This is a genomic window from Pseudomonas sp. 05N432 (assembly GCF_056396945.1).
Window position 1 is genome coordinate 1 of record NZ_JBFTMM010000027.1, and the last position, 53,782, is coordinate 53,782.

Annotated in this window: 48 protein-coding genes and 1 tRNA gene; 30 read left to right on the plus strand and 19 right to left on the minus strand. The window is 59.4% G+C overall.

Translation table 11 applies throughout. The features are described from left to right. Positions 1 to 52 precede the first annotated feature (52 nt). A complete protein-coding gene (locus AC1DHT_RS27065; protein ID WP_010448516.1) occupies positions 53 to 250 on the plus strand; it encodes a YbdD/YjiX family protein in 198 nt (65 codons plus the stop codon). Between the two features lie 180 nt (positions 251 to 430). Beyond that, on the plus strand, positions 431 to 1,402 hold the full coding sequence (gene yjiA / locus AC1DHT_RS27070) for a GTPase (protein ID WP_427547117.1): 972 nt from the start codon (positions 431 to 433) through the stop codon (positions 1,400 to 1,402). A 130-nt stretch (positions 1,403 to 1,532) separates the two neighbouring features. Here yjiA and AC1DHT_RS27075 read toward each other — a convergent pair whose 3' ends face one another. From AC1DHT_RS27075 to AC1DHT_RS27095, 5 genes are all read right to left on the minus strand, one after another. Then, on the minus strand, positions 1,533 to 2,255 hold the full coding sequence (locus AC1DHT_RS27075; protein ID WP_427547120.1) for a GntR family transcriptional regulator: 723 nt from the start codon (positions 2,253 to 2,255) through the stop codon (positions 1,533 to 1,535). Positions 2,256 to 2,299: 44 nt separating this feature from the next. Beyond that, positions 2,300 to 3,004: a FadR/GntR family transcriptional regulator gene (locus AC1DHT_RS27080; protein ID WP_427547123.1), complete on the minus strand. Its 705-nt coding sequence runs from the start codon at positions 3,002 to 3,004 to the stop codon at positions 2,300 to 2,302. A 66-nt stretch (positions 3,005 to 3,070) separates the two neighbouring features. Continuing rightward, positions 3,071 to 4,384, minus strand: coding sequence for a C4-dicarboxylate transporter DctA (locus tag AC1DHT_RS27085; RefSeq protein ID WP_427547125.1), 1,314 nt, complete (start codon positions 4,382 to 4,384; stop codon positions 3,071 to 3,073). 259 nt (positions 4,385 to 4,643) lie between these two features. After that, positions 4,644 to 5,897: a serine hydroxymethyltransferase gene (gene glyA, locus AC1DHT_RS27090; protein WP_427547128.1), complete on the minus strand. Its 1,254-nt coding sequence runs from the start codon at positions 5,895 to 5,897 to the stop codon at positions 4,644 to 4,646. A 238-nt stretch (positions 5,898 to 6,135) separates the two neighbouring features. Further along, positions 6,136 to 9,984, minus strand: coding sequence for a sensor domain-containing protein (locus AC1DHT_RS27095; protein ID WP_427547131.1), 3,849 nt, complete (start codon positions 9,982 to 9,984; stop codon positions 6,136 to 6,138). A gap of 286 nt (positions 9,985 to 10,270) precedes the next feature. On the opposite strand from AC1DHT_RS27095, the gene ettA reads away from it, so the two are divergent. After that, positions 10,271 to 11,935, plus strand: a complete 1,665-nt coding sequence (gene ettA, locus AC1DHT_RS27100) for an energy-dependent translational throttle protein EttA (RefSeq protein ID WP_019691603.1) — start codon at positions 10,271 to 10,273, stop codon at positions 11,933 to 11,935. 243 nt (positions 11,936 to 12,178) lie between these two features. Here ettA and AC1DHT_RS27105 read toward each other — a convergent pair whose 3' ends face one another. The 4 genes from AC1DHT_RS27105 to AC1DHT_RS27120 all read right to left on the minus strand — a co-directional run bounded on the left by AC1DHT_RS27105 (position 12,179) and on the right by AC1DHT_RS27120 (position 15,594). Further along, positions 12,179 to 12,670, minus strand: coding sequence for a GreA/GreB family elongation factor (locus tag AC1DHT_RS27105; protein ID WP_427547041.1), 492 nt, complete (start codon positions 12,668 to 12,670; stop codon positions 12,179 to 12,181). A gap of 117 nt (positions 12,671 to 12,787) precedes the next feature. Continuing rightward, the gene (locus AC1DHT_RS27110; RefSeq protein ID WP_427534038.1) at positions 12,788 to 13,093 is read right to left on the minus strand and encodes a chorismate mutase; all 306 of its coding nucleotides are present in this window, start codon (positions 13,091 to 13,093) and stop codon (positions 12,788 to 12,790) included. Between the two features lie 70 nt (positions 13,094 to 13,163). Beyond that, positions 13,164 to 15,017 (minus strand): Lnb N-terminal periplasmic domain-containing protein, encoded by a 1,854-nt coding sequence (locus tag AC1DHT_RS27115; RefSeq protein ID WP_427547038.1) that lies wholly within the window; start codon positions 15,015 to 15,017, stop codon positions 13,164 to 13,166. 88 nt (positions 15,018 to 15,105) lie between these two features. Further along, positions 15,106 to 15,594 (minus strand): DUF3015 domain-containing protein, encoded by a 489-nt coding sequence (locus AC1DHT_RS27120; RefSeq protein WP_427547035.1) that lies wholly within the window; start codon positions 15,592 to 15,594, stop codon positions 15,106 to 15,108. A gap of 278 nt (positions 15,595 to 15,872) precedes the next feature. On the opposite strand from AC1DHT_RS27120, the gene AC1DHT_RS27125 reads away from it, so the two are divergent. After that, a complete protein-coding gene (locus AC1DHT_RS27125) occupies positions 15,873 to 18,317 on the plus strand; it encodes a Lon protease family protein (protein ID WP_427547033.1) in 2,445 nt (814 codons plus the stop codon). 271 nt (positions 18,318 to 18,588) lie between these two features. Continuing rightward, positions 18,589 to 18,930: a PA4575 family protein gene (locus tag AC1DHT_RS27130; RefSeq protein WP_427547030.1), complete on the plus strand. Its 342-nt coding sequence runs from the start codon at positions 18,589 to 18,591 to the stop codon at positions 18,928 to 18,930. Between the two features lie 3 nt (positions 18,931 to 18,933). On the opposite strand, the gene AC1DHT_RS27135 is transcribed toward AC1DHT_RS27130, so the two are convergent. Beyond that, entirely contained in the window at positions 18,934 to 20,763 is a 1,830-nt protein-coding gene (locus AC1DHT_RS27135) for a hypothetical protein (protein WP_427547027.1), read from the minus strand. A 161-nt stretch (positions 20,764 to 20,924) separates the two neighbouring features. On the opposite strand from AC1DHT_RS27135, the gene AC1DHT_RS27140 reads away from it, so the two are divergent. The 3 genes from AC1DHT_RS27140 (at position 20,925) to AC1DHT_RS27150 (ending at position 22,600) form a co-directional block, all read left to right on the plus strand. After that, positions 20,925 to 21,413, plus strand: coding sequence for a TIGR00645 family protein (locus tag AC1DHT_RS27140; protein WP_123423585.1), 489 nt, complete (start codon positions 20,925 to 20,927; stop codon positions 21,411 to 21,413). 148 nt (positions 21,414 to 21,561) lie between these two features. After that, on the plus strand, positions 21,562 to 21,855 hold the full coding sequence (locus tag AC1DHT_RS27145) for a DUF6482 family protein (RefSeq protein WP_427534030.1): 294 nt from the start codon (positions 21,562 to 21,564) through the stop codon (positions 21,853 to 21,855). 127 nt (positions 21,856 to 21,982) lie between these two features. Continuing rightward, positions 21,983 to 22,600: an FKBP-type peptidyl-prolyl cis-trans isomerase gene (locus AC1DHT_RS27150; protein WP_054595509.1), complete on the plus strand. Its 618-nt coding sequence runs from the start codon at positions 21,983 to 21,985 to the stop codon at positions 22,598 to 22,600. A 143-nt stretch (positions 22,601 to 22,743) separates the two neighbouring features. Here AC1DHT_RS27150 and AC1DHT_RS27155 read toward each other — a convergent pair whose 3' ends face one another. The 3 genes from AC1DHT_RS27155 to AC1DHT_RS27165 all read right to left on the minus strand — a co-directional run bounded on the left by AC1DHT_RS27155 (position 22,744) and on the right by AC1DHT_RS27165 (position 24,635). Continuing rightward, positions 22,744 to 23,001: a PA4570 family protein gene (locus AC1DHT_RS27155; RefSeq protein ID WP_427534028.1), complete on the minus strand. Its 258-nt coding sequence runs from the start codon at positions 22,999 to 23,001 to the stop codon at positions 22,744 to 22,746. A gap of 205 nt (positions 23,002 to 23,206) precedes the next feature. Beyond that, the gene (locus AC1DHT_RS27160; protein ID WP_054595511.1) at positions 23,207 to 23,548 is read right to left on the minus strand and encodes a zinc ribbon domain-containing protein YjdM; all 342 of its coding nucleotides are present in this window, start codon (positions 23,546 to 23,548) and stop codon (positions 23,207 to 23,209) included. Positions 23,549 to 23,666: 118 nt separating this feature from the next. Beyond that, positions 23,667 to 24,635, minus strand: a complete 969-nt coding sequence (locus AC1DHT_RS27165) for a polyprenyl synthetase family protein (protein ID WP_054595512.1) — start codon at positions 24,633 to 24,635, stop codon at positions 23,667 to 23,669. 240 nt (positions 24,636 to 24,875) lie between these two features. Between AC1DHT_RS27165 and rplU the strand changes: the two genes are divergently transcribed. The 5 genes from rplU to AC1DHT_RS27190 all read left to right on the plus strand — a co-directional run bounded on the left by rplU (position 24,876) and on the right by AC1DHT_RS27190 (position 28,620). Further along, positions 24,876 to 25,190 carry a 50S ribosomal protein L21 gene (gene rplU, locus AC1DHT_RS27170; protein WP_003176051.1) on the plus strand — a complete coding sequence of 105 codons (315 nt, stop codon included), beginning with the start codon at positions 24,876 to 24,878 and terminating at the stop codon, positions 25,188 to 25,190. 35 nt (positions 25,191 to 25,225) lie between these two features. Then, on the plus strand, positions 25,226 to 25,483 hold the full coding sequence (gene rpmA / locus AC1DHT_RS27175; RefSeq protein WP_003176049.1) for a 50S ribosomal protein L27: 258 nt from the start codon (positions 25,226 to 25,228) through the stop codon (positions 25,481 to 25,483). 195 nt (positions 25,484 to 25,678) lie between these two features. Further along, positions 25,679 to 26,902: an Obg family GTPase CgtA gene (cgtA, locus tag AC1DHT_RS27180; RefSeq protein WP_427546480.1), complete on the plus strand. Its 1,224-nt coding sequence runs from the start codon at positions 25,679 to 25,681 to the stop codon at positions 26,900 to 26,902. A 123-nt stretch (positions 26,903 to 27,025) separates the two neighbouring features. Next, a complete protein-coding gene (gene proB / locus AC1DHT_RS27185; protein ID WP_427546486.1) occupies positions 27,026 to 28,144 on the plus strand; it encodes a glutamate 5-kinase in 1,119 nt (372 codons plus the stop codon). An 11-nt stretch (positions 28,145 to 28,155) separates the two neighbouring features. Continuing rightward, positions 28,156 to 28,620, plus strand: a complete 465-nt coding sequence (locus AC1DHT_RS27190) for a CreA family protein (protein ID WP_019691618.1) — start codon at positions 28,156 to 28,158, stop codon at positions 28,618 to 28,620. A 184-nt stretch (positions 28,621 to 28,804) separates the two neighbouring features. Here AC1DHT_RS27190 and rpsT read toward each other — a convergent pair whose 3' ends face one another. Continuing rightward, positions 28,805 to 29,080 (minus strand): 30S ribosomal protein S20, encoded by a 276-nt coding sequence (gene rpsT, locus AC1DHT_RS27195; protein WP_123583164.1) that lies wholly within the window; start codon positions 29,078 to 29,080, stop codon positions 28,805 to 28,807. 251 nt (positions 29,081 to 29,331) lie between these two features. Between rpsT and murJ the strand changes: the two genes are divergently transcribed. The 6 genes from murJ to ispH all read left to right on the plus strand — a co-directional run bounded on the left by murJ (position 29,332) and on the right by ispH (position 36,853). Continuing rightward, entirely contained in the window at positions 29,332 to 30,870 is a 1,539-nt protein-coding gene (gene murJ, locus AC1DHT_RS27200; protein ID WP_427546476.1) for a murein biosynthesis integral membrane protein MurJ, read from the plus strand. A 129-nt stretch (positions 30,871 to 30,999) separates the two neighbouring features. Beyond that, a complete protein-coding gene (gene ribF, locus AC1DHT_RS27205; RefSeq protein WP_429538987.1) occupies positions 31,000 to 31,938 on the plus strand; it encodes a bifunctional riboflavin kinase/FAD synthetase in 939 nt (312 codons plus the stop codon). Between the two features lie 13 nt (positions 31,939 to 31,951). Then, positions 31,952 to 34,783 (plus strand): isoleucine--tRNA ligase, encoded by a 2,832-nt coding sequence (ileS, locus tag AC1DHT_RS27210; RefSeq protein WP_427546470.1) that lies wholly within the window; start codon positions 31,952 to 31,954, stop codon positions 34,781 to 34,783. Beyond that, a complete protein-coding gene (lspA, locus tag AC1DHT_RS27215) occupies positions 34,776 to 35,288 on the plus strand; it encodes a signal peptidase II (RefSeq protein ID WP_019691622.1) in 513 nt (170 codons plus the stop codon). Before ileS ends, lspA begins: the two co-directional genes overlap by 8 nt. A 7-nt stretch (positions 35,289 to 35,295) precedes the next feature. Then, positions 35,296 to 35,733, plus strand: coding sequence for an FKBP-type peptidyl-prolyl cis-trans isomerase (fkpB, locus tag AC1DHT_RS27220; RefSeq protein WP_427546483.1), 438 nt, complete (start codon positions 35,296 to 35,298; stop codon positions 35,731 to 35,733). A gap of 172 nt (positions 35,734 to 35,905) precedes the next feature. Then, complete coding sequence (gene ispH / locus AC1DHT_RS27225) at positions 35,906 to 36,853, plus strand: 4-hydroxy-3-methylbut-2-enyl diphosphate reductase (protein WP_427532331.1); 948 nt, start codon at positions 35,906 to 35,908, stop codon at positions 36,851 to 36,853. Here the strand turns inward: ispH and AC1DHT_RS27230 are convergent. Next, positions 36,830 to 37,378, minus strand: coding sequence for a GspH/FimT family pseudopilin (locus AC1DHT_RS27230; RefSeq protein ID WP_427546467.1), 549 nt, complete (start codon positions 37,376 to 37,378; stop codon positions 36,830 to 36,832). The two genes, ispH and AC1DHT_RS27230, sit on opposite strands and share 24 nt — an antisense overlap. Before the next feature lie 123 nt (positions 37,379 to 37,501). Between AC1DHT_RS27230 and AC1DHT_RS27235 the strand changes: the two genes are divergently transcribed. The 7 genes from AC1DHT_RS27235 to thiO are packed head-to-tail and all read left to right on the plus strand — an operon-like array spanning position 37,502 to position 44,338. After that, positions 37,502 to 37,975, plus strand: a complete 474-nt coding sequence (locus AC1DHT_RS27235; protein WP_427546464.1) for a GspH/FimT family pseudopilin — start codon at positions 37,502 to 37,504, stop codon at positions 37,973 to 37,975. Continuing rightward, positions 37,972 to 38,418, plus strand: coding sequence for a type IV pilus modification protein PilV (gene pilV / locus AC1DHT_RS27240; RefSeq protein WP_427546462.1), 447 nt, complete (start codon positions 37,972 to 37,974; stop codon positions 38,416 to 38,418). Before AC1DHT_RS27235 ends, pilV begins: the two co-directional genes overlap by 4 nt. Beyond that, positions 38,415 to 39,125 (plus strand): PilW family protein, encoded by a 711-nt coding sequence (locus tag AC1DHT_RS27245; RefSeq protein WP_427546460.1) that lies wholly within the window; start codon positions 38,415 to 38,417, stop codon positions 39,123 to 39,125. Before pilV ends, AC1DHT_RS27245 begins: the two co-directional genes overlap by 4 nt. Positions 39,126 to 39,130: 5 nt before the next feature. After that, positions 39,131 to 39,616: a pilus assembly PilX family protein gene (locus tag AC1DHT_RS27250; protein WP_427546457.1), complete on the plus strand. Its 486-nt coding sequence runs from the start codon at positions 39,131 to 39,133 to the stop codon at positions 39,614 to 39,616. Beyond that, positions 39,603 to 42,764, plus strand: coding sequence for a pilus assembly protein (locus tag AC1DHT_RS27255; RefSeq protein WP_427546454.1), 3,162 nt, complete (start codon positions 39,603 to 39,605; stop codon positions 42,762 to 42,764). Before AC1DHT_RS27250 ends, AC1DHT_RS27255 begins: the two co-directional genes overlap by 14 nt. A gap of 15 nt (positions 42,765 to 42,779) precedes the next feature. Next, positions 42,780 to 43,181: a type IV pilin protein gene (locus tag AC1DHT_RS27260; protein ID WP_054595524.1), complete on the plus strand. Its 402-nt coding sequence runs from the start codon at positions 42,780 to 42,782 to the stop codon at positions 43,179 to 43,181. Positions 43,182 to 43,237: 56 nt separating this feature from the next. Next, positions 43,238 to 44,338 carry a glycine oxidase ThiO gene (thiO, locus tag AC1DHT_RS27265; protein WP_427546451.1) on the plus strand — a complete coding sequence of 367 codons (1,101 nt, stop codon included), beginning with the start codon at positions 43,238 to 43,240 and terminating at the stop codon, positions 44,336 to 44,338. 164 nt (positions 44,339 to 44,502) lie between these two features. Here the strand turns inward: thiO and AC1DHT_RS27270 are convergent, their stop codons facing one another. The 4 genes from AC1DHT_RS27270 to AC1DHT_RS27285 form a co-directional block, all read right to left on the minus strand. Beyond that, positions 44,503 to 45,849 (minus strand): sigma-54-dependent transcriptional regulator, encoded by a 1,347-nt coding sequence (locus AC1DHT_RS27270; protein WP_427546448.1) that lies wholly within the window; start codon positions 45,847 to 45,849, stop codon positions 44,503 to 44,505. After that, positions 45,846 to 47,435, minus strand: a complete 1,590-nt coding sequence (locus AC1DHT_RS27275; RefSeq protein WP_477761544.1) for a sensor histidine kinase — start codon at positions 47,433 to 47,435, stop codon at positions 45,846 to 45,848. The genes AC1DHT_RS27270 and AC1DHT_RS27275 overlap by 4 nt, the downstream gene beginning before the upstream one ends. Beyond that, entirely contained in the window at positions 47,425 to 47,658 is a 234-nt protein-coding gene (locus AC1DHT_RS27280; protein ID WP_054595528.1) for a PP0621 family protein, read from the minus strand. Before AC1DHT_RS27280 ends, AC1DHT_RS27275 begins: the two co-directional genes overlap by 11 nt. Positions 47,659 to 47,782: 124 nt before the next feature. Beyond that, positions 47,783 to 48,799, minus strand: coding sequence for an outer membrane protein assembly factor BamD (locus tag AC1DHT_RS27285; RefSeq protein WP_429538980.1), 1,017 nt, complete (start codon positions 48,797 to 48,799; stop codon positions 47,783 to 47,785). Positions 48,800 to 48,951: 152 nt separating this feature from the next. Here AC1DHT_RS27285 and rluD point away from each other — a divergent pair, with 152 nt between their 5' ends. The 4 genes from rluD (at position 48,952) to AC1DHT_RS27305 (ending at position 53,702) form a co-directional block, all read left to right on the plus strand. Continuing rightward, a complete protein-coding gene (rluD, locus tag AC1DHT_RS27290; RefSeq protein ID WP_054595530.1) occupies positions 48,952 to 49,914 on the plus strand; it encodes a 23S rRNA pseudouridine(1911/1915/1917) synthase RluD in 963 nt (320 codons plus the stop codon). Further along, positions 49,911 to 50,636 carry a peptidoglycan editing factor PgeF gene (gene pgeF / locus AC1DHT_RS27295; RefSeq protein ID WP_427546440.1) on the plus strand — a complete coding sequence of 242 codons (726 nt, stop codon included), beginning with the start codon at positions 49,911 to 49,913 and terminating at the stop codon, positions 50,634 to 50,636. The genes rluD and pgeF overlap by 4 nt, the downstream gene beginning before the upstream one ends. A 129-nt stretch (positions 50,637 to 50,765) precedes the next feature. After that, entirely contained in the window at positions 50,766 to 53,330 is a 2,565-nt protein-coding gene (gene clpB, locus AC1DHT_RS27300) for an ATP-dependent chaperone ClpB (protein ID WP_427532303.1), read from the plus strand. A gap of 296 nt (positions 53,331 to 53,626) precedes the next feature. Continuing rightward, positions 53,627 to 53,702, plus strand: a tRNA-Asn gene (locus AC1DHT_RS27305). Positions 53,703 to 53,782: the final 80 nt, after the last annotated feature.

Here is a 53,782-nt window from a genome sequence, read left to right on the forward strand (position 1 = left end):
TCGCCATTCGCCATTCCAGGCTGTTCCAGAAGCGTAATCGAGGGTTGCAAGCATGTTCAATGACCTGAGTCGCCTCGGTAAATACCTCGGTCAGGCCGCGCGCCTGATGGTCGGCATGCCCGACTACGACACCTACGTCGAGCATATGCAAACCAAACACCCGGACAAACCGGTGATGAGCTACGAGGCGTTCTTCCGGGAACGCCAGGAGGCTCGTTATGGTGGCAAGGGTGGGCCGAAGTGCTGTTGACCCGCTGACGGCGGGTGATCAGATGTGATGTGGGAGCGGGCTTTTTGTGGGAGCGAGCCTGCTCGCGATAGCGGTCCGACAGTCAGCTGCAATGTTGGATGTCAAGCCGTCATCGCGAGCAGGCTCGCTCCCACACTGACCTGCTCCCATTTTTATTTGTGTAGTTGAAGGAGATCGAGTTTGTCCTCTCCCATCCCGGTAACTGTCCTCAGCGGCTTTCTCGGCGCCGGCAAAACCACACTGCTGCGTCACCTGCTCAAAGCCGAGCACGGCCTGAAAATCGCCGTGATCGAAAACGAATTCAGCGACGCCGGCATCGACACCCAACTCTTGGGCGATGAGCCGGTGCAAGTCATGACGCTGTCCAACGGCTGCGTCTGCTGCACCATTCACACCGACCTGACCAAGGCCCTGTACCTGTTGCTGGAACGCCTGGACAGCGGCGAAATCGCCTTCGACCGCCTGGTGATCGAATGCACCGGCCTGGCCGATCCGGCACCGGTGGCGCAGACCTTCTTCATCGATGAAGAGCTGCGCGAGCGCTATATTCTCGACGGCATCATCACCCTGGTCGATGCGGCTCACGCCGAGCAGCACCTGACCCAGACCATCGCCCAGGCGCAGATCGGTTTTGCTGATCGCTTGCTGGTGAGCAAGCGCGATCTGGTCGACGAAGTGACGTTCAGCGCGCTGAGCGAACGCCTGACCCGGATCAATCGTCGTGCGCCGATCCGCGTGGTTGAGCACGGCAAGATCGATCTGGCCGAGTTGCTCGACGTGCGTGGTTTCAATCTCAACGCCGACCTCGGCGGTGGTGTCAGCCTGCGCCCGGTGAGTAAAGCGCCGTCTATCGACCGCATCTCGAGCCTGGTGTTGCGTACCGACAAAGCGCTGGATATCGACAAGCTCAGCGAGTTCATGAACGAACTGCTGGAAGACCATGGCAAGCAACTGCTGCGCTACAAAGGGGTGCTGAACATCGTCGGCGAACCTCGGCGCATGGTGTTTCAGGGCGTGCTGAAGTTGTACGGTTTTGACTGGGATACCGAGTGGGCCGAGGATGAAGGGCGCGAGAGCGTGATCGTGTTTATTGCCGACGAGTTGCCGGAAGAGAAGATTCGCGAGGGGTTTGCGCGGGTGGCTGCGGAGTAGGGGCGAGCATTTTCAGTGTGTTTGAGGTCGCTATCGCGAGCAGGCTCGCTCCCACATTGGATTTGCGTCAGGCCACATTAGGTGGGCGACACAGGTCAAGTGTGGGAGCGAGCCTGCTCGCGATGGCAATCTAACCGGCGACGCGATCACGGGCCGGTACCGGGCTCAGCAATTTCCTCTCAAGATGATCCAGATGTTCGGTCATCAACTCCTCGGCAGCCCTGGCATCCCCGCGCTCCACCGCCTCGACAATCGCAGCATGCTCCTGCCACGCACAATGACTGGGCGACTGTTCTTCGTAGCAGGCGATAGCCAGCGATGTCAGCGGCACCAGGCTGCCAAGAAATTGTGCCAGCGGCGCATTACCGGCGACCTGCGCCAGTTGCAGGTGGAACTCGCCCGACAGGCGAATCGCCGGCCCGCGTTGATTTTGTTCGATGCAGCGGCGTTCGCGTTCGATCAGTTCGCGTAACTGCGGCAGGTGCCGGGACGTCGGTTGCTGGCAGGCCAGTCGCACCAAAGTGGTTTCGGTCAGCCTGCGGGCGTGGAGTATCTGGCGGGTTTGTTCGGCATCGGGCGCCGCGACTTGCGGGCGATGATTGGGCCGCAGGATGACTACCTGCTGATGGGACAAGCGCGCCAGTACCTGGCGGATGATGCTGCGGCTGACACCGAATGCCTGGCCAAGGCTTTCTTCGGTGAAGCGGCTGGCCGGGGCGATGCGTTGTTCGAGAATGGCGTCGAAAATCTGCGGATAGATGTCATCGACGCAACGCTTCTTTTCGCTCTGGCGGCGCAAGGGCAGGGCGGCGGAAATCGAGAAAACGGGATTCTTCAAGGCGTAGGAACTCATGGCCAGTCTCCAGTCCGGTTGCCGATAGGGGATTCTACAAACAGTTATTGGCCCAGATTGTCGTCCGGGATGTTCAGCTCAATGCCCATGCGTTGCCCTTCCTGAAGGATGTGCCGGCGCATTTCGGCGCTGGCCAGGGCGCTGTTTTTACTGCGGATCGCGCGGACCACGGCTTCGTTTTCTTCCAGCCGCCCGGCCAAGTGTTCTGGCGAATTGCGCAGCATCTCGGCGCTCTGTTTGAGGGCGTTGCTGGTTTGCTGCACGACGTTCTGGAAAATCGGGTTCGAGGTCAGGGTGAACAGCTCTTCGTGGAACGCGATGTAGGCGTTCATTCCGGCTTCGCTGTCGCTGGCTTCGAGGGCTTCGCGCATGTCCATCAGCGTCAGGCGCAGTTGACCGATTTCCTTGCTGCTGATGGACTGGGCAACCAATCCGACAATGAACGGTTCGAGGGTGTAGCGCAGTTGCAGCACATCCTCGAGACTGGCGCCGGCTACGCCACTGTCGTTGGCTGGCGCGTCGTTCAGGTTGGCCTCCAGCACCACCACGCCTTTGCCGGGCATGGAGCGCACCAGGCCGAGGGTTTCGAGCACGATCACCGCTTCACGCAGGCTAGGCCGGCTGATACCCAGTTGTTCAGCCAGTTCGCGTTGCCCCGGCAACATGTCGCCAGAGCGCCACTGCCCGCGCGCCAACGCGGCACGAAGCTTTTCAACCACTGAATTTACAACTGTCGACGAGGTGATCACTGTTTGCTCCATGAGAGACGGTAAAACGCTGATTGTTGTGCCTGCCAGTGACAGGCACAGATTCGGTCAAAACTCTTGCTGATGTGCCGGCGGCGCTGATTTACGTGACTGGAAGGTGTAGCCCTGCTCGCCGGACAGTACCTTGTTGGCACGCTGGATATCGATGTCTTTTTCCCAGCGGGCGATGGCCACGGTGGCGACGCAGTTACCGATCAGGTTGGTCAGTGCCCGACCGATGCCCATGAACCAGTCCACCGCCAGTACCAGCACCAGGCCCACCACCGGAATTGCGGGGATCGCGGTCAGGGTCGCCGCCAGAATCACCAGGGCCGAGCCGGGAATACCGTGGGCTCCTTTGGAGGTGATCAGCGAAACCAACAGGATCGTCAGCAAATCGCTCATGGCCAACGGTGTGCCGGTGGCGTTGGCGATGAACACGATGGCCAGGGTCAGGTAGATCGAAAAACCATCGAGGTTGAACGAGTAACCGGTGGGAATCACCAGGCCAACCGTCGAGCTGCCGATGCCCAGGTGCTCCAGTTTGCGCATGATTTGCGGGAGCACGGCGTCAGAGGAGGCGGTGCCCAGGACGATCAGCAACTCTTCACGCAGGTACTTGAGAAAGGGCAGCAGCCGCAGGCCGGAAAGGCGCATCACCAGACCCAGGATCAACGACACGAACACTGCGCATGTCAGGTAGAACAGGCCAATCAGGCTGCCCAGGTGTTGCAGCGAATCCAGGCCATATTTGCTGGTGGTGAAGGCAATCGCACCAAACACACCAATCGGTGCCAGACGCACGATCATGCCCATGATGCGGAAGATCACATGGCTGAGTTCGTTGATCAGTCGCGAGATTCCCGACGCGGCTTCACCCACCAGGTTCAGCGCGCTGCCGAACAATACCGAGAACAGCAGCACTTGCAGGATGTTGTTCTCGGCAAAGGCGCCAATCACCGAGGTCGGGATCAGGTCCATCAGGAACTGCGTGGTGGTGTGCATGTGCTGGCCGCGCTGGGCGATATCGCCCATGTCGGCGGTGGAAAGCTGATCCAGATGAATGTTCGCACCTGTGCCGATGCCGGTGCTGAACGCGAATACCAGACCGATCACCAGGGCGATGGTGGTCAGCACTTCGAAGTAGATCACCGATTTGAGGCCGATGCGTCCGACCTTCTTCAGGTCGCCAGCGCCGGAAATACCGCTGACCACCACGCAGAACACGATCAGGCCGATGAGCATTTTGATCAGTTTGATGAAGCCGTCGCCGAGGGGTTTCAACTGGGCGGAGTATTCGGGAAGGGTCAGTCCGCAGATGATGCCAAGCACCAGTCCAAGGACAACTTGAAGGAAGATTGAGCGCGAGCACCATCTGAGCATGGGAGGAATCCTGGTGAGTGTCCTGGGTGCCGAGCGCTGTGCGCATCAGATTCAGGACTTAATTATTGTGGTCTTACCGGTATGTCCAGTGCAGGCGCAGTGTAGGCGCTGTTTTCAGAGGGTCGCAAGCGGAAAATGACAAATTGGCTTTACCGGTCTTACCAGTTGTGCGGCAAGGGCCGAGCTTGAGCGGTTTCGCAGGCGAAAAAAAACCGGCCATCACTGGCCGGTTTCTTTTTGCTGCGGTTAAGCGGGCTGATTAAGCGCCGTATACCGGCAGCTTCTTGCAGATGGCCTTGACCTTCTCGCGAACGGCGTCGATCACCGCTTCGTTGTTCAGGTCAGCCAGGATGTCGCAGATCCAGCCGGCCAGCTCTTTGCACTCAGCCTCTTTGAAGCCGCGAGTGGTCACAGCCGGAGTACCGAAGCGCAGGCCGGAGGTGACGAACGGGGAGCGTGGATCGTTCGGTACCGAGTTCTTGTTCACGGTGATGAATGCTTTGCCCAGAGCGGCGTCGGCGTCTTTACCGGAGATTTCCTGCTTGATCAGCGACAGCAGGAACAGGTGGTTTTCGGTACCGCCGGAAACCACGTCAAAGCCGCGCTCGATGAACACGCCGGCCATGGCCTGGGCGTTCTTGACCACTTGTTGCTGGTAGGCCTTGAACTCAGGCTGCAGGGCTTCCTTGAAGCAGATCGCTTTAGCAGCGATCACGTGCTCCAGCGGGCCGCCCTGGGCGCCCGGGAATACCGCGGAGTTCAGCTTCTTCTCGATGTCGGCGTTGGCGCGAGCCAGGATCAGGCCGCCACGTGGACCGCGCAGGGTCTTGTGAGTGGTGGTGGTGACCACGTCAGCGAATGGAACCGGGTTCGGGTAGACGCCAGCAGCGACCAGACCGGCTACGTGAGCCATGTCGACGAACAGGTAGGCGCCAACCTTGTCAGCGATTTCACGGAAGCGCGGGAAGTCCAGGATCTGCGAGTAGGCAGAGAAACCGGCCACGATCATTTTTGGCTTGTGCTCAACAGCCAGGCGCTCGACTTCGTCGTAGTCGATCAGGCCGTTGCTGTCGATACCGTACTGAACGGCGTTGTACAGCTTGCCGGAGGAGGAAACGCTGGCGCCGTGGGTCAGGTGACCGCCGTGGGCCAGGCTCATGCCCAGGATGGTGTCGCCCGCTTGCAGCAGGGCCAGGTAAACGGCGCTGTTGGCTTGCGAACCGGCGTGTGGCTGAACGTTGGCGTAATCGGCGCCGAACAGTTGCTTGGCACGGTCGATGGCCAGTTGCTCAACCACGTCGACGTACTCGCAACCGCCGTAGTAGCGCTTGCCTGGGTAGCCTTCGGCGTACTTGTTGGTCAGAACCGAGCCTTGAGCTTCCATCACCGCTGGGCTGGTGTAGTTTTCCGAAGCGATCAGCTCAATGTGTTCTTCCTGGCGCTGAGCTTCTTGCTCCATGGCGGCAAAAAGGTCGGCGTCGTACTTGGCAATAGTCAAATCACGGCTGAACATGGCGGTCCTCAAGGATCGGGGGGCAGAAAAGGAAGGCATTCTAACCCAATGGGTTTTATCTGGCATATGAAAGGACATCATGTCGCAGACAAGTGGTGTTCATGACGGGATATGCGGCGATTGTGCAGGCCTCATCGCGAGCAGGCTCGCTCCCACAGGGGACGCATTTCAAATGTGGGAGCGAGCCGGCTCCGGGCGGCGCTCCGACGATGACGTCATCTGCCTCAGCACAAGGATTTCAGTCGAACATGAACAGCGCATCATTGCTGAATTGCGCTTCGAAACGCGCCGCTGGCATCGGGCGGCCGAACAGATAACCCTGCACCTCGTCGCAGCCGTGTTCACGCAGGAAGTCGAGCTGTTCCTGGGTTTCGACGCCCTCGGCGATCACCGCCAGGTTCAGGCTGTGGGCCATGGCGATGATCGCTCGGGCAATCTGCGCGTCCTGTTCACCGGACGGCAGGCCGTCGACGAAGGTCCGGTCGATTTTCAGCACGTCGATCGGGAACTGCTTCAAGTAGTTCAGTGATGAATAACCGGTGCCGAAGTCGTCGACGGCGATGCTCAGGCCGAGGTTTTTCAGCCCGGCGAGAATCTGCATGGCTTCGCTGACCTCACGCATCAGGATACTTTCGGTCAGTTCCAGCTCCAGGCAGGCCGGTGGCAGGCCCGTGTCCTTGAGGATGGTGGCGATGCGCGTCCCGAGCTGGCCGTCGGAGAACTGCCGTGCAGAGATGTTCACCGAGACTTTCGGGACGCGGACCTTGCTCTGGTGCCAGCTCTTGAGCTGACGGCAGGCCTCGCTGATCACCCAGTCACCGACATCCACCACCAGCCCGAGCTCTTCGAGCACTGGAATGAAGTCTCCCGGCGGCACCAGCCCGCGACGTGGATGCCGCCAGCGCAGCAGGGCTTCGGCGCCGGTCAGGCGTTTACCGTCGCCGCTGAATTGCGGCTGGTAGTACAGGACGAATTCGTTTTGCTCAAGGGCGTGGCGCAGGTCGCTTTCCAGTTCCAGGCGCTCCAGGGCGCTGGCGTTCATGTCCGCCTGATAGAACTGGAAGTTGTTCTTGCCGCGCTCCTTGGCGTGGTACATCGCCGTGTCGGCGTTCTTCATCAGCTGGCTCAGCTCGTTGCCGTCCTGCGGACTCAAGGCGATGCCGATACTGGCAGTGACAAAGAACTCGCGGCCTTCGAGGACAAACGGCTTCACCAGGCTGGCAAGGATCTGCTCGGCCACATGAATCGCCCGGTTCAGCGCGATCTCACGGCTGGCACGCGGTTGCAGGAGCAAGGTGAACTCATCACCGCCCATGCGTGCCACCGTGTCGTCATCGTCGACGCAACCGAGCAGGCGGGTGGCCATTTCCTTGAGCATGCGATCGCCGGCGGCGTGGCCAAGGGAGTCGTTGATCGGTTTGAAACGATCGAGGTCGAGGAACATCAGCACGACCCACGACTTCTGCCGCTCCGCCGATTGCAGCGCGGAGTGCAACCGGTCCTGGAACAAGGTGCGGTTGGGCAGGTGGGTCAGGGCGTCGTAGTAGGCGAGGCGGTGAATCCGCTGTTCGCTGGCCTTGCGCTCGCTGATGTCACTGAAGAAGCACACGTAGCTGGCGAGGTCGCCTTCGTCATCGAGCACCGCCGTAATGCCGACCCACGCCGGGTAATGTTCACCGTTGCGGCGCTTGAGCCAGACTTCGCCTTCCCAGGTGCTGTGCTGATGCAGTTGCTTGAGCACATACCGCAGGTGGGCTTCCTGCTGGTCATCGACGGTCAGCATGTTCGGCAACTGGTCGAGAACCTGCGCCACTTCATAACCGCTGACGCGGCTGAAGGCTTCGTTGGCCTGCACGATATAGCCGGCCGGGTCGGTGATCAGAATCGCTGACGTCGAGTGCTCGAAAACCGTCGCTGCCATGCGCAGGTCTTTCTCGGCGCGGCGCTGCTGGCTGATATCACGACCGACCCCGAGCACACCTTCGAACGCACCGTGTTCATCCCAGACCAGTACCAGGCGCAGTTCGATCGGGATTTTGCGTCCGTCGGCGCGCAAGCAGTCGAACAGGAACAGCTGGGTTTGCACCTGAGTGCGCAATTGCGCCAGTTGCTCGGGTTTATCCAGGGCCTTGCTGACCCGGTCCATCAAGCTGTAGATGCCAGTCAATTGTTGTGGATTGGCGATGGTTGATTGCCAGCCATTCTGGAAGATCCAGTCAACGTCATAGCCGAGCACGGCGTTCACCGACGGGCTGACGTAATTGAGCGAGAGTTTGCTGTCGGTGGAGAAAATCACGTCGCTGATGCTTTCAGCGAGCATCCGGTAACGCTGCTCGCTGTCGCGCAAGGATTCACTGGCTTCGATCTGATCGGTAATGTCTTTGGCCACACCAATAATGCGGGTGACCTGGTCGTGTTGGTCCCGCGCCAGCGCCTGTTCGCGGATTTCGAAACGCCGCCATGTGCCGTCGCGGTGGCGAAAACGCAATTGGCACTGCATCAGTTGGGTGTAACCGGCCTGGCGCTGTTCCTGACGCAAATGGTGGTAGTGATCGGCATCTTCGGGGTGCAGCAGAATCTCCCAGAAGTACTCGCCCATCTGGTGCAGTTCGGTTTTGCTGTAACCCAGCGTCTGGCCCAGGTGATGGTTACTGAAAATCATCCGCTGGCTGATCACGTCCTGCACGTAGAGGTGATCCGGAACGGTGCGCACGACATCCGACCAGAAGCCTTCACGCTCCAGCAGCGACAGCTCGACAATTTTACGGCTGGTAATATCGCTGATACTGAGGATCACCGCTTTGGCGTCGTGCTGTGCTTGCGGCAAATGCAACACCAGCCACAGATGCTGGTCGCGGCCCTGGCTGTCCTTGAGCTTGATCTCCAGTTCCAGCTGCTTTTGCTGGTTGAGCACGGCGTCGAGCAACTGGTTGCCGATGGCATTGCCATCCAGTGGCCCGCCTTCGATCAGAAGCTTCCAGGCTTGCTCGCTGGACTGGACGTTGAGCAGGTGCAGGGCGACCTGGTTGACCTCGGTGATGCGCAACTCTTGCAGCAACTGCTGGCGTTGTTCGGTGTTCTGCAGCCACCGCCGCAATTGCTCGCTGGTGTGCAGTTGGGCCTTGTCGAGGCAGGCGTTGAGGCCGGAGAGATCCAGTACGCAGAGCGCAACACCGGTGCCGTCGAAAATGTCCCGATAGCGCCGACGTCCGTCGTGCACCTGACGCTGGCGTCGGCGCATATTCAACAATGCGATGAGCGGTAGCGTCGAAAAGGCCAAACCCAGCAGGCATTTGCCGATAAACACCGGCAGCAATTGTTCGAACACGCGTTGCCGGTCAAACAGCCCGCGTAATTGCCAGTCGCTGTTACTGAGCGGGACGACCAGTACGCTGTTCGCCAGGTCATTGGCGTTTACCGTGTCCGGTTTGTTCGAGGGTAATCCGTCGTCGCGGCTGACGATCTGTTGGTTGATGCGGTTTTCCACCACCCACAGCGGACGGATTCCTGTGTCGCTCTGTTTGGTCAGCGAAGAGAAAAACGTCGGTCGCAGGCGCAAGAGCCAGTAGCCGCGCGTGCTGCCGCTGGCCTGGTGCAGTAACAGGTTCACCACCGAGCCGTCGTTGGCATTGCTGAAGTAATGCACCTGCGCATGACTGCGTCGAACCAGGTCTCTCAGGTAGTCGGCATCCTGGCTGTCACTGGCGCTGTCACTGAGGACTTTCCCCGAGGGGCTGAGCAACGCCAGGCTGAGTAAGTCGGGCAAGGATTGTTGCAGTTTGCGCAGCAACGCCTGTTGCTGATCAACGGTCTGCGGTTGCTCGACGATCGGTAGCAGATTCAGTGCGATCTGGGCGTTGAGCGCCATGTCCAGACTGACTTGCGCGGCCAGATCGGCGGTGTAGTCGATGGTGTACTGGCGCTGGCTATTCTGGGTTTCGCTCAGTTGGTCGAACAACTGCCAGAGCAGCAATCCGATCAACAGCAGGACAAGCGTCGCCAATGCACCTTTCAAGGTGCCGCGCAGGGGCGATCCGGTCGCAGGACTCAGTGCGCTCACGGACGAAGGCGGAGTGACATTGGACAAACTGTGATCCTGCGGTTTGGCTGGATTGGCGCGACGTGCACTATAAGCCGGACGCCCGGAGGGCGGCTAGCATGCCTTGAGCTGTGGCAAAGTGCCAGCCCCTCTCGGCTGGACTGCCTTCCGTCATTAAGGTAGCTTTGCCGGTTACGCGGGAGCGTTCCAGCTCTTAGACTCAGGCTTTGTTTCGTGCGCACGTATTGATAGCGATCAATCGCTGGCGGCGCGTATGGCCTGGCCCGGGCTTCGCCCGTGCTTATATTCATCAGTCACTGACCCTAGGTTCTCCATGGCTCAATACGTCTTCACCATGCATCGGCTGGGCAAAGTTGTTCCGCCGAAGCGGGAAATCCTGAAAAACATTTCGCTGTCGTTCTTCCCGGGCGCCAAGATCGGCGTGCTCGGCCTCAACGGCTCGGGTAAATCCACACTGTTGAAAATCATGGCTGGCGTCGACACCGAGTTCGACGGCGAAGCCCGTCCGATGCCGGAACTGAACATCGGCTACCTGCCGCAAGAACCGCTGCTGGATCCGACCAAGACCGTGCGTGACGTGGTCGAGGAAGCGGTCAGCGTGATCAAGGACGCGCAAGCGCGTCTGGATCAGGTCTACGCCGAATACGCCGACCCGGATGCCGACTTCGACAAGCTGGCCGCCGAACAGGCCAAGCTCGAAGCCATCCTGCAGGCGGGCGACGGTCACAACCTGGATCGCCAACTGGAAGTCGCTGCCGATGCACTGCGTCTGCCGGCCTGGGATGCCAAAATCGAACACCTGTCCGGTGGTGAAAAGCGTCGTGTGGCCCTGTGCCGCCTGCTGCTGTCCGCACCGGACATGCTGCTGCTCGACGAACCAACCAACCACCTGGACGCCGACTCCGTAGCCTGGCTGGAGCATTTCCTCCACGACTTCCCGGGTACCGTGGTTGCGATCACGCACGACCGTTACTTCCTGGACAACGTCGCCGGCTGGATTCTGGAACTCGACCGCGGCGCCGGTATTCCTTACGAGGGCAACTATTCGGGCTGGCTTGAAGCCAAGTCCGATCGTCTGGCCGCCGAATCCAAGCAGCAGTCGGCCCATGAAAAGGCCATGAAGGAAGAGCTGGAGTGGGTGCGCAAAGGCGCCAAGGCCCGTCAGTCGAAATCCAAGGCGCGTCTGCAACGCTTCGAAGAAATGCAATCGCAGGAATTCCAGAAGCGCAGCGAAACCAACGAGATCTACATCCCGGCCGGTCCTCGCCTGGGCGACAAGGTCATCGAATTCAAGAACGTTACCAAGGGCTATGGCGATCGCGTATTGATCGACAACCTGTCGTTCTCCATGCCTAAAGGCGCCATCGTTGGCGTGATCGGTGGTAACGGTGCGGGTAAATCCACGCTGTTCCGCATGCTGATGGGCAAGGAACAACCGGATTCGGGCACCATCGAAGTCGGTGAAACCGTGCAACTGGCCTGCGTCGACCAGAGCCGTGAAGACCTGGACGGCAGCAAGACTGTGTTCCAGCAGATCTCCGACGGTTCCGACCAGATCCGCATCGGCAACTACGAGATCCCGTCGCGCACCTACGTGGGTCGCTTCAACTTCAAGGGCGGCGATCAGCAGAAGTTCGTCAAGGACCTGTCCGGTGGTGAGCGTGGTCGCTTGCACCTGGCCCTGACCCTGAAAGAGGGCGGCAACGTCCTGCTGCTCGACGAACCGTCCAACGACCTCGACGTTGAAACCCTGCGTTCCCTGGAAGAAGCCCTGCTGGACTTCCCGGGCGCCGCCATTGTGATCTCTCACGATCGGTGGTTCCTTGACCGCGTCGCGACGCACATCCTGGCGTACGAAGACGACTCGCAAGCGGTGTTCTTCGAAGGCAACTACACCGAGTACGAAGCCGACCGCAAAAAACGTCTTGGCGATGCCGCTTCCCAGCCACACCGGGTGCGTCACAAGAAACTGGCCTGATCGGCTGGTTGCATGAAAAACGGAGCCTTCGGGTTAATGCCTGTCAGTTAAGGCACAAACCTGTGGGAGCGAGCCGGCTCCGGGCGGCGTTCCGACGATGACGGCATAACATTCAACATCAATGTTGACTGACCCACCGCTATCGCGAGCAGGCTCGCTCCCACATGGATTGCGCTTAACTGACTGGTATTGGCCTTCGGGCTCCGTTTTTTTTGTGCGCCATTTCCAGGCCAAGGGTGTGGTTTAACTCGGTTCGATGCGGATGATTTCGATCAGTTGATCACCGGCAGGTCGTTGCCAGAGCACTTCGTCGTTCAGCTGTGCGCCGAGCAGCGCACGTCCCAGCGGTGAGCTCCAGTTGATCAGGCCTTTGGCGGCATTGGCCTGATCTTCGCCAACCAGTTGCACGCGTCGTTCGGTGCCCCGTTCGTCGGCATAGGTCACCCAGCTGCCAATCTGAACCTTCTTGGTGGAAGTGGCCGGTGTCACCACTTGAGCGCTTTGCAGGCGTTGCTTGAAGTAACGCAGATCACGCTCGAGATCGGCCAGCCACTGTGGGTCAGCCTCCTCGCGGGCCGATTGTTCGCCATGCAGGGTTTGCAATTCGGCGACTTTGGCCTGCAGCAGGGCGAGGCCTTCGGGCGTGACGTAGTTGGGCTGCGTGCTGACCTGGCGTTCTACCGGCTGGTCGGCTTGTGGGGTGGCGTTATCTTCATTGACGAAAGCGCGGCTCATGGCGGTTCTCCCTGAATGGGGTTTTGGCCATCGTCGCAGGCTTCTGGTTTCGAAGGTTGTCCGAAAACGACCTGCTGCGAGCGATAGGCCCGTGCTGCACCCGTGGAAGGGTGGTGATCAATCCATCGTCGTGGTGGCAAGGTGGGCGTGTTCAGCCAGTTCTTGCTCGATGAACGCGGCGATCATGGCTCGATACATTTGCTCGATGACCTGCGGGTTGGCACCGACCTCTTCAGACAGCGCCCGGACTTTGGCGATGACCTGTTCAACACGCTGGGGTGCTTTCACCGCGTCGCTGTCTTTCTTGAAGCGAGCGGCCTGCGACACATAAGCGCCGCGCTCGGCCAGCAGGCTGACGATTAGCCGATCCAGCCGGTCAATGTTGTCGCGTACTTCTTCGAGGGAACAGCAGTTGGCATCCATGTAGTTTGAGCTCCTTGTATAAACATAGCTTTCAATGCGGGGAATTCACACTCCTGCAGGGGAGCGCGATTCAATAGTGATACCACTTCAGTTCCAGCATGACTTCGTTTTCAGGCGAGGCAATGTGGCTGAACTCGCGCTGGGCGCTCAGGCGCAGGCCCAGGTTACGCGACAGCTCCCACTGCTGGTTCAGACTCAGGCTGCGGCGCACTTCACCGTTGGTGAAGTAATCACCTTTGGCTTCCAGGCTCAGATTGCCCAGCGGGTTCTTCCACAGTACACCGCTGTTGAAACCGGCGGCGGGCGCGATGAAACCGGCAAAGTCGCTGTTGTGCTCGATGCGCACGGTGCCAAGGGCGAAGCCCAGCACGTCATCGCCCAGTTGCCAGGTGCCGCCGGCGCCGCCGTTGACATGGCTGACCAGGGTTTCATCGTCATGTTTTCCCGGTACCCGCTCCAGGCCACCGGTCACCTGCCAGGACCAGGGTTGCAGCAGCTCATTACGCGGGGTCAGTGAGCGGATGGTCGCCAGGTCCAGTTGCTGCAGCTGCCAGTGATTGCCTTCGTACTGGCGCAGTTTCATCTGCAGGATTTCAATCTGTGCGCCAAGGGGAAAGCTTTCGGCATTGTCGTTGAGGTCGTGATAGGCCATGCGCAGGCCATATTCACCAAAGGCCTTGTCGCCACGGCTGCCGATGCCGGCCTGCCAGGTGCGCGATTCGTGGCCGTTTTCCGGCAAGCCCGGGCGTTTGATGGACAGTTCCGGCGCCGGGTTCTGATTGATCGCCCGCAGCAGCTCGAAGCTGCGTTGCGCGCGCTGTGGATCGCGTTCCTGGCCGTTGGCGCGGTAGCGCTCAAGACGGTAGGCCGCGTCGATGATCAATGCCTGGCGATCACGTGGCAGCGCCTTGAAGGTCGGCTCCTGCAAGCGTTTCTGGTCGGCGCTGACCTTCAACACCCATTGCTGCTCATCGTCGGTGAGCGGCTTGGCACGGCTCAACAGCTCACGTTCGCGGGACGGACGGTAATCGATTTTCTCCACCAGTCCGGCGTCTTTCACGGCTTTGACGGTGTCGGTGGGAATCGCCGTCAGCGGGAATTGTTCGGTGAGCCTGAGGCTCGGCCGCGCCACTTGCAGCAACTCCAGCAAGCGGTAGGAGCAGTTTTCATCAAAGAAGAAATAATCGAACTGAATCTGTTTGAGCTCCCAGACATGCTCGACCATGCGCTCGGTTTCTGCCTGTGTCAGGTTCAACCGGTATTCCCACATATCGCGGTTTTCCAGGCTGCGGTATTCCGAGAGTTTTTCCTGGTAGGGCACCAGCGCGAACAACCCCGGATAGCCGCCCATCAGGCCTTTCCAGGCATACAGGATGCTGTTGTCCGAACCTTCGATATAAGCGCCGAAATTGATCGCGTAACTGAGCAGGGCAGTGTGGTCGGTTTGCACGTCAGCCTGATCGATGCGCAACAGGGTGTGACCGAACATCGATGACGGGCTGTTCAGATAGGCTGCCGGAAAGATCATCACCGCGCTGTGGGGCGATACATCCTTGAACCATTGTTTGAACTCGCTGCAATCCACCGTCGGCAAATCGTTCAGGTTCAGTTGGGCTTTCAACCAGCGGGTACGCGCCGGGTAAACACATTGCGCGTGCTGCTGGCCTTTACTGGCCGGGGCATAGAGCGCTTGTACGGTGGCCGCCAGCTCTGCGTCGGGATGCTCGGCGCCGTTGGCTGCCAGGAAGAATTTCTTGTCGCTGACATAGCTGCGCCAGCCGCCGAGTTTTGCGCTTTCGTAGTGGCCCAGAGAAATCCAGAACGGGTCGTTGGCCAGTTGCTGCAAACGTTGGTTGTCGATCAGAGGCGCGGCGGACAGCGGGGCGCAGACAAACAGCGCCAGACAGGCAAGGCGTTTGAGCATGGTGGACTACTTAATTCAAAAAAAACCCAAAGCAGGTCGGGTCCAAAAAACAAAACCCGCCCTGGTAAAGGGGCGGGTGAGGTCGAGCTTAAGCCGGGGTGGCATATTTGGCCAGGCGAGCATCGCCTTTGAGTACGGCCAGGGTATTGGTGTGCACGTCTTCAGCGGTCACGTCAGCCTTGCTGAAAATCTGCTGGAAGTGCTCGTGGGTGACGGTGGCGAAATACGCACGGTCTTGCGGTGCGACGCCCAGTACCACGGCATAGGTGGTCAGCGCTTCGCCTTGACCCTTGGCCATGTCTTCGGACAGTTCGTTCATCATGCCGTTCATGGCAATCCAGGACTTGCCGCCGTAGGTCAGCGCGGAGTTGGTTGCGCAACCGTTGGTGCCGGATGTCATGCCGAATGTGGCGTTGCCAGAAGTGCCGTTGGTGGTGGATGCCAGGAAGTGTGCCGGGGTGCCACGCTGACCTTCAAACAGCATGTTGCCCCAACCGCAATCCGGGCCGCCTGGCGCCTGGGCCATGGCGTTGAGGGATGCAACGGTGAAGAGAGTACCAAGAAGAATCCGTTTCATAGCTGTGTTCTCTTTTGTTTGCGTACCAATGGACAGGGGTTCTGGCGCCGCTCCGACGCCATTTGGCTGGTGATTGGTCCAGCCGCGCAGTTTGGAGTCTAGGCACGATCCGGGGGTTCCGTGATTTTTTGCCAAACATTCCCAGTAACCATCGATTTAGCCCTGGCCCGTCCAGGGTTTGGCGCTTGACTATGCTTTTACCCAAGGCGCGCCTTGCCAGTCGGGCACGGGCAGCGCCAGAATGCCTTCAATTGCCCCGCCTGATGTAAGGAAGCCCGATGCCTGATCCTGTTGCTGCCAGCTTGCGTCTAGCGCCTGAAGCGCTGACCCGTCCGTTTTCCGCTGAACAGTTCAGCTTCTCTACCACCAATGAGCTGGAGCCTTTTCGCGGCGTGCTCGGCCAGGAACGTGCGGTTGAAGCCTTGCAGTTTGGTGTGGCCATGCCACGCCCCGGTTACAACGTGTTTGTCATGGGTGAGCCCGGTACCGGCCGGTTCTCTTTCGTCAAACGCTACCTGAAAGCCGAAGGCAAACGCCTGCAGACCCCGGCGGACTGGGTCTACGTCAACAATTTCGATGAGCCGCGCGAACCTCGCGCGCTGGAGTTGCCGTCGGGGACCGCCGGTGCGTTCATCGCCGATATCAATGGCCTGATCGACAACCTGCTGGCGACGTTTCCAGCGGTCTTCGAGCACCCGTCCTACCAGCAAAAGAAAAGTGCCATCGACCGCGCCTTCAATCAGCGCTACGACCGGGCACTGGACGTGATCGAGCGCCTGGCGCTGGAGAAAGAAGTCGCGCTGTACCGTGACAGCACCAACATTGCCTTCACCCCGATGAGCGAAGGCAAGGCGCTGGACGAAGCGGAATTTGCCCAGTTGCCGGAAGCCGTTCGCGAGCGCTTCCACGACGATATTTCCGGACTGGAAGAGCGGCTGAACGAAGAGTTGGCCAGCTTGCCGCAGTGGAAGCGCGAGTCGAGCAATCAGTTGCGTCAGCTCAACGAAGAAACCATCACCCTGGCCTTGCAGCCATTGCTTTCGCCGTTGTCGGAAAAGTACGCAGAAAACGCTGCGGTGTGCGGTTACCTGCAAGCGATGCAGGTGTACCTGCTCAAGACGGTGGTCGAGCAACTGGTCGATGACAGCAAGACCGATGCTATCGCTCGTAAATTGCTCGAAGAACAATATGGCCCGAGCCTGGTGGTCGGTCATCCGCACAGTGGCGGCGCCCCCGTAGTGTTCGAACCGCATCCGACTTACGACAACCTGTTCGGCCGTATCGAGTACAGCACCGATCAGGGGGCGCTCTACACCACCTATCGGCAGTTGCGTCCAGGCGCGCTGCACCGGGCCAACGGCGGCTTCCTGATTCTGGAAGCCGAAAAGATGCTCAGCGAACCCTTTGTCTGGGATGCGCTGAAGCGGGCCTTGCAGTCACGCAAGCTGAAAATGGAATCGCCGCTGGGCGAGCTGGGCCGACTGGCCACGGTGACCCTGACGCCGCAACATATTCCGTTGCAGGTCAAAGTCGTCATCATCGGCGCACGCCAGCTGTATTACACGCTGCAAGACCTCGATCCGGACTTCCAGGAGATGTTCCGGGTACTGGTGGACTTCGATGAAGACATCCCGATGGTCGATGAGAGCCTCGAGCAGTTCGCCCAGTTGCTCAAGACCCGGACCTCGGAAGAAGGCATGGCCCCACTGACCGCCGATGCGGTGGCACGTCTGGCAACCTACAGTGCGCGGCTGGCCGAGCATCAGGGCCGTTTGTCGGCGCGCATTGGCGATCTGTTCCAGTTGGTCAGCGAGGCGGACTTCATTCGTGATCTGGCCGGTGACGAAATGACCGACGCCGGGCACATCGAGCGCGCGCTGAAGGCCAAGGCCACCCGCACCGGGCGCGTGTCGGCACGGATTCTCGATGACATGCTGGCAGGGATCATCCTGATCGACACTGCGGGTGCGGCGGTCGGCAAGTGCAACGGGCTGACGGTGCTGGAAGTCGGCGACTCGGCGTTCGGTATACCGGCACGAATCTCTGCCACGGTTTACCCCGGTGGCAGCGGCATCGTCGACATCGAGCGTGAGGTCAACCTCGGGCAGCCGATCCACTCCAAGGGCGTGATGATCCTCACCGGCTATCTGGGCAGTCGTTATGCCCAGGAATTCCCGTTGGCGATCTCGGCCAGTATCGCGCTGGAACAATCCTACGGTTACGTCGATGGCGACAGCGCCTCGCTGGGCGAGGCCTGCACGTTGATTTCGGCATTGTCGAAAACCCCGCTCAAGCAGTGCTTCGCGATTACCGGTTCGATCAACCAGTTCGGTGAAGTGCAGGCGGTAGGCGGGGTCAACGAGAAGATCGAAGGCTTCTTCCGTCTTTGCGAGGCGCGCGGCTTGACCGGCGAACAGGGCGCGATCATTCCTCAGGCCAACGTCGCCACGTTGATGCTCGATGAGCGGGTGCTGGCGGCCGTGCGTGCCGGGCAGTTCCATGTCTATGCGGTGCGTCAGGCCGATGAGGCACTGAGCCTGCTGGTGGGCGAGCCTGCCGGTGAGCCGGACGAAGAGGGTCAGTTCCCTGAGGGCAGTGTCAACGCGCGCGTGGTGGAGCGTTTGCGGGTGATCGCGGAATTGATCAGCGAAGATGATTTGAAAGAGGCCGAGAAGGAGCATGCGCAGGCTCAGGAAGCATTGGCTGCAGCCAAACCTGCCTGACCCCCGAAGCTGTACACAGCCATTGTGGCGGGGGAGCAAGCTCCCTCGCCACGGGGTTTGTGCATGGCACTGGGTCGTCATTTTGGTAGCGCTTTTTGCCGCCCGGGTGGCGTCAAAAAACCAACAACGACCATTCGGCGCCTTCTTGGCTCCGTCAACTTGCTGACTCGACTTTTCTTCTATGCTCAGGACAAGGACATCGACAGTCATCACTGGATCGAGACAGCCTTCCCGTGGAGGCTGAATACCCGATTTACCGAGGGTCGCCGCCATGCCGCGCAACCTCTGCCTCACCCGCCAATGCCTGGGCCTGGTTACCCGTATCGAATGCAGTATTCGCCCGCTTGCGGGGGACACCGGTATGTGGACCTTGTTGTTTGCCGCCGGAATGGCCGGTGAACAACCTTCCGCCATCAAGGCCCAGGGCCCGTTTCATGGTCCTTTCGTGGCCGAATCGATACTCGATACCATCGTTGAAAGCCTGACTCTGCACGGCTATCAGCTGGCCGATGACCCGCAAATCTGGTGTTTGCACTTGCAAGCCCAGCTGCGGGAAATCAATGGTGGGCGCTGCCGAAATTCGGGTGGTTTTCAGTTCACCCCCGAGCATTAGTGACTATTCGACAGGGTTGGGGTTTTCGGCCTTGTCGAGCTTGACCTCGAATCCGTATTCGACGGTATTGAGGTTGGTGCGCTGGTAGGTTTCCAGGCTGCTCGGCTGGCCGTAGAAATAATGCACCTCAACCACCGCCGGGCCTTCTGCACTGGCGTCGTGGCTGACCGCAAGAATCTCCTTCAGGTAATTCCCGTTCGCGTCCTTGGCGAAGAAGCGCCAGTCCTGGGCGGGGAATACTTTCTGGTCAACCACCAAGGCGTTGCCCTTGAGCTCCAGGCCTTTGGGCAGCTTCTGGGTGTCGAGGCTGCTTTTTTCAATATTGGCCAGAAACAACGGCATCGAGCCGACGGCATACGCCGGCGTCTCGGGGAACAAGGTCAGGTCGTAGGTGATGGTGGCGCGCAGCGGGTCGATTTCGAAGGCCTCGGCTGGCAATTCGATGGGCTCACCGCGTTTACCCTTATCGTTCTGGGTGAAGAAGGTCACCGGGGTGTCGCCAGGGCTGAATGAGGAGCCGAGCAGTTCGTCGTTGAAGGTTTTCGGGTGATCGAATTCGATGCGTGCCGCACTGGCGTCCTCGACGGACTGGTTGACGTGGATGTTCTTTTTCAGTTGTTCCTCATTCAGTGTGGCGCCTTTGAGCCAGGTCGCGGCCTGATCGTCGTACACAACCACGGGCAGGTTCAGGCTCTGGATGGTTTTATCCGTGGTATTGCGGTCGAAGCGGCGTACCGGCAGCTCCAGGTCCTTGCGGGTCACAGTGACGGCCGAGAAGTCGAGGGCATTGACTTCGAGGTTTTCGATCGGGCCGTTGAAGTACACCTTGGTGTAATGATGAGTCTGCTGGTGCTCGAACGCCTGTTGTTCGTCTTCGAGCTGTTTTTCGAACGCATCGCTCCAGGCGGTCTGCTTCTGCATCTCGGCCAGTTGTTTTTGATAGAACCCGATTTGTGCGGCGTCTTCGTTGATCGAGCCCGAGCGTGAGAGCAACTGCCCGGTCGTGTCCCTGGCCTGGACGATGAGCGGATTGAGCGGGGTATCGCTGACGTCTGGGGCCAGTGCTGCGCTGTTGTTGACTTCGACCTCGGCGTAGTTCTTTTCGAGGGCCTTCAGGGTGACGCTGATGTTGTCGTCAGTGCGGGTCTGGCCCACGTCTTTTTTCGTCAGGTCGAAGGTGAATACCTTGCGCGGTGCAATGACTTCGACTTTACCTTTCAGCGTCGTCGGTTGCGGCTGGCTTTTGTTGTCGAGCTCCGTGCCCTCGACAAAAGGGTAGGCCACGGTCAGGTCATCCGGATTGGTCAGGCTGGCGCTTGAAGGGCTCAACTGAATACCGGGATCGGTTTCCGACCATTCGGGCTGGAAAGGGATGACCTTCTTGTTGCTCAGCGTGACCGACTGCCATTCCAGCCCATGCGGGAAGGGAAACTCGGAAGGCATGTTGAAGCTGAAAGGGAACACCGGCTGCAAGTCGGTCAGGTAGTCGGAGCTGGAGTCCTTGCGCAACACGAACAGGCCGTTGATGTAAGTGTCGACCAGCGCCTGCGGCGTGGGATAGTGCTTGAGCAGGGCCATGGCGTCTTCGCCGTATTCGGTGGCGATCGGCTTGATGGCAAGCTTTTGCTGGGCGCGCTCGAGCAGCAGCAACGAGCCGCCGAGGTTGGCCACGGCATCCTTGAGCTGGGGATCCTGAATCGCGTCCAGCGACTTCTCGAACTGTGCGGTCTTCTCCTCGAGGCTTTGCGGGCGCTTCTCATCGCTGGGTGAGCAGCCGCCGATCAGTACCGCGAGGCAAAGGCCGACAGTCGTTAAAGGCAATCGCAAATCCATTTTCCGGTTTTCCTCTACAACGCAAATAAACGATGCGAATGCTTTGGACACTAGCAGAAAAACGCTTTGGCAGACTCGCAGGTTGTGGATTTGTCTGCGGTTTATGGGGTTTTGAGCGGCTGATATACTCGCCGCCGTTTAAAACCTTTGTGTGAGATTCAATGGAACGTTTTGTCGAAAATGCAATGTACGCCTCGCGCTGGCTGTTGGCGCCGATCTACTTCGGTTTGTCCCTGGGCCTGCTGGCCCTGGCGCTGAAATTCTTTCAGGAAGTCTTCCACGTTATCCCCAACGTGTTCTCGATGGCCGAGTCCGATCTGATTCTGGTGCTGTTGTCGCTGATCGACATGGCGCTGGTGGGCGGCTTGCTGGTGATGGTGATGATTTCCGGCTACGAAAACTTCGTGTCTGAACTCGACATCGATGACGGCAAGGAGAAGCTCAACTGGTTGGGCACGATGGACTCTTCTTCCCTGAAGATGAAAGTCGCGGCCTCGATCGTGGCGATTTCCTCGATCCACCTGTTGCGCATCTTCATGGACGCCAGGAACGTCGATCCCGAGCACCTGAAGTGGTACGTGATCATTCACATGACCTTCGTGATCTCGGCGTTTGCCATGGGCTACCTGGACAAGCTGACCAAGCACTGATCCGCTTGGGAATGTCCCCTGTGGCGAGCGAGCTTGCTCGCCACAGCCGTTGTGAAACGGACGGGCGGCGGCGTTTGCGGCTTGTGCTTTTGTGCGCCGAGGCATATCCCTGTAGGTGTCTCGGTTCGCCATTGCGCGGGGTGTGCCCATGAACCTGGAAGAGTTGAACGCCTATGCCCTCGCCGGGAAGGTTGATGAGCTGAATCTGATTTCGATGGAAGGCGGGATCTATCTGTTAGAGGCACGGATACATGGCGCCGCTCATCCAATCGACGACACCCATGGGCAAACACTGCATTTGCGTTCGGTGGAACATGCTCGTGAAGTCCTTCATGCCTTTCCCAAGCTGACATTCAACCTGATTCACACCTCGGTGCACGACGAGATGTGCGGTCTGGGCACCAGTGGGGAAGAGAGCCTGAAGGTGCCCATATCCCAATAGCGCTGACAGCCCTGATCACCGCAATGGCATCTGTGCTAGTCTGCTCGCCCTTTTGGTTCCGGGCGCTCCGGGATGCGCTGTGCACGCACGGCAATGTCCCGAGCCGTCCGCACAGCGGAGCAGTGTCATGTCCGAAGTAAATCTGTCCACCGACGAAACCCGCGTCAGCTACGGCATCGGCCGTCAGTTGGGCGACCAACTGCGCGACAACCCGCCACCGGGCGTTAGCCTGGACGCGATCCTGGCCGGTCTGACCGACGCATTCGCCGGTAAGGAAAGCCGTGTTGGCCAGGAAGCAATGTCTGCCAGCTTCAAGGTCATCCGCGAAATCATGCAAGCCGAAGCGGCTGCCAAGGCTGAAGCGGCCGCTGGCGAAGGCCTGGCATTCCTGGCTGAAAACGCCAAGCGTGACGGCATCACCACTCTGGCTTCCGGCCTGCAGTTCGAAGTACTGACTCAAGGTGAAGGCGCCAAGCCAACCCGTGAAGATCAAGTGCGCACTCACTACCACGGCACGCTGATCGACGGCACTGTGTTCGACAGCTCCTACGATCGTGGCCAGCCTGCAGAATTCCCGGTTGGCGGCGTGATCGCCGGCTGGACCGAAGCCCTGCAACTGATGAACGCCGGTAGCAAATGGCGCCTGTACGTGCCGAGCGAACTGGCTTACGGCGCACAAGGCGTTGGCAGCATTCCGCCGCACAGCGTTCTGGTGTTCGACGTCGAGCTGCTCGACGTTCTGTAAGCCCTGGCCTGTTGTTATGACGGGCCAATGTGGGAGCGAGCCGGCTCCGGGCGGCGTTCCGACGATGGCATCACCTCGGTTTCACAGGAAACCGAGGTGACCGCATCGCGAGCAGGCTCGCTCCCACAGTCTTTTGCGGTGTCTCATAGTTCGATCTTGTGGTGCAGTTCATTCATCGGGCGCAATGCCCGGGCGTAGCAGAACAGAAACAGGTTGCGCACCAGTTCCTTGAGCACCACCGGCTCGCTGGAACTCAGGCCATTGAGGTCGAGGTCGCCCTGGTCTTGCAGCTCACTCAAGGCTTCTTCTTCCAGTACCGCACACACTTCCCCGGTTTCCCGATGCAGGATCCTGAGGTACGGGTGTGGGCGATCCAGCCATGCATCGATCAAGTAAGTCATGATGCTCATCTCCTTTTTAATGGTTTGATGAGAATAATTCCTATTTAATTAATAGCAAGTACCTATTGGCGGTTTCTGCTGTTTTCTGTGGGGGAATTGCTGAGGATCAAAACGGCTGGCGTTTTGCTATTGGGCGGGATTGCTGGGGGATCAGGCGAGGGTGAGGCTCCATCCCACGCAGGGCGCAGGATGGAATACAGCAGGTTCAGACTTTTCTGACGAACTCGGACTTGAGCTTCATCGGGCCGATACCGTCGATCTTGCAGTCGATGTCGTGGTCGCCATCGCACAGACGGATGTTCTTGACCTTGGTGCCGACCTTGACCACCAGCGATGTGCCCTTGACCTTGAGGTCCTTGATCACGGTGATGGTGTCGCCATCTTGCAGGACGTTGCCGACCGAATCCTTTTTCACGGTTTCATCGGACGCTGCGTCGGCTTCACCATTGGCGGACCATTCGTGGGCGCACTCTGGGCAGATCAGTTGGGCGCCGTCTTCATAAGTGTATTCGGAATTGCATTTCGGGCAGGGTGGCAACGTGCTCACTAAAGCTCCTTGGATTCAGGATGGCTAAAAGCGCACATTATATAGGGTTTTAGGCAGGAGAGGGTGCAGCGGTGACAACCTGTGGGAGCGAGCCTGCTCGCTCCCACAAAGGGCAGTCTTAGTGCGTGCGGGCTACTGCAAATTCGCTCAGTTCGACCAATGCATCCCGGTATTCGCTGGCAGGCAGCATTTCGAGGCATTTGATCGCACGGGCCACATAATCGCGGGCCAGTTGTGCGGTGTAGTCCAGCGAACCCGAGGCTTCCACGGCGGCGCGGATGCTTTCCAGGTCTTCGATACCACCTTTCTGAATCGCCCGGCGCACCAGTGCCGCTTGCTCTGGCGTGCCTTCGCGCATGGTGTAGATCAGTGGCAGGGTCGGCTTGCCTTCGGCCAGATCGTCACCGACGTTCTTGCCCAGGGTTTCTGCGTCGCCTTTGTAATCCAGCAGGTCGTCGACCAGTTGGAAGGCCACACCGAGGTGGTCGCCAAAGGTGCGCAAGGCTTCGCTCTGTTCTGGCGTCGCGCCAGCCAGGGCCGCGGCGCTGTGGGTCGAAGCCTCGAAAAGCATCGCGGTTTTGCCGCGGATGACTTCCATGTAGGTTTCTTCGGTGGTGCTGGCGTCGCGCACCTTGGACAGCTGCAGGACTTCGCCTTCAGCGATGATCCGCGTGGCTTGCGAGAGAATCTTCATCACCGGCATCGAGCCCAGTTCGACCATCATCTCGAACGAGCGCGAGTACAGGAAATCACCCACCAGCACGCTCGGGGCGTTGCCCCACATGGCGTTGGCGGTCGAGCGGCCACGGCGCATGCCGGACATGTCGACCACGTCGTCATGCAGCAGGGTGGCGGTGTGCAGGAATTCGATGGTCGCGGCCAGCAGGCGCATGTCGTCGCCTTCGCGCCCCAGAGCCTTGCCACACAGCAACACTAATAAAGGGCGCAGGCGTTTACCGCCAGCCGAGGTAATGTAATCGCCGATTTTCGATACCAGCGGCACTCGGGAAGTCAGCTGCTTCTTGATGATGCCGTCGACGGCGTTAAAATCGTCCGCCACCGCGCGGTAGAAAGCTTGGGGTTGCATCAGCGACAGTCGCTCCAGAAGGGTTGCGCGGCATGCTAGGACCCACGTCCGGGCCTGTCAAGGCGCGATGGACGGCCACTTGCAACGCGCTCGTGGCTTGCGTACAATCGCGCACCCTGAACTTCCTGGGCAGCACCTGCCTTACGCAATTGCATTTGGGTCGTTCCATCCCATGCAGCCATGCCAGCCAATACTTCTTCTTATAAAGAGCTGGGTGAGCAGGATTATCGGAGAAATACCATGTCGTACGCAGTAATCGTTACTGGTGGCAAGCAATACAAGGTCGCCCCAGGTGAATACCTGAAGATCGAGAAACTGGAAATCGCTACCGGCGAATCCGTAACTTTTGATCGCGTTCTGTTGGTCGCCAATGGCGATGACGTGAATATCGGCGCTCCAGTTGTTGCTGGCGCTACCGTTGTGGCTGAAGTGATCTCCCAAGGTCGTCACGATAAAGTCCGCATCATCAAGTTCCGTCGTCGTAAGCACCACATGAAGCGTATGGGCCACCGCCAGTGGTACACCGAGATCAAAATCACCGGTATTCAGGCTTAATTTCAGCCTAATTCCTCACTAGGAGAATTGAACTCATGGCACACAAAAAAGCTGGTGGTAGTACCCGTAACGGTCGCGACTCAGAAGCCAAACGCCTTGGCGTGAAGATGTATGGCGGCCAGAAAATCATTCCGGGCAACATCATCGTGCGTCAGCGCGGCACCCAATTCCACGCCGGTTACGGTGTTGGCATGGGTAAAGATCACACCCTCTTCGCGAAAATCGAAGGCGTGATCAAGTTTGAAGTAAAAGGCGCGTTCAACCGCCGTTACGTGAGCGTTGTCGCGGCTTAATTGCGCGATCGCTGGAAAAGCCCTGTCTTGCGACGGGGCTTTTTCGTTTGTGGGGTGAGTCTCTTGCAAAACTGTTTGTATGGGCTGCCGGCGCTGGATTATGCGGTCGTTGATTGAGGTCGCTGCGCTCATTTTTGCAAGAGTCTTATGTCTTAGTGTTTTTCGGCTCGTCCGTATGGCGAGAGGCGTTTTGTTATGAAGTTTGTTGATGAAGTATCGATTCGAGTAAAGGCTGGCGACGGCGGTAATGGCTGCATGAGTTTCCGTCGGGAAAAATTCATCGAAAACGGCGGTCCTAACGGCGGTGACGGTGGTGACGGCGGCTCGGTCTACATGATCGCCGACGAAAACCTCAACACCCTGGTCGACTACCGTTACACCCGGCACTTCGATGCCGAGCGTGGCGCCAACGGCGGCAGCACTGACTGCACCGGTAAAAAAGGTGAAGAGTTGGTCCTGCGGGTTCCGGTCGGCACCACGGTCATTGACTCTGCTACGCAAGAAGTCATTGGCGACCTGACCAAGGCTGGTCAGTGTCTGCTGGTGGCTCATGGCGGCTGGCACGGTCTGGGTAACACCCGTTTCAAATCCAGTACCAACCGCGCGCCGCGCCAGACTACGCCAGGCAAGCCGGGCGAGCAGCGTGACCTCAAGCTGGAAATGAAGGTGTTGGCCGACGTGGGCCTGTTGGGCTTGCCGAATGCCGGTAAAAGTACCTTTATCCGTTCGGTCTCGGCGGCCAAGCCGAAAGTTGCTGATTATCCGTTTACCACCCTGGTGCCAAACCTTGGTGTGGTCAGCGTCGATCGCTGGAAAAGCTTCGTCATTGCCGACATTCCGGGTCTGATCGAAGGTGCTTCCGACGGCGCGGGCCTGGGGATTCGCTTCCTCAAGCACTTGTCGCGTACCCGTCTGTTGCTGCACCTCGTCGACATGGCGCCACTGGATGACACCAGTGCTCCAGACGCGGCTGAAGTGATTGTCAGCGAGCTGACCAAGTTCAGCCCTTCGCTGGCTGAGCGTGATCGCTGGTTGGTGCTGAACAAGTGCGACCAGATCCTTGAAGAAGAGCACGAAGAGCGGGTCAAGGAAATCGTTGATCGTCTGGAGTGGACCGGTCCGGTCTACGTGATCTCGGCCATTGCCAAAGAAGGCACCGAGCGCCTGACGCGCGACATCATGCGTTACCTGGAAGATCGTGCCGATCGTCTGGCTAACGACCCGGTCTACAAGGAAGAGCTGGCCGATCTCGATCAGCGCATCGAAGACGAAGCCCGTGCCCAGTTGCAGGCGCTGGATGACCAGCGTGCCCTGCGCCGCAGCGGCGTGAAGTCGGTCCATGACATCGGTGATGACGACTGGGACGAAGAAGATGTGGATGATGAAGATGGTCCGGAAATCATTTACGTGCGCGACTGATTCGTTGCAGTAAACTTAAGCGCCGCTCTATCGAGCGGCGTTTTGGTATCTGGAAATCGGTAGTCACGAATAACGTTACGGGCAGCGCTGGGTCGCGCTGTCCTCAAGCTAAGGTTGAAGATGATGCGGAGCAAGGTGACAGGTGCGCAGCGTTGGGTCGTGAAGATCGGCAGCGCATTGCTGACGGCTGACGGCAAGGGTCTGGATCGCGCAGCGATGAGCGTCTGGGTTGAGCAGATGGTCGCGCTGCATGAGGCGGGTGTCGAGCTGGTGCTGGTGTCCTCGGGGGCAGTAGCGGCAGGTATGAGTCGCCTTGGCTGGACCGCACGACCCAGTGCGATGCACGAGTTGCAGGCGGCTGCCGCCATCGGTCAGATGGGGTTGGTGCAGGCCTGGGAGTCGAGCTTTGCCGAGCATGGCCGGCACACGGCGCAGATTCTCCTGACTCACGATGACTTGTCCGATCGCAAGCGTTACCTCAATGCCCGCAGCACCTTGCGTGCGCTGGTCGATCTCAAGGTCATTCCAGTGATCAACGAGAACGATACGGTGGTCACCGATGAAATCCGTTTCGGCGACAACGATACGCTGGCGGCGCTGGTGGCCAACCTGGTCGAGGCTGACCTGTTGGTGATCCTGACCGATCGTGACGGCATGTTCGATGCTGATCCGCGCAACAACCCTGACGCCAAGCTGATTTATGAAGCGCGTGCTGATGATCCTGCATTGGATGCAGTGGCGGGCGGCACCGGCGGTGCGTTGGGTCGTGGCGGTATGCAGACCAAATTGCGCGCGGCGCGTCTGGCGGCGCGTTCGGGGGCTCACACGATCATCGTGGGTGGGCGTCTTGAGCGTGTGCTGGATCGTCTGAAGGCGGGCGAGCGCATCGGCACCTTGCTCTCGCCTGAGCGCGGCCTGCTGGCGGCGCGTAAGCAGTGGTTGGCCGGGCACTTGCAGACTCGCGGCACGCTGGTGCTGGATGAGGGTGCGGTCACGGCGTTGTCTCGGGGTAATAAAAGTCTGCTGCCGGTTGGTGTCAAGCTGGTTCAGGGCAGCTTCCGTCGCGGTGAAATGGTGGTGTGCGTGGCGCCGGACGGTCGTGAGATCGCCCGTGGCTTGGCCAACTACAGTGCGCTTGAGGCGCAAAAAATCATCGGTCAATCGTCTGAGGCGATTATCGGTTTGCTGGGTTACATGGCGGAGCCGGAGCTGGTTCACCGCGATAACCTGATTCTGGTTTAAGGAAAACGCGAATGCGCATGGCAAAAGGATTGTTGGGGTTGCTGTTGGCGATGCCGTTGCTGGCATCGGCGGAAGAAATCGGTCAGGTATCGACCGTGTTCAAATTCGTCGGGCCGAATGACCGCATCGTCGTCGAGGCCTTTGATGATCCGAAGGTCGATGGCGTGACCTGCTACCTGTCGCGAGCCAAGACGGGCGGCGTGAAGGGTGGTCTGGGGTTGGCCGAGGATCGGTCGGAAGCGTCCATCGCTTGTCGTCAGGTCGGGCCGATCAGCTTCAAGGGTGAGCTCAAGGATGGCGAAGAGGTGTTCAAGGAGCGCACATCGCTGGTGTTCAAGACCATGCAGGTGGTGCGTTTTCTCGACAAAAAGCGCAATACCCTGGTGTACCTGGTCTACAGCGATCGCCTGATCGAAGGCAGTCCGCAGAATGCGGTGACCGCGATTCCGATCTTGCCGTGGGCGCACGCCCAATAATCTGACGCAGTACCCTGTGGGAGCGAGCCTGCTCGCGATGAGGCTGTAACATTCAACATCATTGTTGACTGCTGTGCCGCCATCGCGAGCAGGCTCGCTCCCGCATTTTTTTTGGGGGTGTGCTTGCCAAATCGCAGGCAATAAAAAACCGACCCTGAGGTCGGTTTTTCAACAAGCTTATCGCTTAGGCAGCAGCAAGGCTCAGAGCCTTGACGTGGCCATTCAAGCGGCTCTTATGGCGAGCTGCCTTGTTCTTGTGGATGATGCCTTTATCGGCCATGCGGTCGATAACTGGCACAGCCAGAACGTAAGCGGCTTGCGCTTTTTCAGCGTCTTTTGCGTCGATGGCTTTAACTACATTCTTGATGTAGGTACGAACCATGGAACGCAGGCTGGCGTTGTGGCTGCGACGCTTCTCAGCCTGTTTTGCACGTTTTTTGGCGGAAGGTGTGTTGGCCACCGTCGAGCTCCTCGAAAGACTTTTTAGGAAATAGCAAACAAAATAGGCCGCGAATCATGCCGATGAGTTGAAGTCTTGTCAAGGGCGGGTGATGCGTTCCGCTGAGTGGTCGATCTAAAGAGGCGGGATATTTATTTCCGGCGCTTGACCTGTAAACTCGCGAGCTTTGGCTCTGTGCTGTTGCGGCGCGGAGTATCGCATAAGTGGGCGGTTTGTTCGCCTGCTGTTTATCGACAGGCAAAAACTCTTCAATGAACCTGCTTAAATCGTTGGCCGCTGTCAGCTCTATCACGATGCTTTCCCGGGTTCTGGGGTTCGTTCGTGACACGCTCGTCGCACGCATATTTGGCGCCGGGATGGCCACAGACGCCTTCTTTATCGCCTTCAAACTGCCCAACCTGTTGCGGCGAATCTTCGCCGAAGGGGCGTTTTCCCAGGCCTTTGTGCCGATTCTGGCGGAATACAAAAGCCAGCAGGGCGAGGAGGCGACACGTACCTTCATCGCTTACGTGTCGGGCTTGCTCACACTGGTACTGGCGCTGGTCACGATTCTGGGGATGGTCGCTGCGCCCTGGGTCATCTGGGCAACGGCCCCGGGGTTTACCAACACGCCGGAAAAATTCCAGCTGACCTCCAGTCTGTTGCGAGTGACCTTTCCTTATATATTGCTGATCTCGCTGTCCTCGCTGGCCGGGGCAATCCTCAATACCTGGAACCGTTTTTCGGTGCCGGCCTTTGTGCCGACCCTGCTCAACGTCAGCATGATCGTCTTCGCGCTGTTCCTGACGCCGTACTTCGATCCGCCGGTAATGGCTCTGGGCTGGGCTGTGCTGGTCGGTGGCCTGGCGCAATTGCTCTATCAGCTGCCGCACCTGAAAAAAATCGGCATGCTGGTGTTGCCGCGCCTGAACCTGCGCGACACCGGTGTCTGGCGCGTGATGAAACAGATGCTGCCGGCGATTCTCGGGGTCTCGGTCAGCCAGATTTCGCTGATCATCAACACCATTTTTGCCTCGTTTCTGGTGGCGGGCTCGGTGTCCTGGATGTATTACGCCGACCGCCTGATGGAGTTGCCATCCGGCGTTCTCGGTGTGGCATTGGGCACGATATTGCTGCCGACGCTGGCCAAAACCTACGCCAGTAAAGATCGCCACGAATACTCGCGCATTCTCGATTGGGGCCTGCGCCTGTGCTTCGTGCTGGTGCTGCCGTGCTCGCTGGCGCTGGGAATCCTGGCGGAGCCGCTGACCGTTTCGCTGTTCCAGTACGGTCAATTCAGCGCATTTGATGCCTTGATGACCCAGCGTGCCCTGATTGCCTACTCGGTCGGTTTGCTCGGGATTATCGTGATTAAAGTGCTGGCGCCGGGTTTCTACGCGCAACAAAACATTCGCACACCGGTAAAAATCGCGATTTTCACGCTGGTCGTCACTCAGCTGTTCAACCTGGCCTTGATCGGTCCGTTGAAGCACGCAGGGCTGGCCCTGGCGATTAGCGCGGGTGCGTGTCTCAACGCCGGTCTGTTGTTCTATCAATTGCGCAAACAGAAGATGTATCAGCCACAGCCGGGCTGGGGCCTGTTCGGGCTCAAGCTGGTGGTTGCTGTGACGGTGATGTCCGCAGTCTTGCTGGGGGCGATGCATTTCATGCCGGCCTGGGGCGAAGGGCACATGCCGATGCGTTTCCTGCGTCTGGGGGCTTTGGTGGGGGCGGGTGTGGTGACCTATTTCGGTATGTTGGCGTTGATGGGCTTCCGTCTGCGAGACTTCAATCGCAAGGCGTTGAACTGAAGACGTGGCATCAATAATCGCGGGTCGGGCGCCAGTTTTGTCGGTTCGATCACTTTGGGTTACGGTGTTGCCTGTTGTCGGCCGCCGGGTGTGGTTATAATCGACCACTTTATGAGCAAGAAGCGCGTTATGCAGCTGGTTCGAGGCCTCCACAATTTGCGCCCCCAGCATCGGGGCTGTGTCGCCACTATTGGCAACTTTGACGGTGTTCACCGTGGCCACCAGGCTATCCTGGCCCGGCTGCGTGAGCGGGCGCTCGAGTTGGGTGTACCCAGCTGCGTGGTGATTTTCGAGCCGCAGCCGCGTGAGTTTTTCGCCCCGGACACGGCCCCGGCCCGTCTGGCGCGCTTGCGCGACAAGTTGCAACTGCTGGCCGCCGAAGGTGTCGACCGGGTTCTGTGCCTGGCCTTCAATCATCGTTTGAGCAAGCTCAGCGCCGCCGAGTTCGTCGACACCATTCTGGTCGATGGCCTTGGCGTGCAGCATCTGGAGGTCGGTGACGACTTCCGTTTCGGCTGTGACCGGGTAGGGGATTTCGATTTCCTGCTACAGGCCGGGGCTGTTCAGGGGTTCACCGTCGAAGCGGCGCAGACCGTTGAACTGGACGGGTTGCGTGTCAGCAGCACCCAGGTGCGTAATGCCTTGGCCGCCGCTGATTTTACCTTGGCCGAGCGCTTGCTCGGTCATCCGTACGGGATTGCCGGGCGGGTCCTGCACGGGCAGAAGCTGGCGCGCCAATTGGGTACGCCAACGGCCAACGTGCAACTCAAGCGTCGTCGTGTACCGTTGACCGGGGTTTACCTGGTKAGCGTCGAAGTCGACGGCAAGACCTGGCCAGGTGTCGCCAATATTGGCGTTCGGCCAACGGTTGAAGGTGATGGCAAAGCCCACCTTGAAGTCCATATTCTAGATTTTGCCGGCGATCTGTATGACCGGCGTTTGACGGTGGTTTTCCACCAAAAGCTGCGCGAAGAGCAGCGTTTCGCCTCTCTGGAGGCGCTTAAGACGGCGATCAATGCGGATGTCGCCGCCGCCCGTGCCCTAGCCGCACCTAGCGCCAATCGCTAATGAAGAGCCTTAAATGACCGACTATAAAGCCACGCTAAACCTTCCGGACACCGCCTTCCCAATGAAGGCCGGCCTGCCTCAGCGCGAACCGCAGATTCTGCAGCGCTGGGACAGCATTGGCCTGTACCAGAAGTTGCGTGAGATTGGTAAGGATCGTCCGAAGTTCGTTCTGCACGACGGTCCTCCGTATGCCAACGGCACCATTCATATCGGTCATGCGCTCAACAAGATTCTCAAGGACATGATCATCCGCTCGAAGACCCTTTCGGGTTTCGACGCGCCTTATGTTCCGGGCTGGGACTGCCACGGTCTGCCGATCGAGCACAAAGTCGAAGTGACTCACGGCAAGAACCTCACGGCGGATAAAACCCGTGAGCTGTGCCGTGCCTACGCCACCGAACAGATCGAAGGCCAGAAGTCCGAGTTCATCCGTCTGGGTGTGCTGGGTGACTTCGCCAACCCGTACAAGACCATGGACTTCAAGAACGAGGCCGGTGAAATCCGTGCCTTGGCTGAAATCGTCAAGGGTGGTTTCGTGTTCAAGGGCCTCAAGCCTGTGAACTGGTGCTTCGACTGCGGTTCGGCCCTGGCTGAAGCTGAAGTTGAATACGAGAACAAAAAGTCCTCGACCATCGACGTCGCCTTCCCGATTGCCGACGAAGCCAAACTGGCTGCCGCCTTCGGCCTGCCATCGTTGGGCAAACCGGCTTCGATCGTGATCTGGACCACCACCCCGTGGACCATTCCGGCCAACCAGGCGCTGAACGTTCACCCCGAGTTCAACTACGCCCTGGTCGACGTCGGCGACAAATTGCTGGTGCTGGCTGAAGAGCTGGTCGAGTCGTGCCTGGCTCGCTACAACCTCGAAGGCTCGGTCATCGCCACCGCCACTGGTGCGGCGCTGGAACTGATCAACTTCCGTCACCCGTTCTACGATCGCTTGTCGCCGGTTTACCTGGCCGAGTATGTTGAACTGGGCGCCGGCACTGGCGTGGTTCACTCCTCGCCAGCCTACGGCGTAGACGACTTCGTGACCTGCAAAGCTTACGGCATGGTCAACGACGACATTCTCAATCCGGTGCAAAGCAACGGCGTCTACGTGCCGTCGCTGGAGTTCTTCGGCGGCCAGTTCATCTGGAAGGCCAACCCGGCCATCGTCGACAAACTGACGGAAGTCGGTGCGCTGCTGCACACCTCCGTCATCGAACACAGCTACATGCACTGCTGGCGTCACAAGACCCCGCTGATCTACCGCGCTACCGCGCAGTGGTTCATCGGCATGGACAAACAGCCGGCGACTGGCGACACCTTGCGCAAACGTGCGATCAAAGCCATCGAAGACACCAAATTCGTTCCGGCCTGGGGCCAGGCGCGCCTGCACTCGATGATCGCCAACCGTCCGGACTGGTGCATCTCCCGCCAGCGCAACTGGGGCGTGCCGATCCCGTTCTTCCTGCACAAGGAAAGCGGCGAACTGCACCCACGTACCGTCGAGCTGATGGAGGAGGTCGCCCAGCGCGTCGAAGTTGAAGGTATCGAAGCCTGGTTCAAGATGGACGCAGCCGAGTTGCTCGGTGACGAAGCGCCGCAGTACGACAAGATCAGCGACACCCTCGATGTCTGGTTCGATTCGGGCACCACGCACTGGCACGTCCTGCGCGGTTCGCACCCGATGGGCCACGACAACGGTCCGCGCGCCGACCTGTACCTGGAAGGTTCCGACCAACACCGTGGCTGGTTCCACTCGTCGCTGTTGACCGGTTGCGCCATCGACAACCACGCGCCGTACCGCGAACTGCTGACCCACGGTTTCACCGTCGACGAAGCCGGCCGCAAGATGTCCAAGTCGTTGGGCAACGTGATCGCGCCGCAGAAAGTCAACGACACCCTGGGCGCTGACATCATGCGCTTGTGGGTCGCTTCGACCGATTATTCGGGCGAAATGGCGGTTTCCGACCAGATCCTGCAACGCAGTGCGGACGCCTACCGGCGGATCCGTAACACCGCGCGCTTCCTGCTTTCCAACCTGACCGGTTTCAACCCGGCCACCGACATCCTGCCGGCAGAAGAAATGCTCGCGCTGGACCGTTGGGCCGTGGACCGTACCTTGCTGCTGCAACGCGAGCTGCAAGAGCACTACGGCGAATACCGTTTCTGGAACGTCTATTCCAAGGTGCACAACTTCTGCGTGCAGGAGCTGGGTGGTTTCTACCTCGACATCATCAAGGACCGTCAGTACACCACTGGCGCCAACAGCAAGGCCCGCCGTTCGGCGCAAACCGCGCTGTTCCACATCTCCGAAGCGCTGGTGCGCTGGATCGCGCCGATCCTCGCCTTCACCGCTGATGAGCTGTGGCAATACCTGCCGGGCGAGCGCAATGAATCGGTCATGCTCAACACCTGGTACGAAGGCCTCAGCGAGTTGCCGGAAGGCTTCGAACTGGACCGCGCCTACTGGGAGCGGATCATGGCGGTCAAGGTCGCGGTCAACAAGGAAATGGAAATCCAGCGCGCGGCCAAGGCCGTGGGCGGTAACCTGCAAGCCGAAGTGACGCTGTTCGCCGAAGAGGCACTGAGCGCCGACCTGGCCAAGCTGAGCAACGAACTGCGCTTCGTGCTGATCACCTCGACAGCCAGCATTGCACCGTTCGTGCAAGCGCCGGCCGACGCGGTTGAAACCGAAGTCAGCGGTCTGAAACTCAAGGTGGTCAAGTCGAGCTTCGCCAAGTGCGCCCGTTGCTGGCACTGCCGTGAAGACGTCGGCGTGAACCCGGAGCATCCGGAAATCTGCGGTCGTTGTGTCGACAACATCAGCGGTGCGGGCGAGGTTCGTCACTATGCCTAACGCTGCTAGCCGTTTCGGACGGCTGAGCTGGCTTTGGTTGAGCGTGCTGGTTCTGGTCATTGACCAGGCCAGCAAGTTTCACTTCGAAAGCTCGCTGACCATGTACCAGCAAATCGTGGTGATCCCTGATTACTTCAGCTGGACCCTGGCCTACAACACGGGCGCGGCATTCAGCTTCCTGGCTGACAGCTCCGGCTGGCAGCGCTGGTTGTTTGCCCTGATCGCGGTCGTGGTCAGTGCGGTGCTGGTGGTCTGGCTCAAACGTCTGGGGCGCAACGACACCTGGCTGGCGATTGCGCTGGCACTGGTGCTCGGCGGCGCGCTGGGCAACCTGTACGACCGCATTGCCCTGGGCCATGTGATCGATTTCATTCTGGTACATTGGCAGAACCGCTGGTATTTCCCGGCGTTCAATTTTGCCGACAGTGCCATCAGCGTCGGGGCCGTGATGCTCGCGCTGGATATGTTCAAAAGCAAGAAGACCGGAGAAGCCGTTCATGACTGAACAGGTATTGGCTGAGCAACGCATCGGCCAGAATACGGAAGTCACTTTGCACTTTGCATTGCGCCTGGAGAACGGCGACACCGTCGACAGTACCTTCGACAAAGCCCCGGCGACCTTCAAGGTCGGCGACGGTAACCTGCTGCCAGGTTTCGAAGCTGCGCTGTTTGGCTTCAAGGCGGGTGACAAGCGTAATCTGACGATTGAGCCAGAAAACGCCTTTGGCCAGCCCAACCCGCAAAACGTGCAGATCATCCCGCGTTCGCAGTTCCAGGATATGGAACTGTCCGAAGGCCTGCTGGTGATCTTCAACGATGCGGCGAATACTGAGCTGCCCGGTGTGGTCAAGGCATTCGATGACGCTCAGGTGACCATCGACTTCAACCACCCGCTGGCCGGCAAGACATTGACCTTTGACGTAGAAATCATCAACGTCAAAGCGCTGTAACTGATCCAATGAGATCAACTGTGGGAGCGAGCCTGCTCGCGATGAGTGCCTGACATTCAACAATGATGGTGACTGACACTCCACCATCGCGAGCAGGCTCGCTCCCACAGTAAGGTTTTTCACTGTTTTCACTGTTTTCGCTATTTCTTGCGCGCAAGACACGAGGCACAGCATGCAAATCAAACTCGCCAACCCCCGTGGCTTTTGCGCCGGCGTGGACCGGGCGATCGAAATCGTCAACCGCGCCCTGGAAGTCTTCGGGCCGCCGATCTATGTGCGCCACGAAGTGGTCCATAACAAATTCGTCGTTGAAGACCTGCGCGCACGCGGGGCTATCTTCGTTGAAGAACTGGACCAGGTGCCGGACGACGTCATCGTGATTTTCAGCGCCCATGGGGTTTCCCAGGCCGTTCGTGCAGAAGCCGCAGGCCGTGGCCTGAAGGTCTTCGATGCGACCTGCCCATTGGTGACCAAAGTGCACATCGAAGTGGCGCGCTACAGCCGCGACGGTCGTGAGTGCATTCTGATTGGCCACGCCGGTCACCCGGAAGTCGAAGGCACCATGGGCCAGTACGACGCCAGCAACGGTGGTGCGATCTACCTCGTCGAAGACGAAAAGGACGTTGCCGCGCTGAACGTGCGCAACCCTGAAACACTCGCCTTCGTCACTCAGACCACCTTGTCGATGGACGACACCAGCCGTGTGATCGATGCCTTGCGCACTCGTTTCCCGGCCATTGGCGGCCCACGCAAGGACGACATCTGCTACGCCACGCAAAACCGTCAGGACGCGGTCAAGCAACTGGCTGACGAATGTGACGTGGTGCTGGTGGTCGGCAGCCCGAACAGCTCCAACTCCAACCGCTTGCGCGAGCTGGCCGAGCGCATGTCCACCCCGGCGTACCTGATCGACGGTGCCGAAGACATGCAGCGCAGCTGGTTCGATGGCGTCGAGCGTATCGGCATCACTGCCGGGGCCTCGGCACCGGAAGTGCTGGTTCGTGGCGTTATCGAGCAACTGCAGGCCTGGGGGGCTACCGGCGCCGATGAGCTGGCCGGTCGCGAGGAGAACATCACCTTCTCCATGCCCAAAGAGCTACGCGTTCGCTCCCTGCTCTGATTCCTCACTTCCCGCACACAAGGCCTGCTCGGCCTTGTCGCTGCGCAGGCTGACGCGGCCGCTTCTGGACAGCACCACCTGGTGATGACTGACCGGCTCGCGGTCCGCGCAGATGTGCAACGTCCCGGCCTGAAAGGCACCGCTGGGCAACTGCGGCTCGCCCAGACCGCTGAACCGTACGAAACTCCTCACCGGCCGATTGCCCACAATCGGCACCCCGACGCTTGTCTGGCGCTCGAGCAACAGCGGGTTGCTGCTGTCCTGATGCCCCTCGCCACTCATGTCCAGAATGATTCGCCAGCCTTGACCCCAATCGTCGTTCAACGCGTGGATGACAAGGGTCTGATTGCGCAAGATGGCCTCGGTGCGGGCATTGCGCATGCCACTGGCAAGTGTTTGCGCCGCGGTCTCGCGACTCACTGATTGCGTGTACTCGCTGAGCACCGGACTGACCTGGTGCAGAACGATCGCTGCGATTGCCAGTCCGATAAGCAGTTCTATCAGACCGAAACCCTTCTGATGCATGGCATCTCCTTCCCTGGAGAGGGCGTTGGGTTGTGCAACGAATGTCAAAACAACCCTGCGGCTACCGGTTGAATGTTCTAGCTTGATACAGCTAGGTGTAGTCGTTGGCAGCGGAGGGCAGCGATGAATCATCGTACAAAAGGTTTCACGCTGGTCGAATTGCTGGTGATCCTTGCGGTCATGGCGATTCTGCTCACCCTGGCGGTCCCGGCGTTCAACAGTTCAATACAGAACGCCAAGGCCGATACCGAAATCAGTGATCTGCAGCGAGGGCTCAATTACGCCAGGCTGGAGGCGATCGACCGGGGCATCACTACGCGGGTTCGGCCAACTGCCGGCGGCAGCGTCTGGACCGGGGAGTTGACGGTGTACGACAGCACTGGCTCACCGGCGAATGTATTGCGGGTTATTCCGGCGATGAGCAGCGGCGCCACTCTGACGCTAACCTCTGGAGTGACCAGCATCGATTTCAACAACTTGGGTGGGTTATCGGCGCCGGCCACGGCAGTGCTGTTCAATTACGTATCAGGGGCGCAGAGCCGGACGCTCAGCGTGTGTTTAAACGGACGGATTGTCTTGGGTGGAAGTTGCGGATGACAGGAGCGGGATCGCGTGCACAGGACGGCATGACACTGATCGAAGTGTTGGTTGCGCTGTTGATTCTGAGCGTAGGGCTATTGGGCGCGGCGGCGACTCAGCTGAATGCGCTGAAGTACACCGACAGCTCGCTGATGAGCAGCCAGGCGAGCTTTATCGCCTACGACATGATGGACCGGATTCGCGCCAATTCCGCGGCCGACTACACCATCACGCCGCCGACCTCGGGCAATTTGAATGTTACCCGGGATCAGGACCTGTATGACTTCACCACCAATATCACAAGCTTCGGCGGCCCGACCGCTACGGGCAGCATTACCCTGAACCAGCGGGTGTATACCATCACCATTACCTGGGATGACTCGCGGGCAGCCGCCGCTACTTCGACTCGCAGCTTTGTCCTGAGCAGCCGCGCCACCGTCGATCCGTTGGTGACGCCATGAGTCGATCGTCCCGAGGGTTTGGTCTGATCGAGCTGATGATCGCCATGGCGATCAGCCTGATCGTGGTGCTCGGCGTGGCGCAGATTTTTATATCGGCGAAAAGCACCTATATCAGCCAGAACACCTCTGCCGGGATGCAGGAGGATGCGCGGTTTGCCCTGAGTAAAATGATTCAGGAAATTCGCATGGTCGGCATGTTCGGTTGCCTGGGGACGATTACCGACGCGAGCTCGGCCGGCGACTTCAATGCCAACCAGATCACCCCCATCAGTTGGGACAACACCGCGCTCAAACTGACCCTCGTGACGTCTGATGTCGGCGGCAACGGTGGCGTGCCTACCTGGACTGTGGTGTCTGACTGCCGAACCAGCGCAACGGCCTACTCAGGGGCGCACACCCCGGCAGCCGGGCAATTGGCGTTTCCGATCCGACGGTTGGCCTATAGCCTGAGCAATGGCCAGATCCTGATGACCTCTGGCACCGGCGGTGCATCGGCGGTACTGGTGAACAACGTCAGTGCTTTCAACGTGACCTTCGGCATGGCCACCAGCGCCACCGATGTTGCCGCGTCGAGTTACAGCAGCAATCCGACCGACCCGGCGCGAATCCGCAGTGTGCGCTTGACCCTCACCCTGGCGGACCCCAACAACCGCGTGCGCAATCAGACCTTCAACGTGGTTGCCGCTTTGCGCAACCGGTTGATGTAGGGGGGATGCCGATGATCCGTCCTCCCCTCAAGGCACGCGCCCAACGCGGCATGGCACTGCTGATGAGCCTGGTGTTTCTGCTGCTGTTGACGCTGATTGGTATCTCGTCGATGCAGAACGCCACGCTCCAGGAAAAAATGGCCGGCAGCGTGACGCTGCGCAATCAATCTTTCCAGGGCGCAGAGGCAGCGTTGCGGATCGGTGAAAGCGCCGTACAACTGAGCGCATACACCTTGGCGGCCTGCGCCAACACCACCCAATGTGCCCCGCCGGCCGAATCTTCAGTGATCACGGCTGCTGGCTTCAACGCCACCTCCGGGGTGACCTGGATCGCTGCCGGCAGCGGCTTTTACGGCGTGCAGAACCTGGGCACTACGTTGAGCGCCGTGAATATCCCGAGCAACACTTCGGCGACGCTCTATCGGGTCACGGCCGTCGGGTTGGCGGGTACTTCGCGCAGTGTGGTGGAGAGCATCTATGCGAAATACTGAGGCTCGTCGTCGGGAGCCGCGCCATTGGTTGACGCAGTTAGTCTGCGGCTGGCTGCTGGGGCTTTATCTGGCCGCACCGGCGTATGCCTTCACGCCATCGGATTCACCACTGCTCGGAGCGTCGGCAGTGGCGCCAAACGTACTGCTGCTGCTTGATGATTCGGGGAGCATGAACAGCATCATCTATGCCTCGGGTTTTGACCCGACCGTTTCACGAACTCCGGCCCAGCAATGTAACGCCTTCTTTGGCTTGTGCTTTAGTGGCTCCGCTATCGTTGGCGATCCGATCCTGCTGTCCAGTTTGCCCCAGTCGGGATGTTCCAGCGGTTACTACGCGTTCTACAAAAACAGCCTGACGCCACTGTGCCTCAAGCTCCCTGACCCGGTGGGCAGCGGCAATACCCGTTATTCCGACAACTACATTTCCTACCTGGTGAGCCTGGCCAACGGCAACAATCGCGACTTCACCGACGGCTCGATACCCAATGACTACCGAATCAACGTGGCGCGCAACGTAGCCACGGCGTTGATCGCCAGTAATCGCGGGCTGCGTTTCGGTCTGGCAACCTATAACTCGCCGAATACCCATGGCAACAGTGATGGTAATCATGGCAACGGCGTTGGCAGTGGTATCGGCAACAATAATGCCGGTAATGGCGGTTACATCGTCAACGAGATCAGTGATCTGACGGCGGTCAGCGGCAGCGTGACCCAGGCCCAGGCGGACGCCAACTACAACGCGCTGATCTCTTCTGTCGGCGCCCTGAGCGCGATATCCAATACACCACTGGCAGAAACCTACTACGAAATCACCCGCTATTTTCGTGGCATGACGCCGTACTACAACTCTGGGCCAGCCACCTACACCAGTCCGATCCAGTACCGCTGCCAGAAGAACTACGGGGTGGTCATCACCGATGGTCTGCCGACTTACGACCGGAGTTTTCCGAGTGACGATCCACTTGGTGGCACCCGGCTACCCAACTGGGACGGGATCAACAATGACGGCAACGACCTCAAAGGCGATGACGAGGGTGACACCCTGTACCTGGACGATATCGCCAAATTCGCGTTCGACATCGACATGCGCTCCACCGGCACGGATCTGGCGGGCAAAAGCTGGAGTTCACCGGACTTCCCCAAGCAGAACCTGAACACCTACACGGTGGGGTTCACGACCACTAATCAGATGTTGGCGGATGCCGCCCGTTACGGGCAGGGCAAGTACTATCAGGCAACCGACAGCACCAGCCTCAACACTGCGTTATCGGCAGCCTTGAGCGACATCTCCACCAAGGCCGGCTCGGGTGGCAGCGGCGTCGCCAGCAGCAACACGCTGACCAGTGGCTCCAGCTATTTTCAGACCCGCTACGACCCCAAGGACTGGCGTGGCACGATCAAGGCCTTTGGCTTCACCTCAAGCGGAGCCGTGGACACCACCTCTGTGCTGTGGACCACCGACACGGCCATCGTCCCCGGTGCGACGGCGCCGACCTATCAGTCCTGGAACACCACAACCAACGCCGCGGTTACCCTGGCCTACGGCAACTTTTCCAGCACCCAGCAAACCAGCCTCGGCCAGAACTTGCCGACCGGTATCAGCGGCAGCGATTTGGTGGAGTGGAGCAAGGGCACCAACAAAGCCGGCTTGAAGGTGCGTAGCGTGCTGCTGGGGGACATCATCAACTCGCCATTGGCGCTGGCATCGCCCACCGACAAAACGGCTTCGGACCTGGCCGGCAGCACCAGTTACAGCACGTTCCTGACCAGCAAGGCCGCGAACATGAACACCAGCCTGGTGGTGAATGCCAACGACGGCTTCGTGAATGTCATCAACGCCGGCAACGGTGCGCGGCGCTACGGCTACATGCCTTCCAGCGTGCTGTCGTCGCTGCATTTCATCGCCGATACCGCCTACATCAATGGCACCAGCCACAAGTTTCTCAACGATGGCCAGGTCGGCGTGTTCGATGCCCAGCTCAATAGCGCCTGGAAAACCCTGGCCCTGGGTGGCGTGGGGGCGGGCGGCAAGACCTTTTACGCCGTGCAGTTGTTCGATGGGACGGCGGGGAACGTGACCAACGCCTTGTGGGAAATCAGCGCGCCAACCACCGCCAACACCGCAAACGCTTTCAATGATCTGGGTTATGCCTACGCACGGCCGGAGGTGGCACGCTTGGCCGATGGTCGCTGGGCGGCCTTCATCTCCAATGGCTACGGCAGCAACTCGGGTGTTGCCGCGTTGTACGTGGTGGATATTCGCGATGGTTCGCTGATCAGGAAAATCGTTATCGACAGCACCGAAACCACCAACGGCCTGTCATCGGTCAAGCTCAAGGTCGACTCGCAAAGCATTGTGCAGGCGGCCTATGGCGGTGATTTGAAAGGCCGGATGTGGAAGTTCGACTTGAGCAGCTCAAACCCCGCCAGCTGGGGCGTGGCCTTTTCCGGTAAGCCGCTATTCACTGCTCCGGGCGGCGCGACGCAGCCGATCACTGCGCAACCGTTGCTGGCGGACCATCCGATCAACGGCAAAGAGGTGTTTTTCGGCACCGGGAAATTCAACGAGACCGCTGACAAGCTCAGCAAGGACCTGCAAGCGTTCTATGGGGTGTGGGATGCCGATGGAGGCTCGGGGCAGATCAGCGTGTCGAGCTTGCAGGCGCAGGCAGTGACCGGGGTCTTCACGGGGACCGCCGGGGGGCAGTTCATCACTACCTCACAGAATCCCGTGACCTATCCGGCGCAGAACGGCTGGTACTTGCCGCTGGTGTACAACAATGCCCTGACCGGTGAGCGGGTGATCAATCAGGCTGCCCTGGTGCTCGGACGAATTGTATTTACCACGGCCAGCATCGACACCACGGATCCCTGTTCAAGCTTTGGCAACGGCAAACTGGTCGAACTCGATGCATTCAGCGGTAAGATGCTCAACTATGCGGTGCTCGACACCAATGGCGATGGCCTGGTCGACACGAACGACACGATCTCCAGCGGGGTGATTTTTACCGGTGGTATTCCGACGCTGAACGCGATCGTCAACAGTGCAGCCCGTAAAATCGTGAACGACTCCAGTGGCGGCATCACCACTCTGGTTGAAAAATCCGGCGGCGGCAGCCGTCGAATCATGTGGCGACAAATACAGTAAGTGAGAGTTGAGGCAATGCGCAGATCCAACCAAGGTTTTACCCTGATCGAAATCATGATCGTGATCGCGATCATCGGGATTGTGGTGACCATTTCCGCTCCACTCCTTACCGAGTACGTGAAGCGAAGCCATCGCACCGAAATTGCCGGGCTGCTGTCCGAGCAGGCACAAAACCTTGAGCGGTTCTATTCGAAAAACAATGTGTACAGCAACGCTACGGGGCTGAGTGCTGGCAATGACTACTACACCATCACCCCGACACTGACCGATCAAACCTTCTTGCTCACTGCCGTGCGCAAGGCCGGGTCAACGATGGCCAGTGACAAATGTGGGGATTTCACCCTCAGCAACACCGGCGTCAGAGGCATGAACAATGCGACGACCGGGCTGACCACCAAGGATTGCTGGGGTCGCTGAGTACCTTTCCTCGGGCGCGTTTGGCGCTCCCTGTCTTTTTATCGTTGGATCAGATGATGGCCAAGCAACAGCAAGTGGTGATTGTCGGCGGTGGGGTGATCGGCCTGCTGACCGCGTTTAATCTGGCGTCGCACGTGCAGAGCGTGGTCCTGCTGGATCGCTCGAATGTGGGGCAGGAGTCTTCCTGGGCCGGTGGCGGCATCGTTTCGCCGCTGTACCCGTGGCGCTACAGCCCGGCGGTCACCGCATTGGCCCACTGGTCCCAGGATTTTTATCCACAACTGGCTGAGCGTCTGTTTGCGAGTACCGGGGTCGATCCCGAGGTGCACACCACGGGCCTGTACTGGCTGGATCTGGATGACGAAGCCGAGGCCCTGGCTTGGGCAAAACGCGAAAATCGTCCGTTGAGCCCTGTGGATATCTCGGCCACTCATGATGCCGTACCGGTATTGGGACCAGGGTTCTCGCGGGCGATCTATATGGCCGATGTCGCTAACGTGCGTAACCCGCGACTGGTGAAGTCCCTCAAGGCAGCCTTGCTGGCGCTGCCCAACGTGACCATTCATGAACAGTGCGAGGTCAGCGCGTTCATTCGTGAAGGCGATGCGGTGGTGGGCGTCGAGACTTCAAAAGGCCCGATCCATGGCGATCAGGTGGTACTGACCGCCGGCGCCTGGAGCGGTGATTTACTGAAAACCCTGGGCCTGGATCTACCGGTCGAGCCGGTCAAGGGGCAGATGATTCTCTACAAGTGCGCGTCGGACTTCCTGTCGAGCATGGTTCTGGCCAAGGGCCGATATGCCATTCCGCGCCGGGACGGACACATCCTGATCGGCAGTACGCTGGAGCACGAAGGGTTCGACAAGACGCCGACCGAGTCCGCGCTGGAAAGCCTCAAGGCCTCGGCGGTCGAGCTGATTCCGGCGCTGGCCGAGGCCGAGGTGGTCGGGCATTGGGCGGGTCTGCGGCCAGGTTCGCCGGAAGGGATTCCGTATATCGGCGCAGTGCCCGGATATGCCGGGTTATGGCTCAATTGCGGGCATTACCGCAACGGTTTGGTGCTGGCGCCGGCGTCGTGCCAGTTGTTTGCGGATGTAATGCTGGGGCGCGAGCCGGTTATCGATCCGGCGCCTTATGCACCGACCGGGCGAATCTAGTCCTTCAGGCAAAAGCACAGCCTATGGCGAGGGAGCTTGCTCCCGCTGGGGTGCGAAGCGGCCCAAAAAACAGACTGTGGACTTGCCAGCTTGGCGGCTGCTACACAACCGAGCGGGAGCAAGCTCCCTCGCCACAATGACCGGGTCGTCTATATAAAACGGCCTCAGTCCAGCCCCAGCTTTTTCAGCCTGTAACGCATCGACCGAAACGACAGGTTCAACCGTTGGGCCGCCGCTGTGCGGTTCCAGCGGGTTTCTTCGAGCGCCTGGAGAATCAGTTTGCGTTCGACGTTCTCCAGGTACTGCTCAAGATTGTCGATTTTCGTCAGGTCCGGCAATCCGGTTTCGGCGCTGCAGTTACCGTCAGTCAGGCGCAGGTCGCTGGCTTCGATCTGCTTGTTTTCGCACAGGGTGTACGCGCGTTCGAGCATGTTCTCCAGCTCGCGGACATTGCCCGGAAAACGGTAGTGCTTGAGTGCATCGAGGGCTTGCGGATGGAGATGGACGGCCGGCAAGCCACTGGCTGCCGCGAGACGCTTGAGCACATGACTGGCCAGCAGCTCAATGTCGTCACGGCGTTCGCGTAGCGGCGGGACGCGCAACTCGATTACATTCAGCCGATAGTACAAATCCTGCCGAAAGCGCCCGGCGGCCACTTCAGCGTCCAGATCCCTATGGGTGGCGCAGAGTATTCGCACATCGATGATGGTTTCCTGTTGTCCACCGATGCTGCGTACCGCCTTCTCCTGAATCGCGCGCAGCAATTTGACCTGCATCGCCAGCGGCAAATCAGCCACTTCGTCGAGAAACAGTGTCCCGCCGTTGGCCGCCTGGAACAGCCCGGGTTTGTCTTCGATGGCGCCGCTGAAACTGCCTTTGCGATGACCGAAAAACTCGCTTTCCATCAATTCGGACGGAATCGCCCCGCAGTTGACCGGTACAAACGGCTGGCTGCTGCGTGGACCTTGTTCATGAATCAGTCGGGCGACCAGTTCCTTGCCGCTGCCGGATTCGCCGCTGATGTACACCGGTGCCTGGCTGCGCGCCAGTTTGTCGATTTGCTTGCGCAGGCTGCGCATGGGCACTGAGTCGCCGAGCAACCGGCGATCGATGGCACTCGCAGCGTCGCCCGCGACGGGCAAGCGCAGGGCGCTGACTACCAGCTCCCGCAGCCGGGGGAGGTCTATCGGTTTGGTCAGGAAGTCGAAGGCCCCGGCTTTCAGCGCATTGATGGCGGTATCGAGGCTGCCATAAGCGGTGATCATCGCCACAGGCACGTAGGGATGGGTCAGCTGAATGTGCTGCACCAGCTCAAGGCCGGTACCGTCGGGCAATCGCATGTCGGTCAGGCACAGGTCGAACCGCTCTTTGGCCAGCAACGACTGCGCTTCGCCGACATTGCGCGCGCTTAGCGTGTCGAGTTTCATTCGGCCGAGGGTGATTTCCAGAAGTTCGCGTATATCCGGTTCGTCATCGACGATCAGGACTTTTTGCCGTGGGCTTGTCTTCAACTTTGTTTCCGTCCGTGAGCAAAGGTGATGCGAAAGCAGCCGCCGCCTTGGCGTGGTTTGAAGTCTAGGCGGGCCTGGTTGCTTTCGCACAGCTCACGGGACAGATAGAGGCCCAGGCCAGTGCCCTGGCTACTGGTGGTGTAGAAAGGCTCGAATAGATGCGCTTGCTGTTCCGCTGAAATGCCGGGGCCATTGTCCAGCACATCCAGGGTCGGAAGCTGGCTGTCGGGGTCGATAAACAGCGTGAGCCGGACCTCGGCCTGTTTGTGTACAAGGGCGCTGTGGCGCCAGGCATTGCGCAGCAGGTTATCGAGCACCTGAGTCAGTTGATCGGGGTCCATCAAGGTGGTGAAAGGCCCTGCGCCCATGCTCAGATGAATCTGCTGACGATCTGTCGCACGTTCGCGGACCGTTCGCACGAACTGCTCCAGCCACTGTTTCAAGTCGAGCCGTTGCGGCGCGGATTGCTGGCGCCGTGAAAGCTGCAGGACGTTTTCTATCACTCGGTTCATGCGTTGAGAGTGGTCTTGAATAATCTGCGTCAGACGCCGGTCGGCGCCCATCAGTTCCTCAGACTCGTTCAGCAACTGCRCCGCGTGGCTAATGGCACCTAACGGATTGCGGATTTCATGGGCAATGCCTGCGGTCAGCCGGCCCAGTGCTGCAAGCTTGAGTTGCTGGGCTTGTTGCGCGACCTGGGCGAGGTCTTCGAGAAATACCAGGGTCTGGCGTTGTTCGTTCAGGCCCAGCGCGATGAAGCTCGGTTGCAGTTCCAGGCCGGTACGGGCGACTTTCAGGCTTTGTGGGCGCAAGGTCGGGTTGTTGAACCAGAGTTGCAGGCGCTCGACCAGAGCTGTCGAATAATCGTCGATGAGCTGGCCGTCGAGGTGTGTCTGGCCAAACAGACTCAAGGCGCTGTGATTGGCCAACTGAACCCGGCGCTCACTGTCGAGTACCAGGATGCCGGTGCGCATGCGTTGCAGGATCAGCGCATTGAGCGCTTCCAGGCTGACCACCTCGCTGGCGCGCTGCTGGGCCAGACTCTCGCTGACCTCCAGTTGTCGGGTCAGGCCTTGCACCAGCAAGGCTGCAGCAAAGCACAGGGCGCCCAGAGTGCCGGCTTGCAAGTAGTGATTGGCGCCAGTCGGGTGGCTGCCGCTCAGGGAGAAAGTCAGGGAAATGATGCCAATGGCGGCGACTGCCGCGAGCAGCAGGCCGATGCGCCGGCGCAGCAGTGTGTTGCCGATCGCCACTGACACAATCAGCAGATTGCCGATGGCGCTGGGGACGCCACCTGCGGCATAGAACAGCACTGACAACAGCAGGATATCAACCAGCGTGAGGCCGAAGATCTGTGCGGGTTGTCTGGGGGTTCCCGCAAATACCACCAGCAGGATATTCAGAATCAGGTACAACCAGCTGCCGTTGCGCAACAGGTTGTCATTGGTGAATTCCAGCAACTGGTTGTCCATGTTGCTGGAAATCAACAGCACCAGAAGGAGGCCGATGCTTAAACGGTAGAGATGATAGAGGCGCAGCAGTCGCTGGGCCTGTTTGTCGCCGAGACTGGAGATCTCAGCGATCACGTGAGCTCGGGCCCTGCTCGAGGTGAGCCTGGCTGCAATACCACTGCTGTTGAAGGCTCAGCGCGCGGTCGCGTGGCAGGTGTACACCACAATGGGCGCAACGAACCATGGGCGGTGCATCGAGTTCGCTGGACGTATGGGAGGTTTCGTCTGGGCGCTTGAACTTGCGCCAGAACCATACTGCTGCAGCAATCAGGGCAATCCAGAACAGTAAACGAAGCATGATGAACCGCTTTGCAATGAATAATCCGGCAGTTTAGCCAAGGACTGGAGAAGCGCACAGCGCAATAAAACGCGGCCATAAAAAAGGGAGACTCGAAAGTCTCCCTTTTTGGTGCCCCAAGGTGTCAGTCGAACACACCGAAGGTCAGGCGGCTGAACCACGAGCGGTCGCTGCTTTTGCCTTCGGCCTCGTGCGGCTGTTCTTCAACCGCATCGCCCTCTTTAGGCTTGAGATCGGCAGGGATCGCGTCCTTGGCATCCTGGAACTGCTTCATCACGTCCTGGTTGGCGCGGGTTTCGCCCGGCGGCAGCGGTGGACGGGATTCGATCAGGCCCAGAGTGGCCTTGCTTATCCACGAACGGTTGTCGGCTTCGGCTACCCGTGGCACGAACTGGCCGTCGACCAGGGTCGGGTGGTTCGGGTAGTTGAGTTTCAGCGTTTCGAGGCTGGTATTGGCCAGTTCGTCCAGGTGCAGGCGCTGGTAGGACTCGACCATCACCGCCAGGCCGTCACCGACCGAAGGGGTTTCCTGGAAGTTTTCCACGACATAACGACCACGGTTGGCCGCTGCAACGTACGCCTGACGGGTCAGGTAGTAGTCGGCTACGTGAATCTCGTAGGACGCCAGCAGGTTGCGCAGATAAATCATGCGTTGCTTGGCGTCTGGCGCGTAGCGGCTGTTCGGGTAACGGCTGGTGAGCTGGGCGAACTCGTTGTAGGAGTCACGTGCTGCGCCCGGGTCACGCTTGGTCATGTCCAGCGGCAGGAAGCGCGCCAGCAGGCCGACGTCCTGGTCAAAGGAGGTCAGGCCCTTGAGGTAGTACGCGTAGTCTACGTTCGGGTGCTGCGGGTGCAGGCGGATAAAACGCTCGGCGGCAGACTTGGCAGCTGCCGGCTCGGCGTTCTTGTAGTTCGCATAAATCAGTTCGAGTTGAGCCTGATCAGCATAGCGGCCGAACGGATAACGCGATTCCAGAGCCTTCAACTTGGCGGTAGCGCTAGTATAGCTATTGTTATCCAGATCGTGCTGAGCCTGCTGGTACAGCTCGACCTCGCTCAGGTTTTCGTCGACGACTTCCTTCGATGAGCAAGCAGCGGTCAATGCGAGGATGGCGATCAGCAGCAGGTGTTTCACTTGCATGGCGGCTTGCGTCCCTATGACGGCCGCTGTCTTGGGCGGGGCCGTCCTGTTATGATGAGTGCCCCGTTGAAAAGCCTCGGGGCAAAAGACGCCGTATTTAACCACAAGCGCGCAGCCGAAACCAAAGGCTGTAGCCGACGCCTAGTCTGAGCATGTCCGATAAAATTGAACTTCGCGCAGAGGTGCCGTCCGAACTGGGCGGCCAACGCCTCGATCAAGTCGCCGCACAATTATTCGCTGAGCACTCGCGCTCGCGCCTTTCCGCCTGGATCAAAGACGGCCGCCTGACTGTGGATGGAGCGGTTATCCGCCCGCGAGACATCGTCCACGGCGGCGCCATCCTTGAACTCACTGCCGAGCAGGAAGCTCAGGGCGAATGGATCGCTCAAGACATCGAGCTGGACATCGTCTATGAAGACGACGACATCCTGGTGATCAACAAGCCTGCGGGCCTGGTGGTGCATCCTGCCGCCGGTCACGCCGACGGCACCTTGCTCAACGCCTTGCTGCACCACGTGCCGGACATCATCAATGTGCCGCGCGCCGGTATCGTGCACCGTCTGGACAAGGACACCACCGGTCTGATGGTGGTGGCCAAGACCATTCAGGCGCAGACGCAGCTGGTCACTCAGTTGCAGAGCCGCAGCGTCAGCCGGATCTACGAATGCATCGTGATCGGCGTGGTCACTGCCGGTGGCAAGATCAACGCGCCGATCGGTCGCCACGGCCAGCAACGCCAGCGCATGGCAGTGATGGAAGGTGGCAAGCAGGCGGTCAGTCACTACCGCGTGCTCGAGCGTTTCCGCTCCCACACTCATGTGCGGGTCAAGCTGGAAACCGGTCGTACGCACCAGATTCGCGTGCACATGGCCCACATCAACTTCCCGTTGGTCGGAGATCCCGCCTACGGCGGTCGCTTCCGTATTCCGCCGGCAGCCAGTGTGACCATGGTTGAATCGCTGAAACATTTCCCGCGTCAGGCGCTGCATGCGCGTTTCCTGGAACTGGATCATCCGACCACCGGTAAGCGCATGAGCTGGGAGTCGCCACTGCCGGACGATTTCGTCTGGTTGCTGTCGTTGCTCAAGCAAGACCGTGAGGCGTTCATCGGATGATGGACTGGCTGATTCCTGACTGGCCCGCGCCGGCCCGGGTAAAAGCCTGCGTCACCACCCGGGCGGGCGGCGTCAGTCTGGCGCCGTTCGACAGCCTCAATCTGGGCGATCACGTCGACGACAACCCTGAAGCGGTTGCCGAGAACCGCGGTCGCCTCACCGATCATTTCTCTATTCAACCGGCCTGGTTGCAACAGGTTCACGGGGTTACCGTGGCCTATGCCGACCCGACTGCCGTGGCGACGGCCGATGCCAGCTGGACGGCCACACCGGGAATCGCCTGCACGGCAATGACGGCGGACTGCCTGCCAGCGTTGTTCTGTGATCGCGCCGGCACCCGTGTCGCCGCAGCGCACGCCGGTTGGCGCGGTCTGGCGGCGGGCGTGCTGGAGGCCACCGTCGAAAGCCTGGCCGTAGACCCTGCCGAGGTACTCGTCTGGCTTGGCCCGGCCATTGGTCCGAAAGCCTTCGAAGTCGGGCCGGAAGTTCGCGAAACCTTTGTCCGGCAGCTCCCGGAAACCGATCAGGCCTTCGTTCCGAGCCATAACGCCGGCAAGTTCATGGCCGACATCTATACGCTGGCGCGCCTGCGCCTGGCAGCCTGCGGTGTTACTGCGGTTTACGGTGGTGGTTTCTGCACCGTGACCGATCCACGCTTCTTCTCTTACCGCCGCAGTCCGCGCACCGGTCGGTTTGCCTCCCTGGTTTGGCTGGAACGCTAGACTTTTCTGATCTGCGTCAATCAAACGCTGCTTGAATCTTCCAGAATCGACCGCATCTAGTGGGGTATCTGGCAGGTTTCTCTATTTAGGTGTGTCCATCGCTCCGGCCTGCTCAAAGGAAGGTGACCAATGCGTATAGACCGTTTAACCAGTAAATTGCAGTTAGCCTTGTCCGATGCCCAATCCCTGGCTGTCGGCCTCGACCATCCGGGTATTGAACCTGCGCACCTGATGCAAGCGCTGCTGGAGCAGCAGGGCGGCTCGATCAAGCCGTTGCTGATGCAAGTCGGTTTTGACATCAACAGCCTGCGCAAAGAGTTGAGCAAAGAGCTCGACCGTCTACCAAAAATCCAGAATCCCACCGGCGACGTGAACATGTCGCAGGACTTGGCGCGTCTGCTCAACCAGGCCGATCGTCTGGCTCAACAGAAGGGTGACCAATTCATCTCCAGCGAGCTGGTGCTGCTTGCCGCCATGGACGAGAACAGCAAGCTCGGCAAGTTGTTGCTCGGTCAGGGCGTGAGCAAGAAAGCCCTGGAAAACGCGATCAACAACCTGCGTGGCGGCGAAGCGGTGAATGACGCCAACGTCGAGGAATCGCGTCAGGCACTGGACAAATACACCATTGACCTGACCAAGCGCGCCGAAGAAGGCAAGCTTGATCCGGTGATCGGCCGTGACGACGAGATTCGCCGGACCATCCAGGTGCTGCAGCGCCGCACCAAGAACAACCCGGTGCTGATCGGTGAGCCTGGCGTGGGTAAAACCGCCATCGCCGAAGGCCTGGCCCAACGCATCATCAACGGCGAAGTGCCGGATGGCCTGAAAAGCAAACGCTTGCTGTCGCTGGACATGGGCGCGCTGATTGCCGGTGCCAAGTACCGTGGCGAGTTCGAAGAGCGCCTGAAATCCCTGCTTAACGAGCTGTCGAAGCAGGAAGGCCAGATCATCCTGTTCATCGACGAACTGCACACCATGGTCGGCGCCGGTAAAGCCGAAGGCTCGATGGACGCCGGCAACATGCTCAAACCGGCCCTGGCCCGTGGCGAGCTGCATTGCGTCGGCGCGACCACGCTCAACGAGTATCGCCAATATATCGAGAAGGACGCGGCCCTTGAGCGGCGCTTCCAGAAGGTCCTGGTGGACGAGCCGAGCGAAGAAGACACCATCGCGATCCTGCGTGGCCTGAAAGAGCGCTACGAGGTTCACCACAAGGTGGCGATCACCGATGGCGCGATCATTGCGGCGGCCAAGTTGAGTCATCGCTACATTACTGACCGTCAGTTGCCGGACAAGGCCATCGACCTGATCGACGAAGCGGCCAGCCGCATTCGCATGGAGATCGACTCCAAGCCGGAAGTGCTGGATCGTCTGGAGCGGCGTTTGATTCAACTGAAGGTTGAATCCCAGGCGCTGAAGAAAGAAAGCGACGAAGCGGCGAAGAAGCGTCTTGAAAAGCTTCAGGAAGAAATCGTTCGTCACGAGCGCGAGTACTCGGACCTTGAAGAAATCTGGAATTCGGAAAAAGCCGAAGTGCAGGGTTCTGCGCAGATCCAGCAGAAAATCGAACAGTCCCGCCAGGAACTGGAAGCTGCCCGCCGCAAAGGCGACCTTAACCGCATGGCCGAGTTGCAGTACGGGGTGATCCCGGACCTGGAACGCAGCCTGCAAATGGTCGACCAGCACGGCAAGAGCGAAAACCAGTTGCTGCGCAGCAAGGTGACTGAAGAAGAGATCGCCGAAGTCGTGTCGAAATGGACCGGTATTCCGGTGTCGAAAATGCTCGAAGGCGAGCGCGACAAACTGCTGAAGATGGAAAGCCTGCTGCACCAACGCGTGATTGGTCAGAACGAAGCCGTGGTGGCGGTGGCCAACGCTGTGCGCCGTTCGCGTGCCGGGTTGTCCGACCCGAATCGCCCAAGCGGTTCGTTCATGTTCCTCGGCCCGACCGGTGTCGGTAAAACCGAGTTGTGCAAAGCCTTGGCCGAATTCCTCTTTGATACCGAAGAGGCGATGGTGCGGATCGACATGTCCGAGTTCATGGAGAAACATTCCGTGGCGCGGCTGATCGGTGCTCCACCGGGCTACGTGGGCTACGAGGAGGGCGGTTACCTGACCGAGGCGGTGCGTCGCAAGCCGTATTCGGTGATCCTCCTGGACGAGGTCGAGAAGGCCCATCCGGACGTGTTCAACGTGCTGCTGCAAGTGCTGGAAGATGGCCGTCTGACCGACAGTCACGGGCGTACCGTGGATTTTCGCAATACGGTGATCGTCATGACCTCCAACCTGGGTTCGGTACAGATCCAGGAACTGGTCGGTGATCGTGAGGCGCAACGTGCGGCGGTGATGGATGCAGTGTCGACGCATTTCCGTCCGGAGTTCATCAACCGGATCGACGAAGTGGTGATCTTCGAGCCATTGGCACGGGATCAGATTGCCGGCATTACCGAGATCCAGTTGGGTCGCCTGCGCAGCCGTCTGGCCGAGCGCGAGCTGAAACTGACGCTGAGCAGCGAGGCGCTGGATAAGTTGATTGCGGTGGGTTACGACCCGGTCTACGGTGCACGGCCGCTCAAACGAGCGATCCAGCGCTGGATCGAGAACCCGTTGGCACAGCTGATTCTGGCTGGCACTTTCCTGCCAGGCACCACCGTGACGGCCACCGTTGCGAACGACGAAATCGTTTTCAACTGACCGTTCGCAGCTCGGTAATGAAGGAGGCCCCGCATCGCGGGGCCTTTTTTTTCTTAGGGTGTTGAACTGTAAGGAAAAGGCTTGTAAAGTGCGCCCCGCAGTAAGTCACCCCAGCGGTTTCTTCTCCCCAAGGAGAAATCTGAAATAAGTTGCAAATCATTGTCTTGAAAGCAATTTAGGGGGTTGACAGAGGTGCTTAAGATTGTAAAATAGCGCGCCTCAGACACACGAACGCAGCGATGCGAACGGGTCGAAGAGGTGAAGCAAGCTTCACAGTTGTAATTGAAATATGTAGTTCCGTGATAGCTCAGTCGGTAGAGCAAATGACTGTTAATCATTGGGTCCCAGGTTCGAGTCCTGGTCACGGAGCCAATTTCAAACCGGGGTATAGCGCAGTCCGGTAGCGCGCCTGCTTTGGGAGCAGGATGTCAGGAGTTCGAATCCCCTTACCC

Excerpts from the sequence above, each read along its gene's own strand:
- AC1DHT_RS27065 (WP_010448516.1), top strand. The coding sequence starts at position 53 with ATGTTCAATGACCTGAGTCGCCTCGGTAAATACCTCGGTCAGGCCGCG.
- AC1DHT_RS27075 (WP_427547120.1), bottom strand. The coding sequence starts at position 2,255 with ATGAGTTCCTACGCCTTGAAGAATCCCGTTTTCTCGATTTCCGCCGCC.
- AC1DHT_RS27085 (WP_427547125.1), bottom strand. The coding sequence starts at position 4,384 with ATGCTCAGATGGTGCTCGCGCTCAATCTTCCTTCAAGTTGTCCTTGGA.
- glyA (WP_427547128.1), bottom strand. The coding sequence starts at position 5,897 with ATGTTCAGCCGTGATTTGACTATTGCCAAGTACGACGCCGACCTTTTT.
- ettA (WP_019691603.1), top strand. The coding sequence starts at position 10,271 with ATGGCTCAATACGTCTTCACCATGCATCGGCTGGGCAAAGTTGTTCCG.
- AC1DHT_RS27105 (WP_427547041.1), bottom strand. The coding sequence starts at position 12,670 with ATGAGCCGCGCTTTCGTCAATGAAGATAACGCCACCCCACAAGCCGAC.
- AC1DHT_RS27110 (WP_427534038.1), bottom strand. The coding sequence starts at position 13,093 with ATGGATGCCAACTGCTGTTCCCTCGAAGAAGTACGCGACAACATTGAC.
- AC1DHT_RS27115 (WP_427547038.1), bottom strand. The coding sequence starts at position 15,017 with ATGCTCAAACGCCTTGCCTGTCTGGCGCTGTTTGTCTGCGCCCCGCTG.
- AC1DHT_RS27120 (WP_427547035.1), bottom strand. The coding sequence starts at position 15,594 with ATGAAACGGATTCTTCTTGGTACTCTCTTCACCGTTGCATCCCTCAAC.
- AC1DHT_RS27125 (WP_427547033.1), top strand. The coding sequence starts at position 15,873 with ATGCCTGATCCTGTTGCTGCCAGCTTGCGTCTAGCGCCTGAAGCGCTG.
- AC1DHT_RS27130 (WP_427547030.1), top strand. The coding sequence starts at position 18,589 with ATGCCGCGCAACCTCTGCCTCACCCGCCAATGCCTGGGCCTGGTTACC.
- AC1DHT_RS27135 (WP_427547027.1), bottom strand. The coding sequence starts at position 20,763 with ATGGATTTGCGATTGCCTTTAACGACTGTCGGCCTTTGCCTCGCGGTA.
- AC1DHT_RS27140 (WP_123423585.1), top strand. The coding sequence starts at position 20,925 with ATGGAACGTTTTGTCGAAAATGCAATGTACGCCTCGCGCTGGCTGTTG.
- AC1DHT_RS27145 (WP_427534030.1), top strand. The coding sequence starts at position 21,562 with ATGAACCTGGAAGAGTTGAACGCCTATGCCCTCGCCGGGAAGGTTGAT.
- AC1DHT_RS27150 (WP_054595509.1), top strand. The coding sequence starts at position 21,983 with ATGTCCGAAGTAAATCTGTCCACCGACGAAACCCGCGTCAGCTACGGC.
- AC1DHT_RS27155 (WP_427534028.1), bottom strand. The coding sequence starts at position 23,001 with ATGACTTACTTGATCGATGCATGGCTGGATCGCCCACACCCGTACCTC.
- AC1DHT_RS27165 (WP_054595512.1), bottom strand. The coding sequence starts at position 24,635 with ATGCAACCCCAAGCTTTCTACCGCGCGGTGGCGGACGATTTTAACGCC.
- rplU (WP_003176051.1), top strand. The coding sequence starts at position 24,876 with ATGTCGTACGCAGTAATCGTTACTGGTGGCAAGCAATACAAGGTCGCC.
- rpmA (WP_003176049.1), top strand. The coding sequence starts at position 25,226 with ATGGCACACAAAAAAGCTGGTGGTAGTACCCGTAACGGTCGCGACTCA.
- cgtA (WP_427546480.1), top strand. The coding sequence starts at position 25,679 with ATGAAGTTTGTTGATGAAGTATCGATTCGAGTAAAGGCTGGCGACGGC.
- proB (WP_427546486.1), top strand. The coding sequence starts at position 27,026 with ATGCGGAGCAAGGTGACAGGTGCGCAGCGTTGGGTCGTGAAGATCGGC.
- AC1DHT_RS27190 (WP_019691618.1), top strand. The coding sequence starts at position 28,156 with ATGCGCATGGCAAAAGGATTGTTGGGGTTGCTGTTGGCGATGCCGTTG.
- murJ (WP_427546476.1), top strand. The coding sequence starts at position 29,332 with ATGAACCTGCTTAAATCGTTGGCCGCTGTCAGCTCTATCACGATGCTT.
- ileS (WP_427546470.1), top strand. The coding sequence starts at position 31,952 with ATGACCGACTATAAAGCCACGCTAAACCTTCCGGACACCGCCTTCCCA.
- lspA (WP_019691622.1), top strand. The coding sequence starts at position 34,776 with ATGCCTAACGCTGCTAGCCGTTTCGGACGGCTGAGCTGGCTTTGGTTG.
- ispH (WP_427532331.1), top strand. The coding sequence starts at position 35,906 with ATGCAAATCAAACTCGCCAACCCCCGTGGCTTTTGCGCCGGCGTGGAC.
- AC1DHT_RS27230 (WP_427546467.1), bottom strand. The coding sequence starts at position 37,378 with ATGCATCAGAAGGGTTTCGGTCTGATAGAACTGCTTATCGGACTGGCA.
- AC1DHT_RS27235 (WP_427546464.1), top strand. The coding sequence starts at position 37,502 with ATGAATCATCGTACAAAAGGTTTCACGCTGGTCGAATTGCTGGTGATC.
- pilV (WP_427546462.1), top strand. The coding sequence starts at position 37,972 with ATGACAGGAGCGGGATCGCGTGCACAGGACGGCATGACACTGATCGAA.
- AC1DHT_RS27245 (WP_427546460.1), top strand. The coding sequence starts at position 38,415 with ATGAGTCGATCGTCCCGAGGGTTTGGTCTGATCGAGCTGATGATCGCC.
- AC1DHT_RS27250 (WP_427546457.1), top strand. The coding sequence starts at position 39,131 with ATGCCGATGATCCGTCCTCCCCTCAAGGCACGCGCCCAACGCGGCATG.
- AC1DHT_RS27255 (WP_427546454.1), top strand. The coding sequence starts at position 39,603 with ATGCGAAATACTGAGGCTCGTCGTCGGGAGCCGCGCCATTGGTTGACG.
- AC1DHT_RS27260 (WP_054595524.1), top strand. The coding sequence starts at position 42,780 with ATGCGCAGATCCAACCAAGGTTTTACCCTGATCGAAATCATGATCGTG.
- thiO (WP_427546451.1), top strand. The coding sequence starts at position 43,238 with ATGGCCAAGCAACAGCAAGTGGTGATTGTCGGCGGTGGGGTGATCGGC.
- AC1DHT_RS27280 (WP_054595528.1), bottom strand. The coding sequence starts at position 47,658 with ATGCTTCGTTTACTGTTCTGGATTGCCCTGATTGCTGCAGCAGTATGG.
- AC1DHT_RS27285 (WP_429538980.1), bottom strand. The coding sequence starts at position 48,799 with ATGCAAGTGAAACACCTGCTGCTGATCGCCATCCTCGCATTGACCGCT.
- rluD (WP_054595530.1), top strand. The coding sequence starts at position 48,952 with ATGTCCGATAAAATTGAACTTCGCGCAGAGGTGCCGTCCGAACTGGGC.
- pgeF (WP_427546440.1), top strand. The coding sequence starts at position 49,911 with ATGATGGACTGGCTGATTCCTGACTGGCCCGCGCCGGCCCGGGTAAAA.
- clpB (WP_427532303.1), top strand. The coding sequence starts at position 50,766 with ATGCGTATAGACCGTTTAACCAGTAAATTGCAGTTAGCCTTGTCCGAT.